The sequence below is a fragment of the Paenalicyclobacillus macrosporangiidus genome, from assembly GCF_900116805.1.
GTDB classification, from domain to species: Bacteria; Bacillota; Bacilli; order Alicyclobacillales; family Alicyclobacillaceae; genus Alicyclobacillus_H; species Alicyclobacillus_H macrosporangiidus.
In genome coordinates this window covers 57,672-114,007 of the sequence record NZ_FPBV01000009.1, presented here as the reverse complement: position 1 = coordinate 114,007, position 56,336 = coordinate 57,672, and the positions used below count along the sequence as shown (strand labels likewise).

Genomic DNA, 56,336 nt, shown 5'->3' with positions numbered 1-56,336 from the left:
GGGACGCCGACGAAGGGTTCGTGCGGCGGATGTACGAACAGCTCCGGAGTCAGTACGATGCCGAATACGGCGGATTCGGCGATGCGCCCAAGTTTCCGACGCCGCACCAACTCATCTTCCTGCTCCGCTACGGACATCTGCGCGGCGAGGCGGAAGCCACGGAGATGGCGTCGAACACCTTGGAGCGGATGTACCGGGGCGGTCTGTACGATCACGTCGGTTTCGGGTTCGCCCGCTACAGCACCGATCGACGCTGGCTGGTGCCACATTTTGAAAAGATGCTGTACGACAACGCCTTGCTCGCCCTCGCGTACACGGAGGCGTACCAGGCGACCGGCAGGCCGCTGTTCGCGGCGGTGGCCCGCGACGTGCTGACTTACCTCTTGCGCGACATGCGGGACCCGGAAGGTGCCTTTCACGCCGCCGAGGACGCCGACTCTGAAGGGGAGGAGGGCAAGTACTACCTGTGGACCGTCGACGAGGTCCGGGCGGTCCTCGGCGACGAACTCGGCGATCGCTACTGCCGGTGCTTTGACATCACGCCGGCCGGGAACTTCGAAGGAAGGAGCATTCCGAACCTCGTCGAGCGGACGATGGAGGCGTTCGCGCGCGAGGAGGGCTTGGATCCGGACGAGTGGCGGGCGCAGGTGCGCGAGGCGCACGAGCGCCTGCGGGCCGCCCGCGAACGGCGGGTGCGGCCCCATCGGGACGACAAGATCCTGACCGCTTGGAACGCCCTCGCCGCCGCGGCTCTCGCGCGGGCGGGCCGGGTGTTGGCTGAGCCGGCGTGGGTGGAGGCGGCCGAGCAGGTGTATCGCTTTGTGCACCGGCACCTCATCCGGCCCGATGGGCGTCTGTTGGCGCGCTATCGCGACGGCGACGCGGCTCACCTGGCCTACGCCGACGACTACGCCTTCTGGGTTTGGGCCGCCCTCGAGCTGTACGAAGCCACCTTCGGGATGGACTACCTGAATGGTGCCCTTCGTCTTCAGCAGGACATGCAACGTCTTTTTTGGGATGAGGCGCGGGGCGGCTACTACTTCTACGGCTCGGATGGGGAGGTCCTCCTCGCCCGGCCGAAGGAGATGTACGACGGAGCCATTCCGTCCGCCAATTCGGTGGCGGCGTGGAATCTGTTGAAGCTCGCGCGCATCACCGGCCAGCCGGAGTGGACCGCGCTGGCGGAGCGGCAGTTGTCCGCCTGCGCGGGGGAAGCCGCCCGCCATCCGGCCGGGTACACCCAGTTCGGGATCGCGGTGTTGATGGCGCTCGGCCCGTCCCGGGAGATTGTCATCGCTGGACCGCCGGAGGATGAAGACACGGCCCGGATGCGAGCCGTCCTCCAGCGGACGTATCTGCCCAACGCCATCCTGCTCGCCCACGACGGGGCGGAGGGCCAGCGGCGGTTGGCGGACCTCGCCCCGTTCGTCGCCAGCCAGGGCCTCGTGAACGGGCGGCCCGCGGCGTACGTGTGCGAGCAGTACGCCTGCCAGCAGCCGGTCTTCGATGCGGGGGCGCTGGCGCGGTCGCTTTCCTCCGGACATCCTTCCTGATCTCCTCTCCATCCCGAAGCCTCCTGAAGGTCCTCGGCCGCCCCGTGGCAGCCGGGGGCCGGCCTGCCCCGCGGCGCTCGCGTCCGTTGGGCAGGACTTCCCACCCCCGCGTCGAAACAAGAAAAGGCCGATTGGCGTTTGTAACAAGCCCAGCCATCCGCCCGTCTAAAACAGGCGAGGCGGATGCATCCGCGCCGTCTTCTCGTGACGCTGCTGGATTTCCGGGTTGAGAAGGTAAGGAGGATGGGAATGAAAAGGAAGGTTTGGATGGCGCTGTGCGCGGCAGCGGGCGCCGTGATGGCCGGATCTCCTGCGGTGTGGGCGCCGGTGGCCGTCTACGCCCAGGAACCGGTCCTCCACCTCGGCGATCACGGCCAGGCGGTGGCAGACCTGCAGAATGCGTTGAAAGCCGCCGGTTACTACAACGGGGCGGTGGACGGTTCGTTCGGTCCGGCGACCTTGAACGCCGTGAAATCGTTTCAGAAGGCCAACGGCCTGACGGCGGACGGCGTGGTCGGACCTGCGACGTGGAGCGCGTTGTCGTCGCGCAAGCTGCAGCCGATGCAGATTCTCCTGAATGGCCAACTGATCTCGGCGCCCTCCGGGTTTGCGTGGCAGGGGACCACGTATATGCCCATCTGGTATCTGCAGCAGGCCCTGACGAAGCTCGGCATTCAGAGCAAATGGGATGGCACGTACTGGAATCTCCAGGTGCCTGCCTCGATGCACGCCGATCTCAGCAACATCCAGATTGGAACCGGCGCGCAGGTGATTGAGATCAACGGAACGCCGGTGAAGCGGGTCAACGGCATCGCGAGCAAAGACCCGGCGGGCGGCAGCATCACGACCTACATGCCCATTTGGTATTTGATGGGCATCCTCGACCGGTTGGGCATCCAGCACGACTGGGACGGTTCCCACTGGAATATGACCACCCACGTGTCCTACTACGCGTACACGTCTGACGGGAAGGTGGTGGGCGGTCCGTACTCCACCCTCGACGCGGCCAAGGCGGCCATCGCGGGCATTCCGGGCGGGGTGATCAAGGACGGGGCCGGCAATGTCGTGTTCACGCAGGCCGGTTTCGCTGCGTATACCGCGCCGAACCAGGACCCGGTGGTCGTGTCGACGCTGGATGCGGCCAAGCAGCGGGTCAGCGGGTCGAGCACCGGCTTTGTGGTCGACCTGGCCACACACAAAGTCGTCCAGTTTCCCCAGAATTATTACTACTTGAACAACAACGGGTCGTTTGTCAGCACCGTGTACGGGTGGATCGGCGCGGCTCCGCCGAGCTTCGCGAAGCCCGGCGAGCGCTACGTCGCTGTGGACGTCAACCCCGGGCACTCGCCGCATCTGGCACAATTCTACCTGCTCTCCCAGAGCGACGGGACGTATGTCGGCAAGCTTCTAGGTACATACGAGAATCCATTCCGCACGGTCGATCTCCGCTTCCCCGCCCCTTCCGGCGTGACCGCGCAGGCCATCGACCAGTGGTTCGCCGACAACAACTCCCCGCTCCAGGGGCTGGGCGATTCGTTCATCCGGGCGCAGCAGCGCTACGGAGTGGATGCCGCCTATCTGGCTGCCCACGCTGTGCTGGAGACGGGCTGGGGCAAGAGCGCCATCATGCAGGCCAAAAACAACCTGTTTGGTTACGGTGCGTATGACTCCGATCCGGCGCACGCGGCAGGGACGTTCCCGTCGGCGGACTACTCCATCCAGTTCGAGGCGTGGTTTGTCCGCAACGTGTATCTGGACTCGGACGGGCAGTTCTTCTACCAGTGGCCGACGCTGGACGGGATGAACGAGCACTACGCTACCGATCCGGCGTGGTCGCAGAAGATCGCCACCCTCATGACGGATCTGACGCAGTCCGCTCAGGTGCCTGCGGGATCGTTCCCCCAGTACGTCACGGGCCAGTCCGCGCCGGCGCCGCAGTCGTCGGATGAGCCGGTGTTTCGGATGCCGGGCGCCCTGGGTGTGGTGCAGGCGAACCCGTACGGCGGCCTGCCGGTCTGGAGCGACCCGTCCCAAGGGGGATCCCAGATGTTCCCCGGCAATCTGAAGATGGGGGACAGCGGCAATGGGGTGAAGCTGTTGCAGCAGGCCCTGAACCGGGCGAGCGGCGCGGGGCTCCAGACCGACGGGGTGTTCGGCCAACTGACGCAGAAGGCGCTCGTCGCCTATCAACAGGCGCATGGCTTGCCCGCGACCGGTGTGTGCGACATCCGCACCTGGCAGAGCCTCATCCCCGCGCCGGCGCAGTCGATTCCGCAGGGGACCCAGGTGATGGTCGACCAGGCGCGCATGGGGATGGTGGGCAACCTGCCGACGGAGTGGTACCACGTGACGGCGGGCGGCGTCTCCGGTTGGGTGGACTCCGCCTACATCGCGCTCAAGAACGTGTATCGCGTCATGTCGAGCGGGTCGAGCATGATCAACCTCTACAGCGCGCCCAGCCGGTCCGCACAGGTGTTGTCGAAGGTGCACAGCGGAGACTGGGTGGTCAGTTTGAATCCCACGCCCGCGAATGGGTTCATCGAGGTACAGTTCGTGGACCAGAGCCAACCTTCGGCTTCTCCGGTCACCGCCTATGTGGACGCGAGTGCGGCCCAACTGGTCGCGGTGCCTGCCCCGACGGGCAATTGAACGAAATCACCCGCCTCATCCCCGGCCGGAAGGGACCGGGGTGGGGCGGGTGTGTTTTTGAGCACGGGTGTTCCGTTTTCCGCGGGGACGTTTTCAGCGGAGGCAGGAGCCGCTTGGCGCGAGCCCGGTTCTCGCCTGGGGCTTTCAGCCTGAACCCGGTTCAACCGGCGGGGAACCAGGCCGCCACGAGCAGGCCGGCGAACATCAGCGTGCCAAACCGAAACAAGAGCACCGAGGTCCCTTTGACGGCCGGATGCAGCTTCACCGGGTCCGAATAACGGTAAAACAACTTCACCACGTACACTGCCGACGGGATGGTCAATAGCACCAGCAGGGCCCAGGGGGTCAACAGGCCCAATAGGACAAACCCCAGCGTGAGCGCGTAGGCCAACGTGAACACCAGTGCAAAGAGCATGCGGCCGCGCTCGCGTCCCATCAGAATGGGGACCGTGTGCCGTCCGCCGGCGCGGTCCTGCTCCATGTCGCGGATATTGTTTCCCAGCAGGATGGCGCCGATGAGCAGTCCAATCGGGACGGACGCCGCCCATGCGGACGGGCTGATGTGTCCGGTCTCGATGTAGTACGCGAGCAGCACGATGGTGGGCCCCATCGACACGGCCGCGGCGATCTCGCCAAACGGGGTGTACGCCAGCGGCTTCGGGCCGCCTGAGTAGAAGTAGGCCACCGCGATGCAGCAGACGCCGACGACCGCCACCCACCAAGAGGTGGTGGCGCAGATGTACACGCCGAGCAAGAGGGAGATTCCGACCAGCGTCCACGCGGTCCGAAGGACCACCGCCGGCCGGATCCCGTCCCGCACGATGGTGCCGGAGATGCCGACCATCTCCTCGGAATCGAGGCCGCGCCGGTAGTCGAAATATTCGTTGAACATGTTCGTGGCCGATTGAATCAGGACGGAGGCGAGGATAAACGCGAAAAATTCACCCGGGCGAAAGTGACGTTGCGCCAGCGCCAATCCGGTGCCCACCAGCGCCGGCACCAGGGAGGCTGTCAGGGTGAACGGGCGCAACATGCGCCAAGCCACGTCGACACGCTGCCGCCAAGACAAGTCCATCAACTCCCAATCCTCTTTGTCCCGTCTGGCAGGGCACACTTCCATTTGGATGATAGCAAATGCAGAGTCCGTTTGGACAGTGGGAGCGGGAGGCGGATAGGACCGAATTCGTATTGGCCGGCGGCGGTTTGTTATACTGAAAAGTGGACTTGGCTTCGGCGCGGTGCACGGCGGCCGGGGCGACGGGAGGGAACCAGATGATTCCGGACTGGAAAGTTGTGAAAGAATATCAGGACATCATTTATGAGAAGGCCGAGGGAATCGCGAAGATCACCATCAACCGGCCGGAGGTGCACAACGCGTTTCGCCCAGAGACGGTGATGGAGTTGATTGACGCGTTCCAACATGTGCGCGACGACCCGGAGACGGGCGTGGTGTTGTTCACGGGCAAGGGGGACAAGGCGTTCTGCTCGGGGGGCGACCAGCGTGTGCGCGGCCACGGGGGCTACGTCGGCGCAGACGATGTGCCGCGGTTGAACGTGTTGGACTTGCAGCGGTTGATCCGCACCCTGCCGAAACCGGTGATTGCGGTCGTGGCCGGCTGGTGCATCGGCGGCGGCCATGTGCTGCACGTGGTGTGCGACCTGACCATCGCGGCGGAGAACGCCCGGTTCGGCCAGACCGGGCCGAAGGTGGGCAGCTTTGACGCAGGCTACGGCGCGACGCTGCTTGCGCGGACCATTGGGCACAAGAAGGCGAAGGAAATCTGGTTCCTCTGCCGCCAGTACACCGCCCAGGAGGCGCTCGAGATGGGATTGGTCAATGCGGTGGTGCCGCTCGAACGCCTGGAGGAAGAGGCGGTTCAGTGGGCGCGGGAGATCCTCGAGAAGAGCCCCATCGCCATCCGGTTCCTGAAGGCGGCGTTCAACGCCGACACAGATGGCCTCGCCGGGCTGCAACAGCTGGCGGGGGACGCCACCATGCTGTACTACATGACCGATGAGGCCAAGGAGGGGGCGCGCGCTTTCCTGGAAAAGCGCAAGCCGGATTTCAGCCAGTTCCGCCGCCTGCCCTGATGGGCGACCGTGGTGACGGCCGGATGCACGACCAGCCCCGCCGATTCCGGTGGGGCGGTTGTGTGCCGGCGGAGGACCGACAGGGGGGGTGAACCGATGCACACGTCGTGGCTTCAATCGGCCGCGTCGGTGCCGGATTGGCTGACGCGGCAGATGGACGTGCGAGGCGGCGAGGTGGCTTTGGAAACGGAGTCGGTGCGCTGGACCTACCGGGAGCTGGGCGAGCGGGCGGGTCAGGCAGCGGGTGTCCTGGCGGGATTCGGCGTGGCACCCGGCGACCGGGTCGCGCTGGTGGCGCAGCGGCCCGAGGTGGTGGTGCTGGCCGTCCACGCGGCCGTGCAGCGGGGCGCCATATTGGTGCCGGTCAACTGGCGCCTGAGCGCCCGGGAGATCGCCTGGCAGCTGGAAGATGCCGGGATTTCTCTGTTGATCTGCGACGATGCGCAGCGCGCGTTGGCGTCCGCGGTGGCCGAACAGGGGCCGGGGACGTGGCCCGTTTGGGACGTGAGCCAGCCTTGGCCGGATGCGTCAGCGGTGTTCCGCGATCGCATTGAACTGGACGCGGTCCAGGCCATCCTGTACACATCGGGCACGACGGGGCATCCGAAAGGGGCCATGATCACCTACGGAAACTTCTTGGCCTCGGCGTTGGCGTCGGCGCTACAGCTCGGAGTCTTGCCCGGGGACCGCTGGCTGGTGCCCATGCCCCTGTTTCACGTCGGGGGCCTGTCGGTCCTGATGAGGAGTCTGATTTACGGGACCACGGCCGTGGCGCACGAGCGGTTTTCCGCCGAGGCTGTCAACCGGGCCATCGACGAGGGGGGCATCACGCTCGTCTCGGTCGTGCCGACGATGCTCAGCCGGATGCTTGCCGGGCGCGGCACCCCGTACCCGGAGCGGCTGCGCTGCGTGTTGCTCGGGGGCAGCTACGCACCGAAACCGCTGCTCGAGCGGTGCCAGGCGCTCGGCGTGCCGGTGGCACAGAGTTACGGCTTGACCGAGGCCACATCGCAGGTGTGCACCCTGCTGCCGCAGGACGGACTGCGCAAATTGGGATCGTCCGGGAAACCCCTGCTGCCGACGGAGATTCGGGTGGTATGCGAGGGCCGGCCCGCTGCGCCAGGGGAACCCGGGGAGATCATCGTCCGCGGCCCGACGGTGACGCCGGGGTACTGGCGGCGGCCGGACGCGACCGCAAACGCCATCCGGGACGGGTGGCTCTACACGGGGGACATCGGATATCTGGACGAAGAGGGCTACCTGTATGTGCTCGATCGGCGGACAGACCTGATTGTCTCCGGAGGGGAGAACATTTATCCCGCCGAAGTGGAGAATGCCATCGCGGCCCACCCGGGCGTCCTGGAGGCCGCGGTGGTGGGGGAGACAGACCCGGAGTGGGGACAGGTTCCGGTGGCATTTGTGGTCCCCGTGCGCCCAGGCGCGGTCGATGAAGCGAACCTTCGGGCCCATCTCGAAGGCCGTCTGGCGCGCTACAAGGTGCCGAAGCGGTTCGTGTGGATGGAGCAGTTGCCGCGCAACGCATCGGGGAAACTGTTACGAAGGAGTTTGAGAGAATGGCTCGTCAGCTCGACATCCCGCTGACCGGGATCGCGGCCGCGCTGGACGCCCTGCGGCCGTGGACGGAACGCGCGGCGGAGCGGGCGCGGACCCTCGGCCGGCCGGTCCTGGCGGCGGTGAGGGTCCCGCTGGACCCGGCCGACGACCTGTTGGCGGCGGCGCTCGCCTGCCCGCCCGGCGTGCCGCGCTGGTACCTCCATCAACCGGCGGCTGGCCGGACGTGGTTGGGGTTGGGGGCGGTGGCGGCCGTCCGCCCCGGGCCGGCGTGTGCGCTCGGGGGTTTGGCAGACGCCTGGCAGGCCTGGCGCCCTCTCGTGGAGACGGACGTTCCTGAAGCTCTGCATTGGGTTGGCGGCGCCGCGTTCGACACCGGTCCGCGCCTGGACCCGTGGCGCGGCTGGCCGAGTGCGGAGATGTGGCTGCCGCGGGTGATGTTCACCAGGGACGGCGACGAGGCGGCGTGCACGGTGGCGGTGCAGGCCGTTCCTGGGCAGAGCGCGGCGGAGGTCTGGGCGGCGGCGGCCGATGGCTGGCAGCGGTGGTCTGGGGTGCCACCGGAGCGAGCGGAGGACCCAGGGGCTCGGCTGTCCGCGGCGTCCCTCGCGCGGTCCGATGGCGACCGGCGGCCAGGCACGGCTTTTGAGGACGCGCGCGACCGATGGATGCGGCTGGTGGCGGAAACGGCGTCCGCCATCCGCGCGGGCCGGTTTGACAAGGTGGTCCTGGCCAGGGAGGAGGTCGTCCCCCTGGGGCGTCCGGCGGACATCGCGGCCGCGTTGCGCGCGTTGGGCCGCCGGTACCCGGAGAGCGGGGTGTTCGCCCTGTGGCGGGGGGATCAGTGCTTTCTCGGGGCCACGCCGGAGCGGTTGGCACGCGTTGGGACCGGCAGCGTCGAGGTCGACTGTTTGGCAGGTACGGCCCCGCGCGGGCGGACGCCGGCCGAGGATGCCCGCCTGGCGGACTGGCTTCTCCACAGTGGGAAGAACCTGCACGAGCATAGCGTGGTGCGCGAGTGGCTGCGCGCACGGCTGGCGCCCCTGTGCACCCACCTGGAGATTCCGGCTGAACCCGGGCTGAAGCGGCTGGCCAATGTCCAACACCTGCACACACCGCTCGCCGGCCGGCTGCGTGCCGGTCAGAACATCCTGACCGTGGCGGACGCGCTGATGCCGACGCCGGCCCTGGCCGGGTCGCCCCAGAAGGAGGCCATGGCGTACATCCGGGATCGCGAAGGATTTGACCGGGGATGGTACGGCGGCGCCATCGGCTGGGCCGGCATGGACGGCAGCGGCGAGTTCATGGTCGCCATCCGGTGCGCACTCGTCGGGTCGGTCTCGGCACATCTGTACGCCGGGGCGGGCATCATGGGGGATTCCGACCCGGCGGCGGAATGGGAGGAGACGGTGTTGAAACTGCGGCCGATGAAACAGGCGCTCGGGTTGGAGGTGGGCGATGACGGCGGAGAATCTTGACCTCATTCCGGTGCTCGACTTCGTGGAAGAACTGGCCAGGGCCGGGGTCCGGGACGTGTGCGTGTCGCCCGGCTCGAGGTCGACCCCGCTGACTATGGCGTTCGCCCGCCACGGCGGATTTCGGCTGTACACCTTGCTGGACGAGCGATCCGCGGGTTTTTTCGCGCTTGGATTGGCCAAGGTGAAGCGCCGGCCGGCGGTCCTGGTCTGCACCTCAGGGACCGCGGCGGCCAACTATCTGCCGGCCGTGGTGGAGGCCCACGAGGCGCGCGTCCCGCTGGTGGTCCTGACCGCCGACCGGCCGCCGGAGCTGTATGAGACGGGCAGCAATCAAACGGTGGACCAGGTGAAACTGTACGGCACCTACGTCAAGCTGTTCCTGCAGATGCCGGTGCCTCGGGCGGACCCGGGGCTGCGGCGGCAGGCGGCGGCGAGCGCCTGGCGGTTGGTGCATGCGGCGTGGGCCGCGCCTGCCGGACCCGTGCACGCAAACTGGCCCTTCCGCGAACCCCTCGTGCCGCCGCGGGAGGATGCACCCGTCCGCGCTGGCATGGCCGGGCGTCGTCCCGGGGCGCCGGAGGCGGTGTATCCCGCGCTCTCCTCGCCCGATCCGGAGGCGATCACGCGCGTCGCGTCGCACCTCGCCGAGGCCCGGCGCGCGCTGCTCGTCTGCGGTCCGTGGGACGATCCCGCCGTCGCCCCCGCCGTGGCGTCGCTCGCAGCCCAGTGGGATGTGCCCATCCTCGCCGATCCGCTGTCGCAGGTGCGGATCGGGCGGCATGATCTGGGGCGCGTGATCGACACCTACGACACCCTGCTGCGCGGGCCGTCGGCTGACCGGATTGGGCCCGACCTGGTGATCCGCCTCGGCCACCCGCCGGTGTCGAAGGCGCTCGGCCAATGGCTCGGCCGTCAAGCGGACGCGTTCCAGGTGGTGGTGGATGTCGGCGACCGCTGGCGCGATCCGTTTTTCTCCGCGGGCCTGGTGGTGCAGGCGGACCCGGTCGCGTTCTGCCGTGCGCTGGCCGAGGCGCGTGCCGCGGTAGAGCGCCCCACCGAAGCCGCGGCTACCCAGGCGGCCTGGTCCGCCGCGTGGCGCGACGCCGACCGGCGCGCCCGCCGGGCCATGGACGCGGCGCTCGAGGCGGCGGACGACCTCTTCGAAGGGCGCGTCTGGACCGAGTTGGCGCCGCTGTTGCCGGAGGGGGCGGCGGTGTTCGCCGGCAACAGCATGCCGGTGCGGGACCTCGACAGCTTCCTCGGAAAGCGGGCGCAGGCGGTCGGTGTGTACGGGAACCGGGGCGCGAGCGGGATCGACGGCGTGGTGTCGACCGCCGCGGGGGTGGCGGCCGCCGGAAGAAAGACGGTCCTGGTCATCGGAGACGTGTCGTTCGCGCACGACCTCGGGGGACTGCTGGCAGCCACCCGTCACGGCGCGGACCTAGTGGTGGTGGTGATCCACAACGACGGCGGCGGGATCTTCTCCTTCCTCCCGCAGGCGGAACACGAGGACACGTTCCTGCACTTCCGCACCCCCCATGGCCTGACGTTCCAGGGCGCGGTGGAGATGTACGGCGCCCGGTTCCACAGGGCCTGCGATTGGCCGTCGTTCCGCAAGGCGGTGGCGGAAGGGCTGCATCAAGGCGGGGTCCATGTGGTCCTGGTGCCTTCGGCGGACGTGGACAATGTCGGTCGGCACCGGCAGGTGTTCGAGCGGGCGTGGTCGGCAGCGGAGGGCGTCGTATGGCCGGGTTGAGGGTGCTGGACGGTTGGACGTGGTACGCGGAGGTGCATGGGGAGGGGTGGCCCCTCCTCCTGTTGCACGGGTTCACCGGCCGGGCGGAGGCGTGGTGGCCGGTGCTGGAGGGGCTGTCCGCCCGCTACCGCACGGTGTGCGTCGATATGCCCGGCCACGGCAGGTCTCGGTTTCCGGCGGACCCGGCCCAGCGGACCATGGACGGGGCGGTGGCGTCTTTGCTCCGGCTGATGGAGGATCTCGGGTATCCGCGGTTTCATCTCCTCGGCTATTCCATGGGCGGCCGGACGGCGCTGACGCTGGCGTCACAGGCGGCGGACCGGCTGACCGGGTTGGTCTTGGAGAGCGCTTCACCGGGGCTCGAGGATCCGGAGGCGAGGCGGGATCGCCAGCGACAGGACGAGGACCTCGCCGACTGGATCCTGGCGAACGGCCTGGAAGCGTTTGCGACCCGGTGGGCGGCCCAGCCCCTGTTCGCCTCCCAGGCGCGTCTGCCGGGCGCGGTGCGCGACCGACAACGGCAGATCCGGCTGGCTCAGACGCCGGAGGGGTTGGCGGCCAGTCTGCGCGGGATGGGGACCGGCGCCCAGACGCCGCAGTGGGATCGGCTGTCTTCCCTGTCGATCCCGGTGCTGCTGGTGACCGGATCCCTGGACGCGAAGTTCTGTGCCATCGCCGCCCGCATGGCGTCACGCCTGCCCGATGTCCGATGGGTAAAGGTGGAAGGCGCCGGGCACACGGTGCATCTGGAGCGGCCCGACGCATACCTGGACGCCGTGCTGGCTTTTCTCCAGGCGTGCGACGAAAGGAGAGAGCGGACATGAAATGGACCGCGTTGCTGTGCGGTTTGTTGCTGCTCGGCCTCGCGGGATGCGGCGTCCCCGGCGCAGGGGCTGAGCCGGCGCAAAACAGCGGAGTCGCCAACACTTCAGGCCCGGGGCAGACGGCCACGCTGGAGCCGATGCAGGGGAAAGAGGCGCCGGATTTCCAACTGCCGACCGTATCGGGGGATGGTGATGTCCGGCTAAGGGATCTGTTGGGCAAAGAGGTGTTGGTGATCAACACGTGGGCGTCCTGGTGCGGTCCGTGCATCGACGAGATGCCGGTGTTGGTCCAGGCGAGCCAACGGTACAAAGGGCAGGTGCGGTTCGTCGGTGTCAACATGACGGTGGAAGACTCGCCGGCCGACGCCAAACGGTTCGTGGATGAGCACCACATCCCGTATCTGACGCTGCTCGATCCGAAGGGGCGGTTTCTCGAGGACTACCACATCGTCGGCACGCCGACGACGTTCATCCTTCGGCCCGATGGGACCATCGTCGGCGTCATCCTCGGCCCCGCCACTGCGGATTCCCTGGACAAGTGGATCCGCCAGGCGCTTTCCCAGGCCTGACAGAGCGGACGCCCCGGCGCAATCCGGCTTGCACCCGGAAACCGAAAGACAGATGCGGCCCCGTTCCTTGGACGGGGCCGCCTGGACTCATTGGACCGTCACCGTGCCCTCCGGCGTGGTGATGGTCGGCGCGGTCGCATGGGCGTCAACGTCGAACTCGTCCCACATCCCCGCCGCCGCGTGGCCGGGTACTCCGCAGACCATCGCGTACTGGCCGGCCTTGTCGGCGGTGAAGGAGTACTTCTGGCCGGCGCTCGTCACACCGTTCTTGAACTGGCTCTCATCGCCCACCGAGCCGTCGAACGCCGGGGTGAACTGGCCGGTCGAGGACTCCCGGTCCGCCCACTGGACGAAGCCGACGCTGTGTGCCACCTGTCCCTGCTGGTTGACGAAGGTGACATTGACCTTCCAGCCGACGGGCACCGTGATCTTCAGCGCACCCTTGCCATAGCCGTTGAAGTTCATCGGGTTGTCGCCGGACTGTGCGGTGATGGTCAAGTCGATGGACTTCGGCTCTTTGCCGAGGGCGTACCAAGCGGCCTTTTGGCCCGTCTGGCCGCCTGCGGCACCTCCCGCCGCTTGCCCGGAAGTGGTGTTCACGGATGTCTCCACCTGCGGGTTGTGGGCCAGGTCCCGGTGCGTGACATCGTTGGGCAGGCCGATGTAACCGACGATCCAAATGATGATGGCAACCAGGCCGCCTAATGCCACGACGAGCACGCCCAAGGGTGACAGCTTCATGCGCATCCTCCGTTCCGTACGGGCATTGAGTATGCAGGCGACGGGCAGCGCGAGGACCGCCCGCTCCCCCGGAATGGGGAGGTACGAAAGCAAACAGACCGTAAAAACAAGGACACAGGATCTAGTATAGCCTCAAGAGACGGTTGAGAAACAAGCCGAAAACGCGCGAACCGCAAAAAAAGCGTGAACTTGTCGGGAATTGTTCAGAAAAACAATTCCTGACCGTGTTCCCGCAACCACCGCTTCGCCCGCTGTGCGTCCGGGATGGCCGCGTGCACCAGCGCCCAGAAGCGCGGAGAGTGGTTGAGCTCGACCAAGTGGCACAGTTCGTGCACAATCACGTAATCCGCCACCCATTCCGGCGCCTGTACGAGGCGCCAGTTGAGGTTGATGTTGCCGGCCGAACTGCAGCTGCCCCAGCGGGATTTTTGATCCTTGATCCGCAAGGAACGGTAACGAAGGCCCAAGGTCTCCGCCCATTGCGCCACGCGCTCGGGCAGGAGGACCCGCGCCCGCGCCTGATACCATTCGGTGAACAGGCGTTTGAGGATATCGTCCGGCACGGCGGGGCCGGGTCCCGATACGTGGATGGCGCCGGCTTCCCACCACATGCGCCAGGATGTCCGGCCGGGGCTCGGCACGTAGCGGACCTCCACGGGCTGACCGAGAAACCGCCAGACGCGCCGGTCTTCCCGGCGCTGCGCGGCGGCGCGGGCTTCGTACGTCTTCCGGATCCAAGCGCGGCGCTGCTCCAGGATGCGGGCGATGTCCGCATCGCTCAGGTGGATGGGCGCACGGATCCACACCCCCTCCGGCGTCACCTCCAAGGCGACGGTTCGCCGCCTGCGCCGGCTGCGGATCACGTGGACGGGCAGGTCAGGGTCCAATGGGATGGCCACGGATGGGATTCCTCCTCGGATTCCGGGCGCGGCTTTGGGCAGACGGCTTGTCCCCGCGCCGGATGCGCCGCCAGTATATCATAAACCGGCCGACCGGGTGGTGACGGACGTCCCGGGGCAGGCCGCGGAGCCCTGCGGAAGGCATCCAGGCCTGAGGCATCCGGGCTCGCCGATGGCAAAAACGTGTCTCTGCTATACTGGGTCTCAGACCATTGGGTCCAAACGGATACCGGGTCCCATCGCGGCTCGTCGGGGAGGAGGATGCGCGTGATACAGATGAATACCTGGGAGAGCGCCATCACCGTGCTGCTGTTGGTGCTGGCGGGCGGCCTCGTGGTGGGGAAGCTGACGGAGCGGCCGCGCATTCCTGATGTGGCGGCGTATTTACTGTTCGGCATTCTCGTCGGGCCGGCCGTGTTGCACTGGGTGGCGGAACCGGGGCGCTCCGAGGTGAACCAATTCATCCTGAATGTCGGGGCCACCTTGATCTTGTTTGATGGGGGCCGGTCCACCCAGTTTGCCGTACTGCGCCAGGTGTGGGTCTCCATCGGGATGCTCGCGACGGTGGGCGTCCTGGTGTCGGCCTTGGTCGTCGGCGCGGCCGTCCACTGGGCGTTCGGGATGCCGTGGCTGTTCTCGCTGCTGTTGGCCGCCGTGCTGGCGTCCACCGACCCGGCCACGCTCATCCCGGTGTTCAAGCGCGTGCCCATCGAGGCCCGGCTGCAGCAGACGGTCGAGTCGGAGTCGGCGTTCAACGATGCCACCGCGTCCGTGCTGGTGTTCACGTTGTTGGGCTTGTTCGGCGCTGCGGGGTCGGCGAATTTCGCCGCGCCTGTCTGGCGGTTCATCCAGTCGGCTGGCGTCGGGCTGTTGGTGGGGGTCGCCTGCGGGCTGCTGTGCCTGTGGTTGGTGTCCCCGCGCGGTTGGGGGAGTTTCCGAGAGTTCGGATCCGTCGTCATGTTGGCGGTGGCCCTCGGCGCCTATCAGGGCGCGGAGGCGCTGCATGCCAGCGGGTTCATGGCGGCGTTCACCGCGGGCGTCATCACGGGGAATGGGTCCGCATTCGGGTGGGACCTCGAAGGGCACACCCAAGACCATACGGATCACTTTTTCAACGGCATCACCATGATCATGCGGATGCTGATCTTCGTCCTGCTCGGGACGCAAGTGGATTTTGGCGTGGTGCGGGCGAACCTGTGGGTCGGCATCCTCGCCGTGGCGGTCCTCATGGTGCTGGCGCGGCCGCTGTCCGTACTCGCTTCCGTCTGGGCGGACCGCAGGGCGCGATGGCGATGGCGTGACGTGGCCTTCATGTTCTGGGTGCGCGAAACCGGGGTGATCCCGGCCGCCCTGGCAGGGATGCTGGCGGCGCAGGGCATCCAGGGGTCCGACGTGATTGGTGCGGTGACCTTCATGGCCATCTTGGCCACCATTCTCATTCAGGCCACCACCACCGGCATCGTGGCCAAGGCGTTGGGGGTCGCGCGGCCCGCCGAGGAGGAAGAGGAGGTCTGATCCGCGCGCGGATCGACCGGGCCCCGCCGGACGGGGGGACCAGCGGGGCCTTGGATCACGAGGAGAGCGGCGCGAGCCGGTGGTATTGGCTGTGGTAGTACAACAGCGGCCGCTTGGACTCGTCCACGCCTGAGGCCTCCACCTGGCCGAGGTACAGCAGATGGTCGCCGGCGTCCACCTCCCGAACCACGCGGCACTCCACGTAGCCGAGCGTGTCTTCCAACAGGGGTGCACCGAGCTGGCCCTGGCGGAAAGAGACACCTGCGAATTTGTCGGCGCGTTTCGACGCGAAGTGGTTGGACAGGTGCGCCTGGTCCTCGCTGAGAAAGTTGACGGCGAATGCACCCGCCGCGCGCAGCACGGGAATGGTGCCGGACTGTTTGTCGATGCAGATGAGTATATACGGCGGCTGCAGGGAGACGGATGCGAATGCCGATACCGTGATGCCCGCCATGCTTCCGTCCGCCTGGGCCGTCACGACCGTGACGCCGCTGGCAAACCGCCCGAGGGCCCGCCGGAACTCGTCAGGATTGACTGGCAAGGAAACATCCTCCTCTCGTCATTCCCACCCATTGTACCAGACGAGCCCCAAATTGCACGTCGGCGGCAACGCCCCTCCCGGATTACGCGGGGATTACGCGGGCTGCGTGCGCATCACCGTGACGCCTTCGGCCGGGATGCGCAGCGGCGCCGCGGTGAGCGCCTGCACCTCTTCCGGCGTGTGCCCCTCGGCGACCTCACGCAGGACGAGGCCCTCGGGGGTCACGTCCATCACCGCGTAGTCGGTGATGATCCGGTGCACGACCCGCTTGCCGGTCAACGGCAGGGTGCACGTTTTCAAAATCTTCGGTTCACCCTTCTTGTTCACGTGCTCCATCGTGACGATGACTTTTTTGGCGCCATTGACCAGGTCCATGGCGCCGCCCATCCCCTTGACCATCTTGCCGGGGATCATCCAGTTGGCCAGGTCTCCCTGCTCCGACACCTCCATCGCCCCGAGGATGGCGACGTCGATGTGTCCCCCGCGAATCATGGCGAACGACTCCGCGGAGTCGAAGAACGCGGCGCCCGGCAAGACGGTCACGGTCTCTTTGCCGGCGTTGATCAAATCTGGATCTTCCTCGCCCTCGTAGGGATAGGGACCGGTGCCGAGCAATCCGTTCTCGGAGTGAAGCACGACGGTGATGCCGGGCGGGATGTAGTTGGACACCATCGTCGGCATGCCGATGCCGAGGTTGACGTAGTCTCCGTCCCGAATCTCCAGGGCGGCGCGCTGCACAATCTGTTCACGCGTCAGAGGCATGGTTGGATTCCTCTCCTTTCTCACCGTCCAGCCGGCCGAATCGGCGGTCTCGCCCGCCGGCCGGACACGCCAGTGCGGTTTCGGACCGCGTCAGGGCCGGGGCCGGACCGTGCGCCGCTCGATGCGCTTCTGATACGACGGACCGACGACGATGCGCTGCACGTAGATGCTGGGGGTGTGGATGGCGTCGGGATCGAGCTCGCCGGGTTCCACCAGTTCCTCGACTTCCACGATGGTGATCTTTCCGGCGGCGGCCATGATGGGATTGAAGTTCCGCGCCGCCTTCCGGTAGATCACGTTGCCGAGGCGGTCCGCCTTCCATCCCTTAATCAGCGCGAAATCGCCGCGGATGGGGCGCTCCAGCACATACTCCCGGCCGTCGAATACGCGGACCTCCTTGCCTTCGGCCACCGCCGTGCCCACGCCCGTCGGGGTGTAGAAGCCGCCGATGCCGGCGCCGCCAGCGCGGATGCGTTCGGCCAGGGTGCCTTGCGGTACCAACTCCACCTCCAGCTCGCCCGTCAGGAATTGGCGTTCAAACGTCTTGTTCTCGCCCACGTACGAGGCGACCATCTTCTTGATTTGGCGTGTCTGGAGCAACAGGCCGAGGCCCCAGTCGTCCACGCCGCAGTTGTTGCTGACGCAGGTCAGGTCCTTGGTGCCCTGGTCGCGCAGGGCCAGAATGAGATTTTCGGGGATCCCCGACAGTCCGAAGCCGCCCACCAAGATGGTCGCACCGTCTGGGATGTCCCGGACGGCGTCGGCCGCGGAAGCAAACACCTTGTTCATCTGCATCCTCCTTCGCGCCGCTGCGCCCGCCGCCCCCGAACGTTGGGCCGGCGGCCGTCAACCGTCTATCAACCCTCGCTTCAACTTCATTTCTGACATAGCGAAGGCGCTTTTGCAAGCGCCTTCTTTTCCAAATGGCGCGGCCCCGCGTGCTATAATGGCCGCAGTTCCGCAACGAGGAGGGAATGGCGTGAAGAACCGGGTGTGTGAGATTCTCGGCTGCCGGTTTCCCATCATCCAAGGCGGCCTGGCGTATGTGGGCAACGGCCGCTTGGCCGCGGCGGTCTCGGCGGGCGGCGGGTTCGGCCAGGTGGGCTCTGGCGGGCGCAGCCCGGAGGACCTGGAGGCGCAGATCCGGATTGCGCTGGCCGCCACCGACGCAGGCTTTGGCGTCAACGTGCCGCTGAGCGAACACCGGGATGTCTCTCCGTATTTCGAGGTGATTGAGCGGATGGTGCGCCAGCATCCCGGCCGGATCCGGGCGGTCAGCCTGTCGGCAGGCAACCCTCGGCCCTGGATCCCGGTGGTGCGCGGGTGGGGGCTCGCCGTGATGACGCTGGCGTCGACGCCGGAGCAGGCGCAGAAGGCAGAGGCGGCCGGTGCGGATATCGTCATCTGCGAGGGGACAGAAGCGGGCGGGCACAACGGCCCCGCGGAATTGACCACGTTCAGTCTGATCCCGAACGTGGTCGACGCGGTCCGCATCCCCGTGGTGGCAGCCGGCGGGATCGCCGACGGCCGCACCGCGGCAGCCGCCATCTGCCTCGGGGCCGAGGGCGTCCAGATGGGCACGCGCTTTGTTGCGACGGAGGAATGCCAAGCGCATCCGAACTACAAGAACCTGTTGGTCGCGTCCCGTGCGCAGGACACTGTGGTCATGGAGCGTTCGTTCGGCCGGATCACGCGGGTGTTGCGATCCCCGTTCGCCGAGGCGGTTCTGCGCCAGGAGGCCGAGACGCCCGGCAGCGAGGCGCACCTGCTGCCGATGATCAGCGGCCGCATGAACGCCCGGGCGGCGTTGGAAGGCGATGTCGAAGGCGGCTGGATGAATGCGGGTCAAAGCGTGGGATTGGTGCACGATATCGTTCCAGCCGCCGACGTGGTGCGCCGTGTCGCCGCGGAGGCTGCACGCATTCTCCAACAGCGCAGTGCACAGTGGCAGGCTTGGACGGACGAATCCATCAGGTCAACAGATGAAGGGACACATAACCCGCCGTCCCGATGACCAACAGGCTGGCCAGGGTGACGGTGACGCGCTCCGCGATGCGCCACACTTTCTCCAAAACAGCGATAGGATTGCTCAGCTTTCGCTCTTGCATGCGATTTCCCCTCCTCGGCAAATGGCCTGGATGGTCGCACTTCCAGTGTAGCACGCGGGCTGGGATGTGTTGGCGTCCGGGGAGGTTCTGTTTGTGAAGGTTGTGTTTCGGATCCGTCGAACCATCGCGAATTTCGGCGAAGCGTGTGAAGAGATGAGGGGAAAGGGGGCCCCGACGGGGGCCTCGGCGGGGACCCGGCAGGGGTCCGCGTCCGCTTCCTCTGAGACGTCCATCGGGCCACCCATCGTTGAGACCTTTCTGCGCGGGGCAGGCAGGTGCACACACCGTCTGCAGAGGATCCGCTTACAGTAGGCTTAACAGGGATACAGTCACCCTGGTTTCCGGGTGCGCGATCTCGGCGGCACTGCACCGCTGGCGACGGGTCATCGCGCACCCGGGTTTTGTTTACGTCAGTTGCCGAATGATGTTGCGGGCGGCGTAGACGCCGCTGGAGGCGGCCTGCGAGATGCCGCGCGAGATGCCGGGTCCGTCACCGGCGCAGTACAGCCCCTTGACCTTGGTCTGCAGGGTGCGGTCCACCTCCGCGCGGGCGGCGTAGAATTTGGCCTCGACCCCGTAGAACAGGGTGTGGTCGCTGGCAATGCCCGGGGTGACGTGGTTGAGCGCGGACATCATCTCCTGCAGCGCCACCAGCGTCTTGTACGGCAGGACCAGACCGAGATCGCCGGGAACCGCCTCTTTCAACGTGGGCTCGATGAACCCTTCCCGAATGCGCTCCGGGGTACTGCGACGGCCGCGCAGGAGGTCTCCATAACGTTGAATCATGATGGAACCGTTCGACAGTTGGTTGGCGTGCCGGCAGATTTGGCGCGCGAATTCGTTCGGGCGATCGAACGGCTCCGTAAACCGGTGGCTCACCAACAGCGCGAAGTTGGTGTTGGCAGACGCCAGCTCCGGGTCTTTGTACGCATGGCCGTTGGCGGCCATGACGCCGGTGTGGTTCTCCACGACCACGTAACCGCTGGGATTGGCGCAGAAGGTGCGCACGCGCAACCCGGTGGACGGCGATTGGAAGATGAACTTGCCTTCGTAGAGATGCTCGTTGATCTCCTGCATGATGACGTTGGACGTCTCGACGCGCACGCCGATGTCCACCTGGTTGTTGGTCATCCGCAGGCCGTGCCGCTTGAATACCTCCCCGAGCCAGGTGGACCCGTCCCGTCCCGGCGCCGCGAGGACGAAGTTCGCCGCGATCCGTTCGCCGCCGCGCACCTCGATGCCGCGGATGGCCCCGTCTTCAATCCACAGGTCTTCGACGAAGGTGCGGAACCGAAGGTCGACGCGGGGTTCGAGATACGCGAAGATGCTCTCCATGAGCTCCAGGTTGCGGTCCGTGCCGATGTGCCGGACGCGCGCCCGCAGCAGCTTGAGCCCCGCCCCGGCGGCACGGCGTTCGATGGCCGCCACTTCCGGTGTCGTCGGGTCGGTGATGGTGTCGGGCGCTCCGTGCTCCAGATTGATGCGATCCACGTACAGAATCAGGTCCATGACCTCCGACGGCGGCAGATAGTCCGTCAGAAAGCCCCCGAACTCAGCCGTGATGTTGAACTTACCGTCGCTGAAACTCCCGGCGCCGCCCGCACCGTTGATCACGCCGCAGGCCGGCCAACAGCTGGCGTACGTCTTGATGCGGTTGGGCGGCGGGCACTTGTCAATCTTGCCCTCCATGATGGGGCAGTGGCGATGTTTGGCCTCGACGCCCTTGTCGACGAGCAGAACCTTGGCCGACGGCGCCTTGCGCGTGAACTCGTACGCCGCGTACAGGCCGGCGGGGCCGGCGCCGATAATGATGACGTCATACTTTTCGGCCATTGGGAACCAACCCCCCTTGCACGGATGTGCGCTGCGGGGTGTGGATCAGCGCAAACCCGAATGATTCGTGGCCGGATGGACAGTATTGTTCGTTCCGCCCAACGAACCTTATTATACCGGGTTTGCGCGCGCCGCAAAGAGTGGGCCGAGGGTACGGTCACTTTTGGTCGGTGACGATGAACCAGCCCCGGAACTCCGGGGACATGTTTCCGCCCGGGTCGGATGCCATCTCGTACCGCCCCTGGGTCCACGGGGCGAATTCGATGTCGGTCACCTCGCCCGGCCCGAGGTTGCGCGAGAAGATCCGGTAAAACGGGATGGAGAACTGGTGCACCCGCGTTCCCTTGTTGACCACGTGCAGGTGGATGGGTTGGTCCACCATCGCGATCACGTTGGCCGGCACAAACCCCTGGTCGGTGGCCTGGATTTCGACCGTGCGCGCGGCGGCCTCGGCGTTCGCCGGGAACACGCAGACCAAGCATACGGCGGCAGCAGCCATCCAACGAGGCATGGAAATCCCTCCTGCGTCCGGCCTCCGCCGTCTGGCGCGGGCCGGAAATGACGTGCTCACGGGTTAAGATTTGCCAGGCATGAATCGTTCATGCGCGGAGCATAAAAAGTCCAGCTATGGCGATGTTTTCACACCGACGCAGCTGTGCCGTGGTAGAATAGGGGCGGAAAGAGGGGATGGCGAATGTGGTGGAGACGACACAGGAATGGCGGCCAACCCCCTCAGCCGGACGGAGACGCTGCGGCGGAGGTCGTGGTCCTGGACGAACAGGGCGTGATTGACGCCTGCGCCGTGTACGTGGCGCGGCGGCACGGGTGCCATCCGCAACAGGTACAGGTGGAATTGGTGTTTGACCCGGATGCGCACGACCCGTTTTCGGCCGACGCGCGGATCGACCGGGTGCATCCGGTTCATCTGCGGGAGCAGGACGTCATCGACGCGGTCGCCGAGTGGGTGGCGGAATCGTCGGCACAGGCGCCGCACCAGCTTTCCGTCGATCTTCAGTATTCGGAGTCATCCGGGATCACCGCCACGACGGTGGTGCGCTGAGCGCGGGTGGCGCAGGGAGTGGAGAGTCCATCATGGACGGTCGGAGAAGGGGGTTGTGCGCCTGCGCGCTCCTGTGGGGGGCGGCGGCCGGGGGGGTGGTGGCGTGCGGAGAGGACCACCGCGGCCCGGTGCAGGCTCGTCCCGCCGCCGTCGCGCCGGTGAACAGCGCGGACGAGGTCCCGGGCGGCGGTGCAGGCGGGGGCGCAGCGGCTGAGCCGAATGGGGGACTGCAGACGGGCGGCGGTGCCGTCCCCACGGGGGGTGACCAGGCCATTCTGCCCGGGGAGCAGCACGCGCCCCCGAAGGCGCAGCATCCGCAATATGCGACCAAACATCTGGTTCCCGAGGTGTGGAGCGTCGCCAAGGGCGAGGTGGCGCTGACCATCGACGACGGGCCGTCGCCGTACACCCACCGGATCCTCGACGTGCTGGAGCGGTATGACGTGCCGGTGACCTTCTTCTTTGTCGGTAACCGGGTATCGCAGTGGCGGTCGGCGGTGTTGCGGGCGCAGCGGGACGGAGACGTCATCGGCAATCATTCGGAGTCTCATCCCTTGCTCACGGATCTCTCCGCGGCCGAACAGGCGGCGCAGATTGAGACCGCAAAGGGCCAATTGGAGGCGGTGATCGGCCGGCCGGTCACCCTGTTCCGCCCGCCGTACGGGGCTTACAACGACGACACGGAGCAGGTGATGGCGAAGGACCATCTGACTCTCGTCCTGTGGAACCGGGATCCGAGGGACTGGGAGGCCAAGGCGCCGGCGCAGGTGGTCGATGCCGTCGTCAAGGGGAACCCGTCGGGCGGCGTGTTCGACCTGCATGAGAATGCGTTGACGTTGGCGGCGCTGCCGGACATCATCGCGGGGCTGAAAAAACAGGGATTGCGTTTCGTGGTGCTGGGGGACGGTACCGGCCGCGGCACGCCCGCGGGCAACAGCACCGGTCCGTCGGGCGGCGGGGGATGGCCGCCAGGCAACCGGACCTCGGCGCCGGGCAATCAGGCGGGACACGCGTGAGTCGGACAAGTGAAACGGGGGTGCGGCCACACCCATGCGGTGCGGCGCACCCCCTTTGAGCGGTTTGACCCGTTATCGCCAGCCGTCTTGATAGGTCAGGACGGCCGGCGTCCGGTTGCCGTTGGAGACGTTGAGGATGTCGATCACGCGGTCCGCCTGGCCGGGTGTGGTCACGACGAGGGCGTACAGGCCAGCGTGGTTGGCCCGGAAGTTGAGCGCGCGCGACACGCCGGGGGTCCTGGCGGCCGCCGCGCCCACCGGCGCGGTGCCGTCCCGGTACGGGACGACCGCCAGCCCATGGTTCCACGCGCTAGCGGCGGGGGCCGTCACGCGCACGGTCCAGCCCGTCGGCACCGTGACGGTCGGGGCCAAGGCCGGGCGACCAGGCGCTGCCGCAGTTCCGGGTGCGACGGCCGCTCCGGGCGTGACGGCTCCCGGGACCGCCGCGCCGGCTCGGGTGCCCGGCGCGACGCCATCCGTCCGCGTCGTACCCGCCAGGCGGATGTTGACCGTGCGTGTACCCGGGTCGACCTCCACACTCTGGCTCGCCACCGGCACACCGGCGGCCGTGAACGGATGGCGAGTCCAGGCATTGCGGTCCCCGGCGGGGCCGAGGCGGGTGGCATCCGTCACGGCGTTGCCCGCGCCGCGGATGACATTGGCCGTCCCCCGGGCCGCCAGCCCCGCCGCGTTCCCGGTGGCGTTGACGGCGTTGGCCGTGTGGTTGGCCGCCTGCCCGCAACCTCCTGTGGCCAGCGCGAGGAGTGCACCGGCCGTCGCGGTCCACAACGCGCATTTCCTTGTATGTCGATTCAATGTCGTGTCCCCCTCCATGCTCTGGGATTGGCTTCGTCCTGATTGTTCCCTGGATGGCGGGGGGTATCCGGTGCACGGTGTGCCAGATTCCGGAAAGCCAAGCAATACAAAAGGCCGGCCGGTACATCCGAAAATGTACCGGCCGGCCGGCTTGGTGCGGTCGAAGGGACTTGAACCCCCACGGTGTTGCCACCACAAGAACCTGAATCTTGCGCGTCTGCCAATTCCGCCACGACCGCATGTCTTAGTTTTCTCTCGTCCGCGCTCTCGCGAAGACAGGACTGATTATAGCAGCGGTCCACCATTCGTGCAACCCCTCATCCATATGGAAATTTGATACAAACCGGAGGGGGGATAACCCGGCATCCTGGTGGCTGACGCCGTGTGCGTGTGCGCACCACGGTGCGTTCGGCGCATCGGGCCGGTGACGGGCGGAGGCGGGGAACTTGTGATAGACTCATGCCAGGAGGCGAGCCCATGGTACGCGTGACGAAGATGCACGCTCTCGGCAACAATTACGTCTACGTCAGCGAATTCGAGCAACCGCTCGATGAATCGGAGTTTCCGCGTCTCGCGGCGGCGGTAAGCGACGTGCGGCGCGGCATCGGGTCGGACGGACTCATCTGGATTGGCCCGTCGAATGCGGCCGACCTGCGGATGCGCATCTTCAACGCCGACGGTTCCGAGGCGGAGACCTGCGGCAACGGGCTGCGCTGCGTGGCGAAATTCGCGTTTGACCGGGGCTTCGTCGACCGTCGCCGATTCACCATTGAAACGCGCGCCGGCATCGTCACCGCCGAGGTTCACCCCGAGGGCGGTCAGGTCCGCCAGGTCACCGTGGACATGGGCATCCCCCGCTTTGGGACCGACGCCGTGCCGTACCGCGGGCCCGAACGGGGGGATTCGGTATCCGTCGCGGCTGCCGGCGAGACGTTTCACGGCGTGCTGGTATCCATGGGCAATCCGCACTTCGTCTGCTTTGTGCCTGAGGTCGGCGCGATTCCCCTGGCGCAGGTGGGGCCGGAGATTGAACGGCATCCTCATTTCCCGGAGCGGATCAACGTGGAGTTCGTGGCGCCGCGCGGGCGGGGCGAACTGGATTTCCGCGTGTGGGAGCGGGGATCGGGGATCACGTACGCCTGCGGGAGCGGGGCGTGCGCGAGTGTGGCGGCCGGGATCCGGTTGGGCGTGTTGGATCCGTCCGTCACGGTCCACCTGCAGGGCGGCGACCTGCGGATCGAAGTGAAGGACGGCCGCGTGTGGATGACGGGTGAGGCGGTCGAGGTGATGACCGGCCAGTTTCACTGGCCGCGGTGAACGAACAGGCGCAGGACGACGAGGAAGAACAAGGACAGAACCCCGGCCGTGACCGCCACCGCGAGGGCGCCAATCAGCAGCACGAACCCCGAGACGGCGCTGGTCACCAGCCACAGCCCGAGCCCGGAGAGCGGTCGCTTGTGGAACACCGCCGCGTACCCGAGTCCCATCACCCAAGCGGCGTAGAGGGCGAACGCGGACGATATCAGTGCACCTCCCCAGACGCTCCAATGGGTCAGCGCCACACCGGCGGACACAGGGGCGGTCAGGGTCAGCGCGGTGCATTCGACATTCAGAAGCCGCAGGCGCTGGCCGCGGGTCTTGAAGACGTTGGTCGCAATCACGTGGGTCACCAGCGTGTACAGACGCAAGAAACCGTAGAGGGCGACGGCGATGAGCGCAGTCAAGGCCACCCACGCGGCGCTGGTGGCCATAAACGCCCAGCCCTCCGCGGGCAGGCGCAGCGCCTGGCGCAGGGCCGCCCAGGCATCGGGGCACGCGATGAGCCCGGCGGCCACGCCCAACGCGGCGACCCACAGCGCGGTCCAGCGGCTGCGGCGGATGCCTTGCTCCAGCGGGATGTCCAACTGTTGGTGCAGGACCCGTGTACCGCGCAACAGGCGCCCGAGGGTACACCAATACCCGGCCCAGTCCGCGCGGAAATCTTTGTCCGTGTGCACCCGATTCCCTCCTTCGTTTCATCGAGCCTCATTATACAGAATCCGGCGTTCCCGAAGGCGAAACGGGATGTGGCGAAGGCGGACCTTCCGGGGAGACGGGAGAGGAGCGAGGGAAGATTGGCGCAAGAGGAAGAACGTCCGGAAACCCCCGGCCGTCCGGTGGAGGAGCCGGCCGCGGTAAAACGGCATTCGGGCGGCGCGGTTCCGCGACCGGCGGCCACGCTGATGCTGGTGCGGGACGGGGCGTGCGGAATTGAGGTGCTCGCCGTGCGCAGGGCCCGCGCGATGCGGTTCCTGCCGGGGCATTTGGCCTTTCCTGGCGGCGCGCTCGATGCGGAGGACGACACGCCCCCCGAAGGGGCGTGCCTCGGCCAGGTGCAGGGGCCGGAGTTGCCCCGCACCGCGTACGCCATCGCCGCGGTGCGGGAGTGTGCGGAGGAGACCGGCTGGGTGTGCGCCGCCGTCACACCGGAGGGCAGCGGCTGCGTGCCACTGCCGAGCGCGCAGCGCGAAGCGCTCCTGCAGCACCGGATCACCTTTTGGGACGCGTTGCGGGCGCTGCGCGCGCGCATCGACCTCAGCCGACTCCGCTATGTCGGGCATTGGGTCACGCCGGCGGACCAGCCGGTGCGCTTCGACACCCGGTTTTTCGTCGGGATGGCCGCGGACCGCCTGGTGCCCTCACCACACGCGGCGGAACACGATTGGGTGGGGTGGCGTCCGGCCGCCCATCTGCTCGTTGCGCTCCAGCGGGGCGAGGCTCAGGCGGTCCGGCCCACGCGGGCGATGCTCCAGGGCATCGCCGCCTGCCGGAGCGCGCAAGAAGCCTTTAATACGCTGTGGGTGCCCGGTCCGGGATGCTGACCGGATGCGGCAGGCGGTAGATGAACCCTCGATCCGCGTCAAATTGACGCGTCACCCGACCGGATGACAGCAGGCGTTGCAGGTGCGCCTGCACGGTCCGGCGGGCCGCCAGGCGAGCCCCGGGGGGCACCGTGTCCCCGTAAACGGCGTCGACGATCTCGCCGAGGGTACGGGGGCGCTCGGCCAGGAGGTCCAGCATCTCGGCTTCGCGGCCCAGGCGCCTCTCCTTCAATTGCCGGGCGGCGGCTGCCGCGTCCTCCAAGACCGGGCCGTGTCCGGGTCCGGCGAGGCGGCATCCGCTCGCCGCGATGGCATCGAGTGCGTCGAAGTACGAGGCCATGTGGCCGTCGGGTGGGCCGATCCACACCGACCCTTGGCCCGCCAGGTGGTCGCCGACCAGGATCACGTCCTCGCCCGGGATCTCCACGTGCAGGTGGCCGTGGGTGTGTCCCGGACAGTGGCGGAGGTGAAGCGCGATGCCCGCACAAGACAACGCAGGCGGCGCATCCGCCAAGGCGGCCGCACCCGTCTCAGGCCAGGTCAGCCGGGCGCGATCGAGGGGATGGATGTATACAGGGACCCGAAAGAGCCGGTGCAGCGCGGGCAATCCGCTGGTGTGATCGCGGTGATGGTGGGTCGCGATGAGGGCGGTGACACGCCGGACACCGGCGGCGCGGATGGTGTCCACGAGCGCCTGAATGGCGTCCGGATCGTCCGTGCCCATGTCCACCACGACCCCCTCGCCGTCCTTGGCGACGAGATAGGTGTTCGTCGAATACGCCGGCGGCAGCGTGGGCGTGGGGACCGGGCATTGGAAGACGTGCGGGGCAATCCGAATCAACGGGATGGCAGCAGCACACATGATAGGATCCCACCTTTCACCGTGATTATATCCTGCCAGCCATCCCATGGAAGCGGAGGGATCACCATGCGTATCTACACCCGATCCGGGGATGAAGGGCAGACGAGCCTGATTTACGGGCGGCGGGTCAGCAAGGCGTCGGCCCGGGTGGGGGCGTACGGCACCCTCGATGAGGCGAACTCCGCCATCGGGCTGGTGCTGTCGTGGTTGCCGGAGGACGCCCAATTCGATGATCTGCGCCGATTCTTGGCGCGCGTGCAGCGGGATCTGTTCGATCTCGGGCGGGATCTGGCCACACCGCTGGACAAGCAGGCCGAGTTCCACACGACGGAGGCGGACGTGGGGCTGTTGGAGCGGATGATTGACCGGTTGGACGCGGACAATCCGCCGTTGCAGCGATTCCTCTTGCCGGGCGGCCACCCAGCGGCGGCGGCCCTGCACCTGGCGCGCACCATCGTCCGGCGCGCCGAGCGGGAGGTGGTGGCCTTGGGCGAAGTGGAACCGGTGCAACCGTGGATCCGCAGGTACCTCAACCGCCTCTCGGATCTCTTGTTCGTGATGGCGCGCAGCGTCCACACCAGAACGGGCGTGGCGGAACCTTCGGTGGATTTCCAGGCGCCGAAGCCGGATCCGTTTCAGACGGAGCAGAAGTAGCAGACGCAGACAGGGAGTGGAGAGACATCATGCGGCATGGGGAACGAGCGTGGCAAGCGGCGTTGTTGGATCTCGACGGCACCCTCTACCGCGGCGACGAGGTGGTGCCCGGGGCGCCGGAATTCGTCGAGCGGCTGCGCCGGCGGGGCATCCGGCCGGTGTTTCTGACGAACAATTCGACGCGCACCCCCCGTCAGGTGGCGGACAAACTGAACCGCATGGGCATCACCGCGGAGCCGGATGAGGTGTGCACGTCGGCGGAGGCCTCCGCGCACCAGCTGCGGGAGCGGTTCGGACCGGCGTACATCGGTTTCGTCGGGCTGGACGGCGTGCGCGAGGCACTCGTGGAATTCGGGCACCGGGCGGTGGAATTGGGTACGCCGGAGCACGACGGCCATCCCGGCGTGGCGGCCGTCGTGGTCGGGCTCGATCCGGAGATCACGTACCGCCGCCTGACGGCGGTGTGTGCCGAGGTGTCGCGGCTGGGCGCCTTCATCTTGACGAACGGCGATGTGCGGCTGCCGGCGGGGGATCGGTTTGTGCCTGGCAACGGCGCCCTCGGGGCGTTCATCGAGACCGCGACGGGGATTCGTCCGTACGTCGCGGGAAAACCCAACCCCGATTTCGTTCAGTTTGCGCTCCAGCGCTACGGGCTGGACCCGGACGGGGTCCTGCTCATCGGCGACAACCGGCGGACGGACGTCTTGGCGGGGAAGCTCGCCGGCGTGTACACGGTACAGGTGCAAAGCGGGGTTCAGTACGCGGAGACGGAGTCTGCCTCCACGCCGCTGGAACCGGACGAGGTTCACCCGTCGGTGGCGGATCTGTTCCTCCCGTGAGCCATCGGACGGGCCGGTCCCGGCAGACTTGCGAACCATATATCTGGTGTGTATAATGGGCCATGAACCGGATGCGCACACTAGATATATGGGATTATGGTAACCTGTTCGGACGGCGGGCGCCGAGCGCCCGTCTGCTCCACGCGGCTTGCGGCGGCCTCGATGGCCGCCGCGGCCGCCATCCCGGAAGAGAGGCGGCAATCATGCGCTGTCCCTACTGTGAGACCGACAATTCACGCGTGATTGAGTCCAGGGCGAGCGAGGACGGCACCACCATCCGGCGCCGGCGGGAGTGCACCAATCCGTCTTGTGGCCGCAGATTCACCACGTACGAGCGGATCGAACAACGCCCCCTGATGGTGGTGAAGAAGGACAACAAGCGCGAGGAGTTCTCCTATGAGAAGCTGTACCGCGGGTTGATGAAGGCGTGCGAAAAACGTCCCATCTCGGCGGAGCAGGTGGAACAGGTCGTCGAGCGGATTGATCGCCGCCTGCGCCTGGAATTCGAGCGCGAAGTGCCTTCATCGGTCATCGGGGAACGGGTGATGGAAGAGCTGCGCGCCCTGGACGGGGTGGCGTATGTGCGTTTTGCCAGCGTGTACAGGCAGTTTCGGGATGTGGAGACACTGGCGCAGGAGGTCCTCTCGCTGCTGCAAGAGACGGCGGGGAGAACCAAGCCGGGGAATTGAGGGTCGTGCGCGTCCGACAGCTGTACATAATGGAGCAAGCGCCGGCATTCATGGCCGGCGGGGAGGCGGAGACATGGTCAAAGCGACGGAGGAGAGCATGCTGCCGTTCACCGAGGAGGACCGGTTGGGCGCGACGGGAGAGCGCATCGTGGCGGACCGGTACCTGCTCAAGGATGTGCGTAAGGAGACGTTGAAGGTCGGATCCCTGGTGGTGGCCGTACTCGACAAAAAACGGGCTTACCACGAGCTGGCCCGCGTCGTCGCCATCGACGATGCGCGGAAAACGGTGACCGTGGAGCTGAAGGACGGCCACCGCGAGGAACTGCCGCATCACCAGGTGGACGTGCTGCTGGAGACCTCACCGCGCGAGATGTGGCGACGGGTGGCCACAGGGGCCGCGGCGGTCACGCGCGACCCGGAGCGGTGGGCGGAGCGGTTTTACCAATTGCAGTGCGGATGGAAGTACGTTCCCGGCGGGCGCATCAACGCGTCGCTCGGCACAGGGATGCAGGTGACGAGCTACAACTGTTTCGTCATCCCGAGCGTGGGACCGACCATGCGCGAATACGCGGAGGCGTTCGGGCAGACCCTGGAGATCCAGGCGAGGAGCGGCGGCGTCGGGATGAACCTGTCGCGCATTCCGCCACAGGGCACCTATATCCCGGTGTTCCCGGGTTCACGGCGGCCCTATCTGCATCTCGTACTTGACGTCTGGCATCCCGACCTGCTTGAGTTCCTGCAGGCGGAGTATCCGAACAGCACCAAGGTGGTGCGGGTGAACCGCGAGTTCCTGCGGGCGGTCGAGGAAGACGCGGAGTGGCGGTTCGGCTTCCCGGAGACGAGTGTCGAAGGGTACGACGACGTGTGGACAGGCCGCCTCGAAGACTGGCTGGAGCAAGATTTGCCCGTCAACTGGCAGGAGCCCACACCGGCACGGCGCCTGTACGAGTCGATTCTGGCCAGCGGCGCGCTGGTGTTGAGCGACGTCATCGGCACGGTGCTCGTCCCGGGCGATCAGCGCAGCACCATCGCCGCGACGCTCGGTGACATGTGGGAGCGGATGGCGGAGGGCAAACAGGTGTCCGTCATCCTGTCCTCCCTGCGTCCCCGCTACAGCTACGTGCGCGGGGTCAACGGACGCAGCTCGGGCGCGTACTCCTGGGGCACCCTGTACGACAAGGGCAATCAGGTGTTCGGAGAAGGGTTTGGCCCGGTCGGCGTCGGCGAGATCATGAGCGTCGGCTGCCAGTTGACCCTGCAGGGGGGATCCCGGCGCGGCGCGCTGATGCTGATTCTCAACGACCGCCATGCCGATGTGCTGAAATTCATCCGCTGTAAACAGGTCGACGGGGTCATCACCGGGGCCAACATCTCGGTCGGAATCTCAGAACGCTTCATGGAGGCCAAGGAGAAGGGTGAGCGGTGGCCCATCGGCTTCGTGCCGAAAGAGCACTGGCAGGCGTTCGACGGAGATTTCGACACCTGGGTGGGGGCGGGCAAGCCCTTCGAGGTCACGGACTCGCTCGCGGCCGATGCGCTGTGGGACGAGCTGGTGCTGTCGGCGTGGAAGTCGGCGGAGCCCGGCGTGGTCTTCCTCGGGCGGGCAAACCGGATGAGCAATTCGTGGTATTTCAATCCGTTGGTGGCGACCAATCCGTGCGGCGAGCAACCGCTGCCGGCCAACGGCATCTGCAACCTGGGCGCGGTGGTGTTGAGCAAGTTCGCGGTCGGGTTTGCGGACTGCGGAAAGCGGGTGGAATTCGCCGATAAGGAAAAGGAAGCGTATGTCCGCTCCTGGCTGACCAAGCACTTCGACGCGGAGAAGGCGGAGTTTTTCCTGCACCACGTGAAGTGGGAGGCGCTGGAGGAGACCACCCGCACGGGCATCCGGTTCCAGGACGCGGTGATTGACGCCACGTACTATCCGTTCGAGGAGAACCGGCGCAACCAGATGCAGGAGCGGCGCGTGGGGCTCGGTATCATGGGTCTGCATGACCTCCTGCTGTACTGCGGCATCCGCTACGGATCGGAGGAGTCGGTGAAGTTCATCGACGTCCTGATGGGCCTGATGGCCGAGTGGTGTTACCTGGAGTCCGTCGAGATCGCCAAGGAGAACGGTCCCTTCCCGGCGTTCGACGCGGAGAAGTTCCTGGCGTCGGGCTACATGCGGCGGATGGCCGAGGAGCGACCGCACGTGGCGGAAGCGGTGCGGCGCCACGGGGTGCGCAACGTCACGCTGATGACCATCGCGCCGACCGGCACCACGGGGACGATGGTCGGGTGTTCGACCGGGTGCGAACCGTACTACGCGTGGTCGTACTTCCGCAACTCCCGGCTCGGCATGTTCGAGGAGAACGCGGCCATCGTGCAGGAGTACTACGACACCCATCCGGGTGCAGAACGGCTGCCCGACTACTTCGTGACGGCCATGGAACTCACGCCCGAGGATCACGTGCGCGTACAGGCGGCTCTGCAGAAGTGGATCGACAGCTCCATCTCGAAGACGTGCAATGCGCCGAACTCCTACACGGTGGAGGATACCAAGCGGCTGTACGACTTGGCGTATGCCCTGGGCTGCAAAGGCATCACCATTTACCGCGACGGGTCCCGTTCGGAACAGGTGCTGTCGTTGAAGGCCGAGGATAAGGCGGACGCGAAGGCAGAGGAGACCGAGGTGCGGGAGGTGGCGCCGGCGGCCGATCACGGCGGCGCCGAGGCCCCGAAACAGCCGGTCTATCAGAAGCGCCGCCGTCCGGACGTGCTGTACGGTGCGACGTACAAGAAGGAGACGCCGTTGGGCAAAGCGTACATCACCATCAACGACGATCCGGAAGAGCACGTCGCCCTCGAGATGTTCGTCAACATCGGCAAGGCGGGCAGCGATGTGTATGCCGCCAACGAGGCGTTGGGCCGCGCCATCACGCTGTACCTGCGGGATTCCCGCAATCCCAACAAGGAAGCGGAGCTCGTCAAGCACTTCGCGGGGATTGGCGGATCGAACTCGGTCGGCTTCGGAGACCGGCGCATCACGTCGGTGCCGGACGCCATCGCCAAGGCGCTGATTGAGCACTCCGAGACGTTCCCGCTGCGCAAAGCGGCATTCCGGGAGTGGGCGAGCGGACAGGAGACGGCCGCGGAGGACGTCGAGCGGCCGGCGCTGCGCGAGTACTCGGTGGGGAAGGACCTGTGCCCCAACTGCCACCAGCACGCCCTGGTCCGGACGGGCGGATGTTACGAATGCGAGGCGTGCGGGTTCAGCAAGTGTTGAGCAACTCCCATCGCGTCGGATGAATCGTCGGGTGAATAACGGACGGTGATGCACCGGACGGATACCGCCGGGCGGCCGCGGAATGCGGCCGCCCGCTTCGCATTGGCACGGCTCCTCCTCGAATCCCAACATTTGAGTCTCGTCTCAGGTTGGTTTCTCTATGTATAATTGTAAGAGCCTTGCTCTTCACATCCATATCAGCCGAATCTCCGGCGCCTGCGCGTCGGAGTACGGGGGATGCCATACAGGGGATTTCCCTTGGGGTGAATCGTGCGGGGTGGACGCTCACCGCGCGCGAGGGGCGGCTCGTGCCCCAACCCGACAACTAACCCCGGAGGCAGACGAGAGGTGATGGAGTCGTGTCGTTCAGGACGTGGTTGTGCGGGGCCGCTGCGGTACTGTCGATGACCGCCGCGCCGGAGGCGATGGCGAGTGTTGTCACCGTGCGCCCGGGGGAATCGCTGTGGTCCATCGCCAGGGCGCACCAGGTGTCGCTGGCGGAAGTGCAAAAGGCCAACCCGAACGTGGATCCGATGCACCTGCCGGTGGGCGCCCGGGTCAACGTTCCGGACAGGAATACGTACGTGGTGCGCAAGGGCGATTCTCTGTGGACCATCGCGCGGCAGCACCACGTGTCTGTGCAGACCCTGCAGGCGGCCAATCCATGGGTCCGTCCAATGAATCTGCCGGTGGGCGCCACGCTGCGGTTGCCGGCCAGCGCCGCGCCGTCGGGATTGGCGACGGCGGACAACCTGTACTGGATGGCGCATATCATTCACGCGGAGGCGGGCGACGAGCCGCTGGCGGCGAAGATTGCGGTCGGCGACGTGGTGGTGCACCGAATGCACGACCCGGCTTATCCGGACACCGTCAAGAGCGTGGTCTTCCAGGTGGTGGGCGGCCACTATCAATTCGAGCCGGTGATGAACGGATACATCTACTCGGAGCCGGACGAGGAAAGCCAGAAGGCGGCCGAGGCGGTGCTGCGCGACGGCCGCGACGTGGTACCGGGGGCGATGGTGTTCTACAACCCGGCGCAGACACCGGCGCACAGCTGGGTGTGGTCGCGGCCGGTGATCGCCAAACTCGGACACCTCAATTTCGCCAAGTGATCCGCCCTGGCGGGCCGGAAAATCGGTACGCTTCCGCGTGAAATGCCGATATGAAATGCCGATGCCTGGTGGCATCGGCATTTCACGTTCTTCCGGGGGCCGGGCGCGCGTGACAAGGGCGCACTCGCACCGGTTGGCGGGAGGGGCGGGATGGGCTAAACTGGGGAAGGGCTGGGGCGAGGGTCCCCCGCCGCTCATCAACAGGCTGGAGGGGTTGTCGTGCAACCGAAGTTCTGCAGGGAATCCCGATGCGTGAAGATCAGCCGCGTGTTCCCGAACGATCTCAACGATCACAACACATTGTTCGGCGGCAAGCTGATGGCATATATCGACGACATTGCCTCCATCTCCGCATCGCGCCACGCCCGCACCGACGTGGTGACGGCGTCCACCGACTCGGTCGATTTTCTGTGCCCCATCCGGCAGAGCGACTCGGTGTGCCTGACGTCGTATGTCACGTGGACCGGAACCACCTCGATGGAGGTGTTCGTCAAGGTGGTGGCGGAAGACCTCAAGACGGGGGAGCGCCGGATCGCTGCCACGGCCTTCTTGACCTTCGTGGCGCTCGACGATCAAGGCCGGCCTGTCCCGGTTCCTCCCGTGCAACCGGAATCGGAGGAAGAGCGACTGCTGTACGAGACCGCACCGCGACGCGCGGAACGGCGCAAGCAGCACCGCGCGGAGAGCAAACAGTTGGCCGCCCGTCTCAAGACGGAGAAGTTCTGGGACGAAATGTGATCCACACGTTCTCACCCATCCCATCGTCAGGAAAGACGAAGGCCAGCGAGTGAATGCTGGCCTTTCCGTATTTCTTATATCTCGTCCGACACTGACTTCACGTCTCCCGCGCTCGCGGCTCCGTCCACCCGCGGCTGGAACCACCTCTGTGCGATGAGGGTGGGTACGAGGGCACTCAGGATGACAACGGTAACCAGTACCGTGTATTGGGTTTGGCTGATGATCTGATGGCTGAGACCGTACAGCGAAGAGATGGTGCCGAACGTCAGCCCAGTCGCCATCAGGGCGGTCGTATAGTTGCCTTCACGCGGCGTGTACCCGAACAGGGCGGTCAGCGGTCGCACTCCCGCCACCTTGGTGACCATCTTCAGCGTAAAGAAGACTCCGATCAACCACGCGTTGTGCCGCACCGCGGGCAGCAACACGTACAATCCAGCCTTCAAAAAATAGAATGGGGTCAGGAGCGTAAACGCGATCGCTCGAAGCCGCCTCCCCAACACCAGTGTGTGTTGAAACACTCCTGCGAGCACTAAGCCAACCAGGTACGCCGGAAGCACGGCCTCGCTCTGCGCTACTGTTGCGAGGGCACCGAGCGCAAATAGGACGAGGAACAGGAACTTCGTCTCCACTTCCTGAACACGTCCACCGAGCCTCCCCAGGACAAGTCGCGTCAACTTGGGCAAGCACACCAACGCCACAGCGGTCACCACCAGGAATACAACCATCCAGGGATTGAACCCGGAAAATAATATCCCCAACGCCAATACCGTACCAAGGTCGGTTACGAAGCAGGCCGCCAGAATCGCTTTCCCAATATCGGTCTGGTTGAGACCTGTCTCCACCATCACCGCATACACCACCGCGACCGATGTCGTGGAGAGCGCTATCCCGGCCAACTTGGCGGCTGCGAACGACCAGCCGGCGATGTAATACGCGTATAGCCAGGCGCCCACAAACGGCAACAAGAATGAGGCTATCCCAATGGGGATGCTGATCCGGATATGCCGCCGGAAGGAAGCGGGATCGATCTCTGAACCGGCCAGAAACGTCAGCAACACGGATCCGAAACTGGCCAAAAAGTCGATCCACGGCGTCGTCTGCAGATGTAATACGTTTCCTCCGAATACCCCGACCAGGATCTCAATGAGCGCTACTGAAATACCAATCCGCACCGAGATGAAACTCGCCGCCACCGCCAACCCCATCCATACCGAAGCGACCATCCACACGTTGTCCATCCGGCCACCCTCCTGAATCGTTGTGTACCGGACGCGTGGGCGAGTGGATGCGGGCAAGCGAAATCAGCCAAAGACCCCTCGCCTTTGCGCCGGCAAAGACAGGAGTCATTGGCGGAAACCGCGCTTCGAGTGGAAAATTCCACTCCAGTGAACTCCACCACTGTCGTTGTGTGATTGTGATGGTTCATCATACTCATGGGCACGGGCGGCGTTACCCGGTTCAGGTGCAAATGGGCTGGTGCATACTCCGACTTCGGGCATACGGCGGTACCTGAGCGAGGCATGCTATGAAATCGTGCTCGCCCTGGTCATGAAGCGGGATGTCGGTCTGTATACATGGAACATGGGTGATGGGGCTCACCTAAACCGCCTGCCAAGGCTGATGGCTCCTGCGAACCGTTCTCGATTCGCAGGGGTTTTTTCGTGACATGGCCGAAGGAGGAGTTGCCCGTGAACGTATTGGCTATCGCGCTGTTCGGGGCCGTGGGCGGCGTGCTGCGGCTCCTGCTGGAGGACGCTCTGCCAAGCAGCCACTTTCCGTTCGCCACGCTGGTCATGAATCTGATGGGGTCTTTTGCGCTTGGCCACATCGCCGTCGTCGCGATACGAAAGGCATGGCCTGATTGGTTACGGCTCGGCATAGGCACCGGGATGATTGGCTCGTTCACCACTTTCTCTACCTTCTCCATGGACGTACTCACGTTGTTCCATACCAGCCTCCTCCTGGCCAGCATTTACGTGTTGGCCAGTCTTCTCGGCGGTTGGGGCTGTGCTTTAGCGGGCGATCGTTTAGCCGTGTGGATCTACACTGTGGACCGCACAGCGCGGGTCACCGAGCCGGGCGAAATGGAAGAGGTGTACCCATGACCGTGACGGGCGCTGTCTCAGTAGCCATCGGGGCGACCGCAGGGTCAGTAGCCCGATACCTCAGCGGGATGCGTCTCTCCAGGATTTCCCGCTCCCCCTTCCCTTGGGCAACCTGGTCGGTCAACGCGATCGGATGTCTCCTGCTTGGCCTGTTCTTTCGCGTTCTCACGAACACGCATCGTGCAGGAGATGGGTGGCTGTTTCTGGGAATCGGGTTCTGCGGAGGCTACACGACGTTCTCCACGTTGTCTGTGGAGATGGTCCACCTCGTACGGACACACAAACGGTTGGCTATCGTGTACGTCGCCAGCTCGATTTGCGTCGGCTGCGTGCTGACCTGGATCGGGGTGTTCCTGTTGTAAAAACATACTGGGTGGGACCCAGGTCTATGCCAGTGCTGTCTACATGGCCATATGTTTCTCCTCAACCCGGATCCCTCCCCGAAATCATAAGGAAAAGGGCTCCTACGGATTGAAAGATCTATCCGTAGGAGCCATCATCCTTTGCAGGAAGTAAACGGTGAGCTCCATCACCTATCGAATTCAGCTGAGTATAGCACGAGACTGTAAAATTGCATTGTTCCTACGACTTAGGCACAGATCATGTATACAACACCACTCTATCATTTGACACAGTAACTCATGAAAAGGGTCCGTGCCAAGTTCCGGTAGGTGAGACGATCGTGTAAAGTTTCAGTACGGGCTTTTCCCCGAGAGCAAGGGGGAAGGCAAAAATAGAAGAGGCCTCACTACGACACCCAAATCAACAGCCGCTCCGCAACAAAGCTTGTATCTCAAGTTTCGCACCCTTAGGCAGCCAGCTTTTCCTTGATAGCGCTGGGTAAATGGGTGATAAACTGTTCAACAATCATGTGATTCGGCAACTCGTGCAATTTCTGCAGATCGGTGTCGACCGCGGGGAGTTCTCTGGGGCCTTGCCGCTGGAGCTTTGCGAAGGTCATTGGCGTCCCAATTCGAGGGCATTATGATCCACACGCTCGCGCTCGGTCCCGAGCACGCTGACACCGTGCGGCAGCTCGATGTCTTGATCGCCCATATGAAATCTCTACTACTACCATCGAAATGAGGTTGATTTGCCATGACTATATTGAAAAACCCACTGTTTGTCCGTCTGTTCATCGCGAACTTCGCCTCCCAGCTCGGGACGGTGGTCGGCAATATGGCGTTCGCCTTTTACTTATTGGATCGGTTCAGCACAAAACCCTACTATACGACGTTGGCGGAGCTCATGTACGCGCTGCCTACGCTGGTCGTGTTTCTCTTCGTCGGTGTTCTCGCGGATCGGCTAGACCGAAAGCGGATTGCGGCAAACTGCGACTGGATCCGCGCAGGCCTGACGGCACTGCTCCTCGTTACGCTGCACTACCAATTCATTGTCGCCGCCTTCGCGGTTTTGTTCCTGCGCAGCGCTGTTTCGAAGTTTTTTAGTCCTGCTGAAGCGGGCTTGTTGCAAGGCATCATGGAGAAGGACTTATACACGCAGGCGGCCGGCTTGAACCAGACGGTCATGGGACTCTTTATGCTCTTTGGCATGGGGCTCGGCTCGCTCACATACCACTACCTCGGCATTGAGGGAGCCGTCCTCATTGACGGCATCAGCTTCCTCCTGTCCGGGGCGTTGATTGCCTCTTGCCGCTTTGCCACGGAGGTACGTATGCCGAATGGGCAGACTTCTTTGCGGGGTCTTCGCTTCCGCCAGGTTACCGCTGATTTTGCCGAAGGCTATCGCTATATTCGAAGAAGTAGACTACTGCTTGCGCTTGTGATGGGTTTCGTGCTTTTCGGGTTCGTGAACGGGGTGTTTTCGGTTCTACCCATCTTCACGATGAAATATAAGCTGAGTCCGGCGCATTACCAGAAGTACTCGGCGTTGATTACCATTTTCCTCGGCATCGGTTTTCTCGTCGGGAGCACACTCGGCTCCTTCCTTATCCAGAAGCTGAATCGGGTCATTGTTCTCGTGGGCGGCTTGTTACTCACCGGTATGCTTTCGGTGGTGCTTGGGATAACGAGTGAAATGTGGATGTACCTGTCGCTTGTTCTTCTTACGGGCGCAATCATCGCTCCAGTCAATATCGTGATTGGCGGCTGGATTCCCGAGCTTGTAGACCCGAGCAACATGGGGCGCGTCAACGCGTGGAACGATCCGTTGCTCATGCTGGGGCAATCACTTTCCCTTGCCATTGTGGCGATTGTTTTCCCGAACCTGATCAACGTGGATGTGCTCTACATGGTCGTGGGGATGATCATCTTCGTGGTCAGCGTTTTTTACGGGGTTACGCTGCCGACTCTAAGCCGCAAGCAGCCTGAAATCCACGTCAACAGTTAAGTTTCGATTGCGGGGAGGAAAATTAAGAACTCAAGTTTCGCACCCGGTCTGAGTCAATAAATCCTTGGTGCGACTGGGATTTCAGGCGCTGAAAAGGCAAAAACACCCTCATTTTCTGGTAGACTGAAGTTGACGAGACAATAATCTACAGAGAAGAGGATGTTTGCGCTTATGGTACGTGAACCTCAACACCAAGATCAACTCCAATCCATGGTTTTTTCCTTTTTCAAGGAGTACAGGATAGCAAGACTCCTGAAGCAGTCAAATGTCACCAAGCAAGCTGGTTCCGAGCTATATTCTGTCTCGTATTCACTCAGCGAAGCCTGAACCATTGGCTAAAGCAGTCAGGCGGAGACGGGTTTGGCAAAGGGTCTACGACGACGTGTCTCACAAATTCGTGCGTGGTTTCCGATATGCTGACACTGGGCTGGTCAGACGGGAATTCGTTCGTGTCGATCGCCTTTGCATCTACGGAAAGCGGTGGGACATTGAGACCTTCTTCAAAGTCAGTAAATCCCATCTTCGACTGGCGAAAGAGTTGCAGGGACATACATACGACCAATTGTTTGCCCACACCACCATCGTCTTCGCACGATACATCATGTTGTCGGCGGCAGCAGATGTTCATAACGGCACCGTGATCGACATACGGCCAAGTATGGAGCCAACACTGCACCGTACCCAAGCTGTACCGTGCACGACATCACATCTCCTCTCCGGGGAGTGCAGGCTAAACCTGAAGGATCCGGGTTACTGCGTCGGGACGAATACGACGCGTTCCTTGATGTCGGAGAGCGCATGCCACACTGTCTCCACTTCGGAAAGCGGGAAAGGTACGGCGTTCACCTGCAGCTTGTCGGCGGCAATCGCGTCGACGAGTGCGGGCAGCTCGGCAACATAGTTGGCAGTTGAGACCGAACCCTGGCCGCTTCCCAGCACATGAAAGTTGGCAGCGCGAAGTGCGACGGAAGGCACAGCGGCAGTCGGGCCAGCGATGGAACCGATTTGGACCCAGGACAACTTTCGGCTCCGATCCGATCGTTGAGTCAGTATGGCCAACATCGCACGTTCGGCAGGCTGCCCCCAGAGATAGTCGAGCACAATGTCGACTTCAGATGCAGCTTCCCCTAGCCGTTTGGCAACCCTCTCTGGCTCGTCTGCCAGCGAAACGATCTCGTCGGCCCCCAACGCCAGAAGTGCTTTGAGGCGGTCCGAATCACGTCCCGCGCCAATCACCTGACTGGCCCTCAGAAGTTTGGCAATCTGCACAGCCATCTGACCGGCATTTCCAGTCGCTCCAAGGACCAGAATCTTTTGCCCGGGTTGAAAATCGACGCGGCGGCGCAGTGCTACCCATGAGGACATGGCTGGATTCATGGCTGCAGCGATGCGAACTGGATCGACGGTTTCAGGCAATGGGACACTACGTCGCAAATCCACGACCGCCTTTTCCGCGAATGTGCCGAGAGATGTGTCGGGTGCCACAAAATAGACCAACTGCCCGTTCGCCATTCGTCCGACACCATCAATCCCAGGAATGAGTGGTAGCGCGCGCGGACGCGTGTAGTGAGAACCGTCTGCCTGAGAGCGGACACGCGGGTGCAAGCCTGCGGCGAGCACGTCGACAAGTACTTCGTTTTTTCCGGACGGCTCTGGCGTGTCGAACCATTCGTACTTCGGCGCAAGGCCGAACGAACGTACAACAGCAGCGTTTGAACACAGCAGTCCGGAGTGAATCGACACATGAACCATGACTCGTGGACAGACTCACATGATCTTTCGATTGTGGATGGCTTGGTACAACTGTCGTACCTGATCCAGTCTGTACTTGCTCGTGTGGGATCCGAGCATGATCTTTCAAACATTCAAATTCGACTCCTCGGTATTCTGCGGGATCGAGAGCCAAGCATGTTTCAGCTTGCCCAGTATCTGAACCTCGAAAAATCCAGCGTTACTGGGTTGGTGGATCGGGCGGAGCGTCGTGGACTCGTGGAACGTGTTGTCTCGCCGAATGACCGGCGTGGATTCAATGTGAGATTGACTGCTGCCGGCCGGCAGCTGGTACATGTGGCGGGTGCAGAGATTGAGCGACAAATCAATGCTGTCTTGGAAACGCTCACAGAAACGGAACGGGCATCCCTCGCCACCCTTGCAACGAAAATCTTGAGGTCTGCACATGCACAGGACTGAGGGTACTTGCTCTTGCTGAGCCGGGCGGGGCAATTGAAAATCAGCTTGTGCCACGGGCATTGATGGAAGAAATGGAAATTTGGGAACGGCTGAACCTCGTGTCGCTGCAGGGATTTGTCGACCTGGTTACGAGGTCTGTCCACGATGGAGCCATCCCGGTGAATTCCCCAAAGTTGCCGCAATTGGCTCACCATGCGGTGTCTGGTCGCGGAGATTGGCCCGGTTTATACTGATGATGCAGAGGGAACGATGAGGATACCGAGAAAGGCCCATGACATGGTTGCAAAACATTTGACCGGCGCAGCGCCAAAGAATGTGGGGGATACGGTACGTGAATTTGGAAGACCTGAGCAAGGTTGTTTTGACGCGGCGTAACATCAAACTCTTCAAGCCAGATCCAGTGGATGAATCACTCGTTCTCTCCCTGCTGGACATTGCGAAATTCGCGCCCAACCATCGCATGACACAGCCCTGGGAAATTGTCTTCATCGGACCAGAAACCCGCCGCAAACTCAATCACAAGGCAGATTTCGGCGGCGCTCCCTTGGTGATGGCCGTCCTATCCGAAGGAGCTGCAAAAGATGAAGATCGAGTGGAACAAATCATCGCGACCTCGTGTTTCATACAGAACTTTTTATTGTTAGCCCATACTGTGGGCCTCGGAGTGCGATGGACTTCCATCGGAGCTCAACCGGAAAACCGTACCCTTCTCCACGTGCCGGAGGGATACGATGTGCTCGGCGTCTTCGGAATCGGTTATCCAGCAGAAATACCGCAGGCGAAAGAACGAACCATGATATCGGAAAAAGTGCGTCACATGCCGTGACTGCTCTACAAGCATATTGATCGACCCGACCTGCATTTTTGTCTATAATTGTTGAAAGCGCCGCATGGTCCTGCGCAGGCCATGCGGCGCGCCTGTTGCGGGTGGAACAACCATTGTGAAATGCCAAAACAAATATATCGTTTATTCTGAAAGTTACGACTCAATGGTGCGAGTGGTTTTGCTAATCATTATGTTCGACATATTCACTTATGGTTCCGTCTGGATGTTGTACAGTGAGATTCGTTCCCGTTGGAACCCGGGTAAGGCCGCAAATGACTTGGCGTCCCGATTCTATAATAAAATCATAAAACTCATGAATGGAACCTACTGTAAATGTCGCAGTGGTCTCTCGAAAAGGTTCCAGCGCTTTATCCGATCCAGCCAAAATGAGAAGGTTACCCACGGATGCTAATTCCAGCCCCACAGCTTCATACTTGAATTTTGAATCTCAAAGTCGCAGATTGTCCTAACAGATTTTCATAGAACTTCAGGGCCTTGTCCATATCGTTCACATACACGCGTATGTAAGTTTGAAGTACTTTCATTCATTCACTCTTCTTCATTTTGCTGGCATTCTGCCCCCCGAAACGATTCATCCTACGATGTGACTCTATCAGGAAATCGGGGACAAAGTAGCTGCCCGTCTCGATCACGGAGTTGGTGTGCCAATCGTCGCCAACTAGGCATTAATCGCTTAGAATCGCCCGGATCGCCTCCAGTGTCGTATGGACATCCTGGTGTGGTCCGTCTTCACTGCACCAGCGACCGTCCGGCTCCTGTTTGTCAAGGAGCAGGGCCCTTGATTTCTCAATCAGGGGGTGAGTACTTGATACACCTGCACCTCGCAAGCTGTTTATTAACCACGCCAAGTTCCCAGAGTCCAAATCATAGATCCGGCCATGCAGATAGGACATGATCTGCTCTGCTCTCGCCTGATGCATTTCGGAATAGAGAACGCCTGCCGTCAGCCAGTGTGTATGAAGGAATGATGGCATTTGACCGTGCGAGTTTACGTGCTCAACCAGAAAGTCAATCGCGCGACGAACGTTCTCCGGAGCGGTATGAAAGAATGTCAGCCAATATGCGCAATTGGAAGTTAAATAGAGTTGGGCGGAGAGATCACCTGGTTAACACCACGGCGGCGCAACTTCTGCCAGTCGGTGATCTTCTTCCCAGGAACCGTCATTTCTTTGCTTTTGGATGATAAACTGTAAGGCTTGTCGTACCACATTTTCGGTACCGGTTACAGAGAGTTGTTCTAACTGTGCTAGACGAAAGCAAGTGGAATCCAGTGCGCTTGATTCTGCCCAGAATGGTGCCCAGCCGCCATCAAAGGACTGTGTTTGGGCTATCAAATCTATTGCACAAGAATTTTCGACTTGCTCACCTACCAACATCCGTAATCTGATTTGTTCGACCTCGTTCCCGTTCGTTTTCACGAACGCAAACGCCTGCTCAAGCCGTTGCATGCCAATCCCTCCCTCAGTGCTCAATCCCTCCGCAACCTGCTTGTTCTTCCAACATACCACCGGAATAGTCCTGAGAACAATAAAGTCTGGGAACAGTACTCTTTCTCGTTCTTTTTTGTCGCCATACGAGTTCCCAACAGATGAGGAAGCATTCTGCACAGAAGGCCGAGACGCATTTCTTTCCTCGACTCAGTATCTGTACACGACTTGCCAAGTCTTACCGCCATCCGTGGTTGTGGCATTGCAGCATCCTTCCAGGTGGTCTCGCCATCGTTCGATGTGTACAACGTGTTCCCGATCATCACGTAGGCAAAGTTATCCGCAAATTGAATTCGGAACGTTTACAGCCGGACCGTTCACTTCACGAAAAGCCGTACTCGTGCGCTCCCAGTAAATCCCCCCATCCATGGTGCGAAACAGATATACTTTGCTCCAATCGTACTGCCCTAGGTCCATCGTCTCTGCGGCATGCGCCCCGGGCTTTAAGGCCGCCCCCAATGCCGTCGTCTGTCCAGTAAACTCGACTGGGATGAAATCCGATGGTGGCAATGGCAGTGCTTGCGCCAGTCGCCACGAGCTGAACAGCGGTGTCGCTTTTTCCTTGGACTGTGAATGGGCCCCAGGGTCAATCCGGGTGTCCATTTGATTCAATTCGGAAGTGACATTTACCCACGTCTTTCCGCCATCGATGGTCCGGAGGATTAGGTGATCCGGCGTTAAGATCCAACCGTGCTTGGAATCGACCATGAAAACTCCGTTGAAGGAATGAAAGGGAGGGGCAGCCTGGACATCGAACTGATGCTCTTGAACCGCAGGTGTTCGTTCTTGAAGCGACGCGGATTGTACGTACTCATACACACCTGCTGCGACGCAAACAGCGACGAATGGGTTGCCTCGGCAATTATCGGGAAAACAGGTGTCAGCCATCAGGGGGGATGAGAAGACGCACAGACAGCATCTTCGTCTACTTTTCCTATCAAATTTTTTGGTTGCATGTCTTGTCAGACAAGCGTTCACTTTTTTATAATCAACTTGAGTTTTTTGTCTCTACGGATTCAGAGACCATCCGAACTCCGGTTTGGAGGCGGGGGAACTGTTTTTTGGGGCGAATCCTGCTCAAAGCGCTGCGTACTGCCGGCAGCCGCAGGCAGGCAGGGAGGAGAAGCCGCTCCCGAGCCCGTCAACTAACCTCGCAGGATGTAAAGGGGCTTACAGAATGTTGCGATCTTGGCGCGTGGCCGCGGGAACGGCCGTGTGCGCCACCGGTCTCGCCGTGTATGCGGGTACGGGGCCTGTGGGCGCTTCCCATGAGTCTTCGAGTACTGTCACCGTAAGCGGTGTTGCACCCGTCGTACGGTTCCAACCTGCATCGTCATTCTCTTCTCCGCCCCGCCAATGGGTGGCGGTCGCGGATACGGACCCGCTCCTCACCTTCGACACCTCCGACGCCAACTTGACGTCGTCTGAACAGTCGGTGCAGCGAGCCCGCGTGCAAGCCGTATTGGATGAAGCCGCGGCGCATCGAGACACGCTTCCTTCCAACTCCGATGCCAAGACACCTTCCTCGCAAACCCGGCGAAACCCGCCCCAGGCAGGCGACAGCCCTGGGCGCGCTGCGGGCGCAGGAAACGCCCGGTCCGCCGCAGGTACGCCAAAGCGTTCAGCGTCACCGGCGCCCACAAGCAGTTCCGCGCTGTCCAGCCGAGGGAGTTCTCCCGTCGCGGACTTGACATTCGGTGTTCGGGTCGCCCAGACCGCCCAGCAGTTTATTGGGGTACCCTACCGGTGGGGAGGGGCCTCGGATCGAGGATTTGATTGTTCGGGGCTGGTCCAGTACACGTTGGCGCGCGTTGGCGTTCACGTGGGCCGGACCAGCTATGATCAGTATCAGGAGGGCCAAGCGGTCGGGCGGTCCGACTTGGAGCCTGGAGACCTCGTGTTTTTCAATACCGACGGTCCCGGGGCGTCTCACGTCGGCATCTACATCGGGAACGGCCGCTTCATCAACGCCACGCCTACAGGGGTGCGGACGGATTCGCTGGGCAGTGGATACTGGGGTTCACACTATGTCGGTGCCCGCCGCGTCCATCCCTGATGCCAGGAGTCCGTGAGGGTTCTGGCGATACCGGTCGACGATGGTGCGGACCTCCTGAACCGCCTCCCATGGAAGCGATTTAACCATCTCCGCGGTGCGGACCACCTCGGACCACTGTGACGATGTGAGCGCATCTTGCACGAGATTCATCTGCAGGCGTTTTCGGTTGACTTCGTTGACGGTCACTCCGAACATCTGGGCGATCTCGGCGTCTGTACGCCCTTCCTCCCAACTCAGGCGGCGCAACTCCTCCTGTGAAATCAGCGGGAATGGCTTCGGCGGAGCGGCCTGCCTGTGGCCGATCGTGGACGGTTCTCCGTCACGCATGCCGGTCACCTTCCTCGTCATCCTGTTTGATCCAATGGTGGCCGAACGTTCCGAGGAATATGCACGCGTGTCAGGGCCTGTCCAACAACGGCCGCCGAGCCATGAGGTAGGAAAGATGGCCAAGTGACGCCGATTCAGGCGTTCTTCACAATCACGGAATCGAGCACGTCCGCCACATCCTGGCAACGGTCGGTGATCCCCTCCAGGATCTCGTAGACCTCTTTGAGTTTGATGACCTCCAGTACATCTCGGTCCCGATCTTGAAAGAGCGCCCGCAGGGAATCCCGCAACAGCTCGTCTCCCGACTTCTCCAAGTGATTGATGCGCAGCGTGTGCTCGCGGATATCCAACAACCGGCGCGCGTTGAGTTTCGCGATGGCCTCGTGCACTTCGCGCGCACTGTCCACGATGTTCCGGGCGAAGTCGAACATCGGCGGGGTGGCCGACGTCACCCGGTACAGGTCGAACCGCACGGTGCAAGCCTCGAGACCGTCCACCACGTCGTCCATCTTGATGGCGAGCGCGAGAAAGTCCTCCCGTTCCAACGGCGTGATGTAGGTCGCGTTCAGCAGGGAAACCATATCACTGGTCAGGTCGTCACCGCGAACTTCCATATGTTTGATGGAAGCCGCCAACGCTTCGGGATGTGACAGATTGTGCAGACCCCGTTCAAATTCGGCAGCCGCATTGCGGACGTTGTCCGCAATCTGTACCAAGTAATCGAACAGCTGCTGATTACGCTTGGCCAACGGTATCCTCTCCCAGTGTGGATTGGGCAGGACGCCAACCGCCTGCCCAAACAGGTTCCTATTCATTATACCGAAATGCCCTGAGACAGACCTATCGATCCCGTGGTGACGCGGCCCGTGGAGACGCGGGGCAGCATTGGCGGATGGCTTCCCCCGGTCTCGGCCAGTGCCACCACCTCCTGAACTCGCGCCTGCCAGGTATGTTGCCGTGCGAATGCCTGTCGTTCGGCGCGCCGCGACGGTGCCTCGCCTTTGACTTCCGCCCATGCCCTGCGGACGGCTTCCGCCAATCCCGTATTCGGCGCGGCCTCGTACACCAGGCCCCCGAGCGGTGGCGGCACAGGGACGCCCGAGACCACCGGCGGCTTGCCCACCGCCAGGTATTCGCCTAACTTGAGCGGGTTGGAGGCGGCACTGGCCGGCGACGGGATGCGGGGCAGGATCAGGATATCCATTGCATGCAGGTATGCGGGCAAACGTTCATACGGCACGGGGCCGAGCACATGCACGCGCGGGTGCGCCTGCAGGCTATGAAGCGCATCTTCCAATTCGGGATCTCCGATGTGTCCCCGGCATCCCATCAAATACAGTTCGGTATCGGGCAGTTGTTCCATCAACGACAACAGGGCCGGATAATCGATCCAGTGGTTGAGCGTCCCCGCGAACCCGACGCGAATCCCTCCGCATGTCGCGGACGGAAGGTTCGGAAGTTCCGCATGCGCGGCGAAGTGGCCGGCGTCCACACCGTTGGGCAACAGGTGTGCGGGTCGGCCCAGATGGGCCTCGCTCCAAGCCTGCAGCGCCGGTGACACGGCGATCACCGCGCTGGCCCTGCGCGAGATCCGACGCCACCGTTCCAGCACCCGTTGCCGCGGCAGCCGATAGGGGAAGCTGAGGACGTCATCCACCAGGTCAAGCACCAGGTATTCGGGGGCCAAGCTGGAAACTAGCGGTTCCACCGCATATGACCAATTGGTCAGGTACACGAGCGTTGTCCTGCGCCAATCGCGCCCCCATTCGGCCTCCAACGTCCGTTCCAGTGCGCGCGCCTGAAGCTGAATTCCCCAGTTTGCCACGTCGATGCGACCTGGAATGGGGAGCGGCGGCGTGAGCACCCAGGTCTCTCTGCTGCGGCGGGAGCGCCACCGGAGGACGGGGGTCTGCAACCCCCGCCAAGCGCTGTACGGCGGCGAGGGTTCGACGTAGGCACGGGGAACCGGTGCAGCGGACGTCATCCACCGCGAGGTGTCGTGAAACCCCGGGGTGTCGAAGGCCGACATGCCGAAGGTGAGCCAATGGGACAGACGTTCAGACACGGAAAGTGCCTCCTTGGATGAAACGACCGATGGTGATCCGGACGGATCGTAGCACATGAGGACGCGTGGTGGTACAACCATTTGTCGAGGCGAGGAGAACGGCGACGAAAATCTTTATTTTTCGAGAAATGGAGCCCGCGAGTCCTCCCGCGTCGCGCCATACTGCCATTCCCCGTGGCCCTGGAAAGCGGCGGTTGTTGTCGACAAATACTTCAATTGCTAAAATGGGTGCAGAGAGGACAGACCATGGGAGTGACAGGGCTGTGCAGCACGGTGAACCCCAGCGTACACTGCAGGACGGCGGGATGTCGGAGTACCTGCGGCAGATGGAAGAGCTGTTGGCGCGTTTGCAGCGGGTGATGTCCTCGTCCAAGACCTTGATCGCCGAACACGGGTTGACCGGGAGCCAGGTGTTCATCCTGCGCTACCTGGATCATTGCGCCCAGGCGAAAGCTTCCGACATCGCCCGCTTTGCCGGGTTGAGTCCGGGCGCGGTGACGCAAGTGTGCGACGACTTGGTGCGGATGGGGTTGGTGGAACGGACGCGGTCCAATGACGATCGCCGTGTGGTGCACATCCACATCACGGAGGAGGGCCGCCGCCGCCTCGAGCAGGTACGCATTCTCCGCGGGCGCCGCATTCTGGCGGTGTTGAACAAGCTCGGGCCCGAGGATACAAGGGAGTTCGTCCGGCTGATTACAAGGTTTGTGGAGATCGCCGAAGCGGAGTTGGGGAAGTGAACACCGGATGGCAGAAAGCGAGGGGAATGGATGCGCGTCGCATGGATTGGCTTGGGGGCGATGGGGGCGCCGATGGCGGCCCGGGTGGCGCAAGCGGGCTTTGATGTTCGCGCTTACAATCGGACGCCGAAGCCGGTGGATCTGGGACCGGGCAAAGTGGTCAGCCGACTGGCCGATGCCGTGGATGGGGCGGATGTGATCTGCCTGATGGTGTCCGATGCCACCGCGGTCCGGAGTGTACTCGAGGACGGTGGCGTGGCGGAGAGGCTTGCGCGGGGCACCGTGATCGTCAACTTTAGCACCATCGGCGTGGCGGAGACGCAGGCGTTCGCGATGTCGATGGCGGATCACGGCGTGGAGTGGATCGACGCCCCCGTTTCCGGGTCGGTTCAACCGGCCCGCGAGGGCAAGTTGGTCGTCATGGCGGGCGGTTCCGAAGCTGCCTTCCGCCGCGTGGAACCGGTGCTCCGCGCGGTCGCCAAGTCGGTGCACCATCTGGGGCCCGTCGGGTCCGGTTCGGCCATGAAGCTGTTGGTCAACGCGTATCTGGCGACCGTGATCACCGGCGTGAGCGAGTGCTTGGCTGTGGCCGACAAAATTGGCCTCGGCCGCGGCCGGTTGCTGGAGGTGTTGTCGGAGACGAGCACCTGGTCGCCGGTGCTCGCGGCGAAACGGCCATTGTGGGAGAACGACGAGTTTCCGGCGTCGTTCGCGCTCAAGCACATGGCCAAAGACCTCCGGTTGGTGCAAGACCTGTCCGGCGCTTGGATGGCAACGATGCCGCTGGCGTCGGCCGCGTATCAACAGATGCTGGCGGCTTGCGCGCACGGCTTGGCTGAAGATGATATGGCTGCTGTGTTTCGCCAGCTCGCGCAGACGGTGGGGAGCCGTTGAAACGGGCGGCGATCCTCGACCGGGACGGCGTCATCAACCGGAACGAGCGTCCAGTCAACCGGCCGGATGAACTGGTTCTGTTTCCCCGTGCGGCAGAGGCGATTCGCCTCCTGAACGGTGCGGGGTTCTTGGTGTGCGTGGCGACCAATCAGGGCGGCGTGGGACTCGGCTACATGTCGGAGGCGGATCTCAAAGCGGTGCATCGCCGCATGTGCGAACTGCTAGCGCGGGAGGGGGCTCGCGTCGACGACATCGTGGCTTGCACACACCGCCCGGACGCGGGATGCCCGTGCCGCAAGCCGAAGCCCGGAATGCTGTTTGCGTTGGCCAGACGGCATGACCTCCATCTGGCGGCCAGCTACATGGTGGGTGACCGGGACACCGACGTGCAGGCGGGCCTCGCTGCGGGCACGAAGACGGTGTTCATCGGTACGGGGCCTTCCGAAGCACACTACGAAGCCCGGGATTTGTTGGATGCCGCCGAGTGGATCGTCCGGGACGGAGGAGGAAGCGGGCTGCCGCGCCAGGACCCGTGACGGTGCGGCCCTGGGCGGCGGGGCGCAGTGCGGCGGGTGAAAGCATACATTGCCCTGATCAGCATCTCCGGCAAGCCCGGGGAGATCAGGGGGGAGTCATGGTGTACACGCCGCCGTGGGTGGACGGCGATCTCGACCTCATCTGGGACCTGCGGGCCCCGCAGCCTTGGGCCGCCGGGCAGTTGCAGGTGCAGCCTGGGTGGACGCGCGCACAGCCGCTCTGGTGGTCCGGCGCGTATCCGGTGCTGGGACCCTGGCACGCCTTTGCGGGACCGGATCCGGCGTGGTGGGACGCGTGGAGCTTGCAACCGTATCACGGATACTGGGCCTGACCCGCCGAGGGTCGGGCCCTTCGCCTGATGGCGAAGTTTGCTGGAGGACGGGCTCGCAGGGTACAATAATCTTGGGCGGTCGCGGGCGTTTTCCGGTCGCGTCCCGATCCGCTCTGTCGGAAGGAGGAATGGGCATGGTTCAACCGTTTGTCAACGAACCGTTGACCGATTTTTCGGTTCCGGAACAGCGCGCGGCGTTTGAACAGGCGTTGGCAGAGGTCGGGGCGCAGTTGGGACGGACCTATCCACTGTACATAGGCGGCCGGGAAGTTTTGACCGAGCGGCGCACCGCCTCCATCAACCCATCGCAAAAGGACCAGGTGGTCGGGTACGTCGCCAAGGCCGACCAGGCGCTCGCCGAAGAGGCGATGCAGAGCGCACTGGCGGCCTTCGAGACGTGGAAGCGCAAATCGTTCGCCGAACGGGCGCGCTACCTGTTGAAGGCAGCCGCCATCATGCGGCGCCGGAAACATGAGCTGTCGGCCTGGATGTGCTATGAAGCCGGCAAGACGTGGCCGGAAGCGGACGCGGACACCGCGGAAGCCATCGACTTTTTGGAGTTTTATGCGCGGGAGGCCATCCGGCTGGGCGAGGTGCATCCCCTGGTGCGCATCCCCGGGGAGGACAACGAACAGCACTACATTCCGCTCGGCGTGGGCATCATCATCCCGCCCTGGAACTTTCCGCTCGCCATCCTCACCGGGATGACCAGCGCCGCGGTGGTCACCGGGAACACGGTGTTGCTCAAGCCGGCGACACCGACGCCCGTCATTGCGTCCAAGTTTGTCGAGGTGATGCGTGACGCGGGGATCCCCGCGGGCGTCATCAACTTCGTACCTGGAAGCGGCGCGGAGATTGGGGACTATCTGGTGGATCACCCGAGGACCCGGTTCATCTCCTTCACCGGATCGAAAGAGGTGGGCATCCGCATTTACGAGCGGGCGGCCAAGGTCCAGCCGGGGCAGATCTGGCTCAAGCGGGTCGTCGCGGAAATGGGCGGCAAGGACGCCATCGTGGTGGACCGGGAGGCGGACCTGGAGGACGCAGCGCGCCAGATTGCCGCGTCGGCGTTTCACTTCTCCGGTCAGAAGTGCTCTGCCTGTTCGCGAGCCATCATCCACCAGGACGTGTACGACATCGTGGCTGAGCGCGTCGTGGCACTGGCCCAATCGATGCGCGTGGGGCCGGCGATGGATGGCGCGAGCCAGGTCGGGCCGGTCATCGACGAGTCGGCGTATCGGAAGATCTTGGAATACATCGAGGTAGGCAAGACGGAGGGCAAGTTGCTGGCCGGCGGCGGCAAGGCGGAAGGCAACGGATTTTTCATTCAACCGACGGTGTTCGGGGACGTGGATCCGCACGCACGCATCGCCCAGGAGGAGATCTTTGGCCCCGTGGTGGCCCTCATCCGCGCAAAGGACTTCGAGGATGCCATCCGAATCGCCAACGACACGGAGTTTGGCCTGACCGGATCGGTGTTCAGCAACAACCGCGAACACCTGGAGTATGCCCGGCAGGAGTTCCACGTCGGCAACCTGTACTTTAACCGCAAGTGCACGGGCGCTCTGGTCGGGGTACATCCGTTCGGAGGGTTCAACATGTCCGGCACCGATTCCAAGGCCGGCGGGCGGGACTACCTCCTGTTGTTCACCCAGGCGAAGGCGGTGTCGGAGAAGTTGTGAACCCGACATGGGCGGGGGTTCGCTGCGGAACCTGTGCGTGGGCGGACCACGTCGCGTTTTACCCGAAGGGGATGCGCCCTGAGGCGCGGTTGTCTTACTACGCTCGCCATTTTTCGCTGGTGGAAGCCGACGCCCCCTACTACCGCATTCCGCCTCCGGACGTGGTCGCGCGTTGGGCCGAGCAGACGCCCGAGGGGTTCGTGTTCGACGTCAAGGCGCACCGGACGATGACCTTGCATGACCGAGGCGAGGCAGGTGCGGCCCAGCGTGCGGCCGATTTTGCGGCATTCCTCCGCGCGATTTCGCCGCTGAAGGAAAGCGGACGTCTCGGCGCGGTGTTGTTTCAGTTCCCACCGTGGTTTGTGGCGAACGAGGCGAATCGCCGCTATCTCGACGAGGTGGCCGAGCGGATGGACGGCTTTCTGCTCGCCGTGGAATTCCGCCATCGCAGTTGGTGGCAAGGGGATGCGGCGCTGCAGACGGCCGATCACCTGCGCCGACTGGGGGCTGTCAATGTGGTATGCGACGAACCGCAGGTGGGGCAGGGGACCATCCCGTTCGTCCCCGAGGTGACGCAACCCCGGCTGGTCATCTTCCGCCTGCACGGGCGGAACGCCAAGACGTGGTATCAGAAGGGATTGCGGTCATCGCAGCAGCGGTTCGACTATCTATACACACGGGAAGAACTGGCGTCGTTTCTTCCGTACGTCCGGCGGTGGACGCAGGAAGCCAGCGCGGTTCACATTCTCATGAACAACAACCAGGGCGACTATGCGGTGCGCAACGCCTTGGACTGGCTGGATCTGTTGGGCATCGCCGCGCGGGAAGCGCGGCCACAGGATGATCCACCGGGCCGCCAGTTGCGTTTGTTCGATCCAGATTGAGTCGCAGGGGGCAGGTATGAACTACGGGTGGCCCGATTGGATGTTTGCCGCCTTTGCCATCGGCGGTTGGGAATTGTTCGATCTCATCGCGCGCCGGTTCGCCTGGCCGCGCGCCCGCTGGCTGGGTGCCGCGGTGGTGGCGGTGTGCCTCGTCATTCTCGCCGTCCGCTACGCGTTGCGGTGGTGGCGGCGCCGCAAGAATCCGCCGGTGGAAGACCCGGACGCGTGGAAGCGGTACTGAGCGGCGGAGCAGGGACCGGCGGCATGGGACGCTAGGGGAACGGCCGGACCGGCATGCGCCATGGCGCGCCGGCGGCTGCGGGAAGGGGGAACCGATGTGGCTGAAGTACGGGTGCAGGTGCAGGATCAGGTGGCGGTGTTGGTGCTGGACAATCCGCCTGTCAACGTGTTGTCACGGGACATGGCGAACCGCCTGCGGAGGGCGGTCGATGAGGCGGCGTCGCGGGAGGACATCGTGGCACTGGTCGTCACGGGGGCGGGGGATCGGGCATTCGTCGCGGGGGCGGACATCAAGGAGTTTCCGCGGGTGATGGCCGAGGACGGGGCGGAAGATTTGGCCTTGGATCTGGACGCGAGTCTCGACGCCCTGGCTGCCTGCCCGAAGCCGACCATCGCGGCGCTGAACGGGGTTACCCTGGGCGGCGGTCTGGAGCTGGCCTTGGCGTGCGATTTTCGCATCGCAGAGGTTCAGGTACAGCTCGGCTTTCCGGAGGTGAAGTTGGGGCTGTTCCCCGGCGCCGGCGGGACTCAGCGGCTTCCGCGCCTCATCGGCGCGAGCCGCGCCAAGGAACTGATCTTTTGCGGTGAGCCGATCTCGGCGGAGGAGGCCCACCGGATGGGGCTGGTCAACCGCGTCGTGGAGACGGGTCAGGCCGTTCAGGCGGCCGTCGGCTTCGCCCAGGTCTTCCGCGCCCGCAGCCTGGCGTCGTTGGCGTTGGCGAAGCGGGCAATTGATGAAGGGCTGGAGATGACTTTGGCCGACGGCATTCGCAACGAGGCGCACCTGTTCGGCGAGGTGTTCCGCACCCGGGACGCGGCGGAAGGGGTGCAGGCGTTCCTCGAGAAACGGGCACCCCGGTTCACCCACCGGTGAACCGGCCGCGTCCGGTCCTCAGACCCTCGGGCGTCACGCCGTCCAGCCACCGCCCGTCGGCCGTTCGGACCGGAGCGTGCCGCGAGGCGGGCGGCAGCCCCGCCCGGGCCGCTGCGTCCGGGTGGATCAGCATGAACAACTGTTCTAGCCCGTCGATGAGACGGGGGGAGGGCCGGCAGTACAGGCCTTCCGCCAGGATGAACACCCGCCGCTCGCGAATGGCGGGGATCTCCTGCCAGCCGGGGCGGTGAAGCAGTTTGGCGAGCGGGACCTTGTGCTGCACGACGCCCGTCCAGACGGCGAGCAGGAAGTCCGGCTGCGCCTGGATGACGGTGCCGCCGTCATCCCGCACCTGATCTCCCGGATGGTCCGCGAACACGTTTTCGGCTCCGGCCAACCGCGAGATCTCCGTCAACCAGTTGCCGGACGCCGGGGAGAAGATGGGGTTCGGCCACCATTCCCAGTACAACCGCGGCCGCGAGTCCACGGTGGCTGCGGCCTCCTGAACGCGTTCGATCCGTTCCCGGAGTCCGTCGATGATGGCCTTCGCTCGCCCCGGGGGCACGGCGCCGGGCAGTCCGTCCGCCAGACGGCGCAGATCCGCAAAAATTTCGGCGACGGAATGCGGTGAGAACACCAGGTGCGGCAAGCCGGCAGCGGAAACGGCCCGCACGACGCGCTCCATTCCGGGGACGGAGAGCGAGCACAACGTCAGATCGGGCCGAAGGGCAACGACCTGGTCGACGTCGATGTCGAGATCGGGCCCGACCCGGGGCAGGCCTTTTACCACGTCCGGAGGGTAGTCGGAGTACAGATCGACGCCGACGAGGCAGTCGGAGAGGCCAAGGGCGTGCACCAACTCGGTGTTGCTGGGGCACAGGGAGACGATGCGGGGGCGGGCAGGCATCGGATCACCTCCGGCAGGAAGGAGTACACAGGATGGTCGGTTATTGGCTCATGCTCAGTATCCTCGCCTTTGTCACCTTGTTCGGCGCCGGGATGGCCGTCAACATGATCTTTCGGCGCTGGTGGGCCGCATCGTTGCCGTTTGCGGCCTGTTCCGTGTATCTCATCGCGGCCGCAGGCGCCCGGATGGTGTGGCCGGAGTGGATCCTGTACGGCGTGGCGGCGGCCGGGGTCATCCTCTCCTGTTGGACCGCGCGGGTGCTTGGCAAGCGCGGATACCCGCTCTTCTCTTGAATTTCATTATAGGGTTCGGCGGCCCGTGGAGCCACCGCTTTTCCTTGCGGCTGGGCCGGACCCGGCAATCGGCTGGGAGGAATGACGTGTTGCGCCGGTGGGTGTGGCCGCTGACGGCGGCACTGCTGATCATCGCAGGATACGCGAAGTTTGTGGAAGCTTCCGGGGTGCTTGTGTTTCTCTTCTCGGCGGCGGCCATCATTCCGCTGGCGGGTTTGATGGGCCGGTCGACCGAGACCATCGCGGCGCATGCGGGGCCGCGGGTGGGCGGACTCCTGTCGGCGACGTTCGGCAACGCCGTGGAGCTGATCATCGGGATCATTGCGCTGAACGAGGGGATGTCGACGCTGGTCAAGGCGTCCATCACCGGCTCCATCCTCGGCAACCTGCTGTTCGTGCTCGGTGTGAGCTTCTTCGTCGGGGGAATCCGCCATCCCATCCAGCGGTTCAACATTCGCGCCGCCCGCAGCAACGCTTCGATGCTGATGTTGAGCGTCGGGGTCGCCTTCATCGTGCCCGCCATCTTCAGCACGAGCCAGGATCCGGCGAGCCTCACGCTCTCGACGGTCGTCGCCCTCGTGTCGCTGGTCCTGTACCTGTCCGGGCTGTATTTCACGCTGTTCACGCACCGGGAGCTCTTTGAGTCCATCAACCATTACGCGGGTGAGGACGAACAGCACGGGCGCCTGTGGCCGGCCGTCGGAGTCCTGCTCATCACCACC

The 56,336-nt window shown here is 64.0% G+C and carries 56 protein-coding genes, 1 tRNA gene, 1 pseudogene and 4 riboswitches (2 of these 62 cut by a window edge); of the genes and pseudogenes, 37 read left to right on the top strand and 21 right to left on the bottom strand.

Features of this window, described 5'->3' with window-relative positions; all coding sequences use genetic code 11:
* Positions 1-1,553, top strand: partial view of a thioredoxin domain-containing protein gene (locus BM357_RS09675; protein ID WP_074952317.1) — the 3' portion only. The gene continues 535 nt to the left of window position 1, outside the view; the window shows 1,553 of its 2,088 coding nt (coding positions 536-2,088); the start codon falls outside the window, past its left edge; the stop codon is at positions 1,551-1,553.
* 249 nt (positions 1,554-1,802) lie between these two features.
* Positions 1,803-4,202: a peptidoglycan-binding protein gene (locus tag BM357_RS09670; protein ID WP_074952235.1), complete on the top strand. Its 2,400-nt coding sequence runs from the start codon at positions 1,803-1,805 to the stop codon at positions 4,200-4,202.
* Between the two features lie 160 nt (positions 4,203-4,362).
* Here BM357_RS09670 and BM357_RS09665 read toward each other — a convergent pair whose 3' ends face one another.
* Positions 4,363-5,277, bottom strand: coding sequence for a 1,4-dihydroxy-2-naphthoate polyprenyltransferase (locus BM357_RS09665; RefSeq protein WP_074952314.1), 915 nt, complete (start codon positions 5,275-5,277; stop codon positions 4,363-4,365).
* A 197-nt stretch (positions 5,278-5,474) separates the two neighbouring features.
* On the opposite strand from BM357_RS09665, the gene menB reads away from it, so the two are divergent.
* The 6 genes from menB (at position 5,475) to BM357_RS09635 (ending at position 12,492) form a co-directional block, all read left to right on the top strand.
* Positions 5,475-6,293, top strand: coding sequence for a 1,4-dihydroxy-2-naphthoyl-CoA synthase (gene menB / locus BM357_RS09660; RefSeq protein WP_074952233.1), 819 nt, complete (start codon positions 5,475-5,477; stop codon positions 6,291-6,293).
* Positions 6,294-6,389: 96 nt separating this feature from the next.
* Positions 6,390-7,895 (top strand): o-succinylbenzoate--CoA ligase, encoded by a 1,506-nt coding sequence (locus tag BM357_RS09655; protein ID WP_074952231.1) that lies wholly within the window; start codon positions 6,390-6,392, stop codon positions 7,893-7,895.
* Complete coding sequence (locus tag BM357_RS09650; protein ID WP_074952229.1) at positions 7,868-9,343, top strand: isochorismate synthase; 1,476 nt, start codon at positions 7,868-7,870, stop codon at positions 9,341-9,343. The genes BM357_RS09655 and BM357_RS09650 overlap by 28 nt, the downstream gene beginning before the upstream one ends.
* The gene (menD, locus tag BM357_RS09645; RefSeq protein ID WP_074952227.1) at positions 9,324-11,099 is read left to right on the top strand and encodes a 2-succinyl-5-enolpyruvyl-6-hydroxy-3-cyclohexene-1-carboxylic-acid synthase; all 1,776 of its coding nucleotides are present in this window, start codon (positions 9,324-9,326) and stop codon (positions 11,097-11,099) included. The genes BM357_RS09650 and menD overlap by 20 nt, the downstream gene beginning before the upstream one ends.
* The gene (gene menH, locus BM357_RS09640) at positions 11,087-11,923 is read left to right on the top strand and encodes a 2-succinyl-6-hydroxy-2,4-cyclohexadiene-1-carboxylate synthase (RefSeq protein ID WP_083430360.1); all 837 of its coding nucleotides are present in this window, start codon (positions 11,087-11,089) and stop codon (positions 11,921-11,923) included. Before menD ends, menH begins: the two co-directional genes overlap by 13 nt.
* The gene (locus BM357_RS09635) at positions 11,920-12,492 is read left to right on the top strand and encodes a TlpA family protein disulfide reductase (protein ID WP_074952224.1); all 573 of its coding nucleotides are present in this window, start codon (positions 11,920-11,922) and stop codon (positions 12,490-12,492) included. Before menH ends, BM357_RS09635 begins: the two co-directional genes overlap by 4 nt.
* Positions 12,493-12,579: 87 nt before the next feature.
* Here BM357_RS09635 and BM357_RS09630 read toward each other — a convergent pair whose 3' ends face one another.
* Together BM357_RS09630 and BM357_RS09625 are read right to left on the bottom strand one after the other, a co-directional pair.
* Positions 12,580-13,233: a sulfocyanin-like copper-binding protein gene (locus tag BM357_RS09630; RefSeq protein WP_074952221.1), complete on the bottom strand. Its 654-nt coding sequence runs from the start codon at positions 13,231-13,233 to the stop codon at positions 12,580-12,582.
* Between the two features lie 203 nt (positions 13,234-13,436).
* The gene (locus BM357_RS09625; protein ID WP_074952218.1) at positions 13,437-14,132 is read right to left on the bottom strand and encodes a M48 family metallopeptidase; all 696 of its coding nucleotides are present in this window, start codon (positions 14,130-14,132) and stop codon (positions 13,437-13,439) included.
* Positions 14,133-14,408: 276 nt separating this feature from the next.
* On the opposite strand from BM357_RS09625, the gene BM357_RS09620 reads away from it, so the two are divergent.
* Positions 14,409-15,647: a cation:proton antiporter gene (locus tag BM357_RS09620; protein ID WP_074952309.1), complete on the top strand. Its 1,239-nt coding sequence runs from the start codon at positions 14,409-14,411 to the stop codon at positions 15,645-15,647.
* 55 nt (positions 15,648-15,702) lie between these two features.
* Here BM357_RS09620 and BM357_RS09615 read toward each other — a convergent pair whose 3' ends face one another.
* From BM357_RS09615 to BM357_RS09605, 3 genes are all read right to left on the bottom strand, one after another.
* Positions 15,703-16,188 carry a flavin reductase family protein gene (locus BM357_RS09615; protein ID WP_074952215.1) on the bottom strand — a complete coding sequence of 162 codons (486 nt, stop codon included), beginning with the start codon at positions 16,186-16,188 and terminating at the stop codon, positions 15,703-15,705.
* Between the two features lie 93 nt (positions 16,189-16,281).
* Positions 16,282-16,950, bottom strand: coding sequence for a CoA transferase subunit B (locus BM357_RS09610; protein WP_074952213.1), 669 nt, complete (start codon positions 16,948-16,950; stop codon positions 16,282-16,284).
* 90 nt (positions 16,951-17,040) lie between these two features.
* Entirely contained in the window at positions 17,041-17,739 is a 699-nt protein-coding gene (locus BM357_RS09605; RefSeq protein ID WP_074952210.1) for a CoA transferase subunit A, read from the bottom strand.
* A gap of 190 nt (positions 17,740-17,929) precedes the next feature.
* Between BM357_RS09605 and BM357_RS09600 the strand changes: the two genes are divergently transcribed.
* Complete coding sequence (locus tag BM357_RS09600; protein ID WP_083430355.1) at positions 17,930-18,964, top strand: NAD(P)H-dependent flavin oxidoreductase; 1,035 nt, start codon at positions 17,930-17,932, stop codon at positions 18,962-18,964.
* Here BM357_RS09600 and BM357_RS19845 read toward each other — a convergent pair.
* The 3 genes from BM357_RS19845 to BM357_RS09585 form a co-directional block, all read right to left on the bottom strand.
* Positions 18,921-19,058 (bottom strand): hypothetical protein, encoded by a 138-nt coding sequence (locus BM357_RS19845; RefSeq protein ID WP_175511497.1) that lies wholly within the window; start codon positions 19,056-19,058, stop codon positions 18,921-18,923. The genes BM357_RS09600 and BM357_RS19845 overlap by 44 nt on opposite strands.
* Before the next feature lie 405 nt (positions 19,059-19,463).
* The gene (locus BM357_RS09590) at positions 19,464-20,891 is read right to left on the bottom strand and encodes an NAD(P)/FAD-dependent oxidoreductase (protein ID WP_074952201.1); all 1,428 of its coding nucleotides are present in this window, start codon (positions 20,889-20,891) and stop codon (positions 19,464-19,466) included.
* 157 nt (positions 20,892-21,048) lie between these two features.
* A complete protein-coding gene (locus BM357_RS09585; RefSeq protein WP_074952198.1) occupies positions 21,049-21,402 on the bottom strand; it encodes a cupredoxin domain-containing protein in 354 nt (117 codons plus the stop codon).
* A 183-nt stretch (positions 21,403-21,585) separates the two neighbouring features.
* Between BM357_RS09585 and BM357_RS09580 the strand changes: the two genes are divergently transcribed.
* Positions 21,586-21,951 carry a DUF2653 family protein gene (locus BM357_RS09580; protein ID WP_074952195.1) on the top strand — a complete coding sequence of 122 codons (366 nt, stop codon included), beginning with the start codon at positions 21,586-21,588 and terminating at the stop codon, positions 21,949-21,951.
* 32 nt (positions 21,952-21,983) lie between these two features.
* Positions 21,984-22,967 carry a polysaccharide deacetylase family protein gene (locus BM357_RS09575; protein WP_139234655.1) on the top strand — a complete coding sequence of 328 codons (984 nt, stop codon included), beginning with the start codon at positions 21,984-21,986 and terminating at the stop codon, positions 22,965-22,967.
* Positions 22,968-23,039: 72 nt separating this feature from the next.
* On the opposite strand, the gene BM357_RS09570 is transcribed toward BM357_RS09575, so the two are convergent.
* Together BM357_RS09570 and BM357_RS09565 are read right to left on the bottom strand one after the other, a co-directional pair.
* Positions 23,040-23,783: a hypothetical protein gene (locus BM357_RS09570; RefSeq protein WP_139234654.1), complete on the bottom strand. Its 744-nt coding sequence runs from the start codon at positions 23,781-23,783 to the stop codon at positions 23,040-23,042.
* A 152-nt stretch (positions 23,784-23,935) separates the two neighbouring features.
* A tRNA-Leu gene (locus BM357_RS09565) sits at positions 23,936-24,022 on the bottom strand.
* A 238-nt stretch (positions 24,023-24,260) separates the two neighbouring features.
* On the opposite strand from BM357_RS09565, the gene dapF reads away from it, so the two are divergent.
* Positions 24,261-25,100, top strand: a complete 840-nt coding sequence (dapF, locus tag BM357_RS09560; protein WP_074952180.1) for a diaminopimelate epimerase — start codon at positions 24,261-24,263, stop codon at positions 25,098-25,100.
* Here dapF and BM357_RS09555 read toward each other — a convergent pair.
* Positions 25,085-25,780, bottom strand: coding sequence for a hypothetical protein (locus tag BM357_RS09555; protein ID WP_074952177.1), 696 nt, complete (start codon positions 25,778-25,780; stop codon positions 25,085-25,087). The genes dapF and BM357_RS09555 overlap by 16 nt on opposite strands.
* Before the next feature lie 117 nt (positions 25,781-25,897).
* Here BM357_RS09555 and BM357_RS09550 point away from each other — a divergent pair, with 117 nt between their 5' ends.
* Positions 25,898-26,644, top strand: coding sequence for an NUDIX hydrolase (locus BM357_RS09550; protein ID WP_083430354.1), 747 nt, complete (start codon positions 25,898-25,900; stop codon positions 26,642-26,644).
* Here the strand turns inward: BM357_RS09550 and BM357_RS09545 are convergent.
* On the bottom strand, positions 26,610-27,506 hold the full coding sequence (locus BM357_RS09545; RefSeq protein WP_175511496.1) for an MBL fold metallo-hydrolase: 897 nt from the start codon (positions 27,504-27,506) through the stop codon (positions 26,610-26,612). The genes BM357_RS09550 and BM357_RS09545 overlap by 35 nt on opposite strands.
* Before the next feature lie 66 nt (positions 27,507-27,572).
* Between BM357_RS09545 and BM357_RS09540 the strand changes: the two genes are divergently transcribed.
* The 6 genes from BM357_RS09540 to BM357_RS09515 all read left to right on the top strand — a co-directional run bounded on the left by BM357_RS09540 (position 27,573) and on the right by BM357_RS09515 (position 34,806).
* Positions 27,573-28,160: a cob(I)yrinic acid a,c-diamide adenosyltransferase gene (locus tag BM357_RS09540; RefSeq protein WP_074952175.1), complete on the top strand. Its 588-nt coding sequence runs from the start codon at positions 27,573-27,575 to the stop codon at positions 28,158-28,160.
* 29 nt (positions 28,161-28,189) lie between these two features.
* Complete coding sequence (locus BM357_RS09535) at positions 28,190-28,999, top strand: HAD-IIA family hydrolase (protein WP_083430352.1); 810 nt, start codon at positions 28,190-28,192, stop codon at positions 28,997-28,999.
* Positions 29,000-29,202: 203 nt separating this feature from the next.
* On the top strand, positions 29,203-29,688 hold the full coding sequence (gene nrdR / locus BM357_RS09530) for a transcriptional regulator NrdR (RefSeq protein WP_029420039.1): 486 nt from the start codon (positions 29,203-29,205) through the stop codon (positions 29,686-29,688).
* Positions 29,689-29,761: 73 nt separating this feature from the next.
* A complete protein-coding gene (locus tag BM357_RS09525; RefSeq protein ID WP_074952174.1) occupies positions 29,762-32,956 on the top strand; it encodes an adenosylcobalamin-dependent ribonucleoside-diphosphate reductase in 3,195 nt (1,064 codons plus the stop codon).
* 189 nt (positions 32,957-33,145) lie between these two features.
* Positions 33,146-33,311, top strand: a riboswitch (cyclic di-AMP (ydaO/yuaA leader).
* A gap of 4 nt (positions 33,312-33,315) precedes the next feature.
* The gene (locus BM357_RS09520; protein ID WP_074952173.1) at positions 33,316-34,068 is read left to right on the top strand and encodes a LysM peptidoglycan-binding domain-containing protein; all 753 of its coding nucleotides are present in this window, start codon (positions 33,316-33,318) and stop codon (positions 34,066-34,068) included.
* 219 nt (positions 34,069-34,287) lie between these two features.
* A complete protein-coding gene (locus BM357_RS09515; RefSeq protein WP_074952169.1) occupies positions 34,288-34,806 on the top strand; it encodes an acyl-CoA thioesterase in 519 nt (172 codons plus the stop codon).
* A 74-nt stretch (positions 34,807-34,880) separates the two neighbouring features.
* Here the strand turns inward: BM357_RS09515 and BM357_RS09510 are convergent, their stop codons facing one another.
* Positions 34,881-36,044 carry a cation:proton antiporter gene (locus tag BM357_RS09510; protein ID WP_074952168.1) on the bottom strand — a complete coding sequence of 388 codons (1,164 nt, stop codon included), beginning with the start codon at positions 36,042-36,044 and terminating at the stop codon, positions 34,881-34,883.
* 337 nt (positions 36,045-36,381) lie between these two features.
* Positions 36,382-36,443, top strand: a riboswitch (Fluoride riboswitch).
* Between the two features lie 51 nt (positions 36,444-36,494).
* On the opposite strand from BM357_RS09510, the gene BM357_RS09505 reads away from it, so the two are divergent.
* The 4 genes and pseudogenes from BM357_RS09505 to BM357_RS19310 all read left to right on the top strand — a co-directional run.
* A complete protein-coding gene (locus BM357_RS09505) occupies positions 36,495-36,911 on the top strand; it encodes a fluoride efflux transporter FluC (protein ID WP_074952167.1) in 417 nt (138 codons plus the stop codon).
* Positions 36,908-37,273: a fluoride efflux transporter CrcB gene (gene crcB / locus BM357_RS09500; RefSeq protein ID WP_074952166.1), complete on the top strand. Its 366-nt coding sequence runs from the start codon at positions 36,908-36,910 to the stop codon at positions 37,271-37,273. Before BM357_RS09505 ends, crcB begins: the two co-directional genes overlap by 4 nt.
* Positions 37,274-37,391: 118 nt before the next feature.
* Positions 37,392-37,454, bottom strand: a riboswitch (Fluoride riboswitch).
* 555 nt (positions 37,455-38,009) lie between these two features.
* Positions 38,010-39,260, top strand: coding sequence for an MFS transporter (locus tag BM357_RS09495; RefSeq protein ID WP_074952165.1), 1,251 nt, complete (start codon positions 38,010-38,012; stop codon positions 39,258-39,260).
* A 466-nt stretch (positions 39,261-39,726) separates the two neighbouring features.
* Positions 39,727-39,870 (top strand): annotated as a pseudogene (locus BM357_RS19310) (IS4 family transposase); the annotation flags it as partial.
* A 140-nt stretch (positions 39,871-40,010) separates the two neighbouring features.
* On the opposite strand, the gene BM357_RS09485 reads toward BM357_RS19310, so the two are convergent.
* A complete protein-coding gene (locus tag BM357_RS09485; RefSeq protein WP_074952164.1) occupies positions 40,011-41,012 on the bottom strand; it encodes a quinone oxidoreductase family protein in 1,002 nt (333 codons plus the stop codon).
* On the opposite strand from BM357_RS09485, the gene BM357_RS09480 reads away from it, so the two are divergent.
* Together BM357_RS09480 and BM357_RS09475 are read left to right on the top strand one after the other, a co-directional pair.
* On the top strand, positions 41,004-41,450 hold the full coding sequence (locus BM357_RS09480) for a MarR family winged helix-turn-helix transcriptional regulator (RefSeq protein ID WP_074952161.1): 447 nt from the start codon (positions 41,004-41,006) through the stop codon (positions 41,448-41,450). The two genes, BM357_RS09485 and BM357_RS09480, sit on opposite strands and share 9 nt — an antisense overlap.
* A 331-nt stretch (positions 41,451-41,781) precedes the next feature.
* Positions 41,782-42,276, top strand: a complete 495-nt coding sequence (locus BM357_RS09475; protein WP_245783927.1) for a nitroreductase family protein — start codon at positions 41,782-41,784, stop codon at positions 42,274-42,276.
* Positions 42,277-42,704: 428 nt separating this feature from the next.
* On the opposite strand, the gene BM357_RS20705 is transcribed toward BM357_RS09475, so the two are convergent.
* Together BM357_RS20705 and BM357_RS19305 are read right to left on the bottom strand one after the other, a co-directional pair.
* Entirely contained in the window at positions 42,705-42,779 is a 75-nt protein-coding gene (locus BM357_RS20705) for a hypothetical protein (protein WP_425426535.1), read from the bottom strand.
* Between the two features lie 624 nt (positions 42,780-43,403).
* On the bottom strand, positions 43,404-43,745 hold the full coding sequence (locus tag BM357_RS19305) for a hypothetical protein (RefSeq protein WP_074952156.1): 342 nt from the start codon (positions 43,743-43,745) through the stop codon (positions 43,404-43,406).
* Between the two features lie 1,054 nt (positions 43,746-44,799).
* A riboswitch (cyclic di-AMP (ydaO/yuaA leader) is annotated at positions 44,800-44,959 on the top strand.
* A 2-nt stretch (positions 44,960-44,961) separates the two neighbouring features.
* Between BM357_RS19305 and BM357_RS18975 the strand changes: the two genes are divergently transcribed.
* A complete protein-coding gene (locus BM357_RS18975; protein ID WP_083430351.1) occupies positions 44,962-45,840 on the top strand; it encodes a C40 family peptidase in 879 nt (292 codons plus the stop codon).
* On the opposite strand, the gene BM357_RS09455 is transcribed toward BM357_RS18975, so the two are convergent.
* From BM357_RS09455 to BM357_RS09445, 3 genes are all read right to left on the bottom strand, one after another.
* The gene (locus tag BM357_RS09455) at positions 45,805-46,176 is read right to left on the bottom strand and encodes a hypothetical protein (protein WP_074952151.1); all 372 of its coding nucleotides are present in this window, start codon (positions 46,174-46,176) and stop codon (positions 45,805-45,807) included. The two genes, BM357_RS18975 and BM357_RS09455, sit on opposite strands and share 36 nt — an antisense overlap.
* Before the next feature lie 125 nt (positions 46,177-46,301).
* Positions 46,302-46,916 carry a DUF47 domain-containing protein gene (locus BM357_RS09450; protein WP_074952149.1) on the bottom strand — a complete coding sequence of 205 codons (615 nt, stop codon included), beginning with the start codon at positions 46,914-46,916 and terminating at the stop codon, positions 46,302-46,304.
* A gap of 65 nt (positions 46,917-46,981) precedes the next feature.
* Positions 46,982-48,232: a glycosyltransferase gene (locus tag BM357_RS09445; RefSeq protein ID WP_074952147.1), complete on the bottom strand. Its 1,251-nt coding sequence runs from the start codon at positions 48,230-48,232 to the stop codon at positions 46,982-46,984.
* Between the two features lie 263 nt (positions 48,233-48,495).
* On the opposite strand from BM357_RS09445, the gene BM357_RS09440 reads away from it, so the two are divergent.
* From BM357_RS09440 to BM357_RS09405, 8 genes are all read left to right on the top strand, one after another.
* On the top strand, positions 48,496-48,972 hold the full coding sequence (locus BM357_RS09440; protein ID WP_175511495.1) for a MarR family winged helix-turn-helix transcriptional regulator: 477 nt from the start codon (positions 48,496-48,498) through the stop codon (positions 48,970-48,972).
* Positions 48,973-49,002: 30 nt separating this feature from the next.
* Positions 49,003-49,866, top strand: coding sequence for an NAD(P)-dependent oxidoreductase (locus tag BM357_RS09435; RefSeq protein ID WP_074952145.1), 864 nt, complete (start codon positions 49,003-49,005; stop codon positions 49,864-49,866).
* Positions 49,863-50,402, top strand: coding sequence for a D-glycero-alpha-D-manno-heptose-1,7-bisphosphate 7-phosphatase (locus tag BM357_RS09430; protein ID WP_074952141.1), 540 nt, complete (start codon positions 49,863-49,865; stop codon positions 50,400-50,402). The genes BM357_RS09435 and BM357_RS09430 overlap by 4 nt, the downstream gene beginning before the upstream one ends.
* A 101-nt stretch (positions 50,403-50,503) precedes the next feature.
* Positions 50,504-50,734 carry a hypothetical protein gene (locus BM357_RS09425; RefSeq protein WP_139234652.1) on the top strand — a complete coding sequence of 77 codons (231 nt, stop codon included), beginning with the start codon at positions 50,504-50,506 and terminating at the stop codon, positions 50,732-50,734.
* A 134-nt stretch (positions 50,735-50,868) separates the two neighbouring features.
* Positions 50,869-52,416: an L-glutamate gamma-semialdehyde dehydrogenase gene (gene pruA, locus BM357_RS09420; protein WP_074952136.1), complete on the top strand. Its 1,548-nt coding sequence runs from the start codon at positions 50,869-50,871 to the stop codon at positions 52,414-52,416.
* Complete coding sequence (locus tag BM357_RS09415) at positions 52,413-53,300, top strand: DUF72 domain-containing protein (protein ID WP_217647682.1); 888 nt, start codon at positions 52,413-52,415, stop codon at positions 53,298-53,300. Before pruA ends, BM357_RS09415 begins: the two co-directional genes overlap by 4 nt.
* 16 nt (positions 53,301-53,316) lie before the next feature.
* Entirely contained in the window at positions 53,317-53,541 is a 225-nt protein-coding gene (locus tag BM357_RS09410) for a hypothetical protein (RefSeq protein ID WP_074952126.1), read from the top strand.
* 96 nt (positions 53,542-53,637) lie between these two features.
* Positions 53,638-54,414, top strand: coding sequence for an enoyl-CoA hydratase/isomerase family protein (locus BM357_RS09405; RefSeq protein ID WP_245783926.1), 777 nt, complete (start codon positions 53,638-53,640; stop codon positions 54,412-54,414).
* Here BM357_RS09405 and BM357_RS09400 read toward each other — a convergent pair.
* A complete protein-coding gene (locus BM357_RS09400) occupies positions 54,401-55,321 on the bottom strand; it encodes a cobalamin-binding protein (protein ID WP_074952122.1) in 921 nt (306 codons plus the stop codon). The two genes, BM357_RS09405 and BM357_RS09400, sit on opposite strands and share 14 nt — an antisense overlap.
* Positions 55,322-55,353: 32 nt before the next feature.
* Between BM357_RS09400 and BM357_RS20245 the strand changes: the two genes are divergently transcribed.
* Entirely contained in the window at positions 55,354-55,614 is a 261-nt protein-coding gene (locus BM357_RS20245; protein ID WP_074952120.1) for a hypothetical protein, read from the top strand.
* Positions 55,615-55,703: 89 nt separating this feature from the next.
* Positions 55,704-56,336 carry the 5' portion of a calcium/proton exchanger gene (gene cax / locus BM357_RS09390; RefSeq protein ID WP_425426534.1) on the top strand. 426 nt of this gene lie beyond the right edge of the window, so the window shows 633 of its 1,059 coding nt (coding positions 1-633); the start codon lies at positions 55,704-55,706; its stop codon lies off the right edge, out of view.

Excerpts from the sequence above, each read along its gene's own strand:
- BM357_RS09670 (WP_074952235.1), top strand. The coding sequence starts at position 1,803 with ATGAAAAGGAAGGTTTGGATGGCGCTGTGCGCGGCAGCGGGCGCCGTG.
- BM357_RS09665 (WP_074952314.1), bottom strand. The coding sequence starts at position 5,277 with ATGGACTTGTCTTGGCGGCAGCGTGTCGACGTGGCTTGGCGCATGTTG.
- menB (WP_074952233.1), top strand. The coding sequence starts at position 5,475 with ATGATTCCGGACTGGAAAGTTGTGAAAGAATATCAGGACATCATTTAT.
- BM357_RS09655 (WP_074952231.1), top strand. The coding sequence starts at position 6,390 with ATGCACACGTCGTGGCTTCAATCGGCCGCGTCGGTGCCGGATTGGCTG.
- BM357_RS09650 (WP_074952229.1), top strand. The coding sequence starts at position 7,868 with ATGGCTCGTCAGCTCGACATCCCGCTGACCGGGATCGCGGCCGCGCTG.
- menD (WP_074952227.1), top strand. The coding sequence starts at position 9,324 with ATGACGGCGGAGAATCTTGACCTCATTCCGGTGCTCGACTTCGTGGAA.
- menH (WP_083430360.1), top strand. The coding sequence starts at position 11,087 with ATGGCCGGGTTGAGGGTGCTGGACGGTTGGACGTGGTACGCGGAGGTG.
- BM357_RS09635 (WP_074952224.1), top strand. The coding sequence starts at position 11,920 with ATGAAATGGACCGCGTTGCTGTGCGGTTTGTTGCTGCTCGGCCTCGCG.
- BM357_RS09630 (WP_074952221.1), bottom strand. The coding sequence starts at position 13,233 with ATGAAGCTGTCACCCTTGGGCGTGCTCGTCGTGGCATTAGGCGGCCTG.
- BM357_RS09620 (WP_074952309.1), top strand. The coding sequence starts at position 14,409 with ATGAATACCTGGGAGAGCGCCATCACCGTGCTGCTGTTGGTGCTGGCG.
- BM357_RS09610 (WP_074952213.1), bottom strand. The coding sequence starts at position 16,950 with ATGCCTCTGACGCGTGAACAGATTGTGCAGCGCGCCGCCCTGGAGATT.
- BM357_RS09605 (WP_074952210.1), bottom strand. The coding sequence starts at position 17,739 with ATGAACAAGGTGTTTGCTTCCGCGGCCGACGCCGTCCGGGACATCCCA.
- BM357_RS19845 (WP_175511497.1), bottom strand. The coding sequence starts at position 19,058 with ATGCAAGAGCGAAAGCTGAGCAATCCTATCGCTGTTTTGGAGAAAGTG.
- BM357_RS09590 (WP_074952201.1), bottom strand. The coding sequence starts at position 20,891 with ATGGCCGAAAAGTATGACGTCATCATTATCGGCGCCGGCCCCGCCGGC.
- BM357_RS09585 (WP_074952198.1), bottom strand. The coding sequence starts at position 21,402 with ATGCCTCGTTGGATGGCTGCTGCCGCCGTATGCTTGGTCTGCGTGTTC.
- BM357_RS09580 (WP_074952195.1), top strand. The coding sequence starts at position 21,586 with ATGTGGTGGAGACGACACAGGAATGGCGGCCAACCCCCTCAGCCGGAC.
- BM357_RS09575 (WP_139234655.1), top strand. The coding sequence starts at position 21,984 with ATGGACGGTCGGAGAAGGGGGTTGTGCGCCTGCGCGCTCCTGTGGGGG.
- dapF (WP_074952180.1), top strand. The coding sequence starts at position 24,261 with ATGGTACGCGTGACGAAGATGCACGCTCTCGGCAACAATTACGTCTAC.
- BM357_RS09545 (WP_175511496.1), bottom strand. The coding sequence starts at position 27,506 with ATGTGTGCTGCTGCCATCCCGTTGATTCGGATTGCCCCGCACGTCTTC.
- BM357_RS09540 (WP_074952175.1), top strand. The coding sequence starts at position 27,573 with ATGCGTATCTACACCCGATCCGGGGATGAAGGGCAGACGAGCCTGATT.
- BM357_RS09535 (WP_083430352.1), top strand. The coding sequence starts at position 28,190 with ATGCGGCATGGGGAACGAGCGTGGCAAGCGGCGTTGTTGGATCTCGAC.
- nrdR (WP_029420039.1), top strand. The coding sequence starts at position 29,203 with ATGCGCTGTCCCTACTGTGAGACCGACAATTCACGCGTGATTGAGTCC.
- BM357_RS09525 (WP_074952174.1), top strand. The coding sequence starts at position 29,762 with ATGGTCAAAGCGACGGAGGAGAGCATGCTGCCGTTCACCGAGGAGGAC.
- BM357_RS09510 (WP_074952168.1), bottom strand. The coding sequence starts at position 36,044 with ATGGACAACGTGTGGATGGTCGCTTCGGTATGGATGGGGTTGGCGGTG.
- crcB (WP_074952166.1), top strand. The coding sequence starts at position 36,908 with ATGACCGTGACGGGCGCTGTCTCAGTAGCCATCGGGGCGACCGCAGGG.
- BM357_RS09495 (WP_074952165.1), top strand. The coding sequence starts at position 38,010 with ATGACTATATTGAAAAACCCACTGTTTGTCCGTCTGTTCATCGCGAAC.
- BM357_RS09480 (WP_074952161.1), top strand. The coding sequence starts at position 41,004 with ATGAACCATGACTCGTGGACAGACTCACATGATCTTTCGATTGTGGAT.
- BM357_RS09485 (WP_074952164.1), bottom strand. The coding sequence starts at position 41,012 with ATGGTTCATGTGTCGATTCACTCCGGACTGCTGTGTTCAAACGCTGCT.
- BM357_RS19305 (WP_074952156.1), bottom strand. The coding sequence starts at position 43,745 with ATGCAACGGCTTGAGCAGGCGTTTGCGTTCGTGAAAACGAACGGGAAC.
- BM357_RS18975 (WP_083430351.1), top strand. The coding sequence starts at position 44,962 with ATGTTGCGATCTTGGCGCGTGGCCGCGGGAACGGCCGTGTGCGCCACC.
- BM357_RS09435 (WP_074952145.1), top strand. The coding sequence starts at position 49,003 with ATGCGCGTCGCATGGATTGGCTTGGGGGCGATGGGGGCGCCGATGGCG.
- pruA (WP_074952136.1), top strand. The coding sequence starts at position 50,869 with ATGGTTCAACCGTTTGTCAACGAACCGTTGACCGATTTTTCGGTTCCG.
- BM357_RS09410 (WP_074952126.1), top strand. The coding sequence starts at position 53,317 with ATGAACTACGGGTGGCCCGATTGGATGTTTGCCGCCTTTGCCATCGGC.
- BM357_RS09400 (WP_074952122.1), bottom strand. The coding sequence starts at position 55,321 with ATGCCTGCCCGCCCCCGCATCGTCTCCCTGTGCCCCAGCAACACCGAG.
- BM357_RS20245 (WP_074952120.1), top strand. The coding sequence starts at position 55,354 with ATGGTCGGTTATTGGCTCATGCTCAGTATCCTCGCCTTTGTCACCTTG.